The 57,671-nt window shown below is 41.8% G+C and carries 58 protein-coding genes (2 of these 58 running past the window's edge); 49 read left to right on the top strand and 9 right to left on the bottom strand.

Translation table 11 applies throughout. The annotated features are described in order from the left end of the window. The 5 genes from pseI to A7968_RS10485 form a co-directional block, all read left to right on the top strand. Positions 1 to 855, top strand: the 3' portion of a protein-coding gene (gene pseI / locus A7968_RS10465; RefSeq protein WP_064666516.1) for a pseudaminic acid synthase. The gene continues 183 nt to the left of window position 1, outside the view; the window shows 855 of its 1,038 coding nt (coding positions 184-1,038); its start codon lies beyond the left edge, outside the window; it ends in the stop codon at positions 853 to 855. Between the two features lie 5 nt (positions 856 to 860). Beyond that, positions 861 to 1,112 (top strand): phosphopantetheine-binding protein, encoded by a 252-nt coding sequence (locus A7968_RS10470; protein WP_227008923.1) that lies wholly within the window; start codon positions 861 to 863, stop codon positions 1,110 to 1,112. Then, positions 1,099 to 2,661 carry a hypothetical protein gene (locus A7968_RS10475; RefSeq protein ID WP_064666518.1) on the top strand — a complete coding sequence of 521 codons (1,563 nt, stop codon included), beginning with the start codon at positions 1,099 to 1,101 and terminating at the stop codon, positions 2,659 to 2,661. The genes A7968_RS10470 and A7968_RS10475 overlap by 14 nt, the downstream gene beginning before the upstream one ends. A gap of 4 nt (positions 2,662 to 2,665) precedes the next feature. Further along, a complete protein-coding gene (locus A7968_RS10480; protein WP_064666519.1) occupies positions 2,666 to 4,174 on the top strand; it encodes a class I adenylate-forming enzyme family protein in 1,509 nt (502 codons plus the stop codon). A 103-nt stretch (positions 4,175 to 4,277) separates the two neighbouring features. Then, the gene (locus A7968_RS10485; protein ID WP_064666520.1) at positions 4,278 to 5,342 is read left to right on the top strand and encodes an FkbM family methyltransferase; all 1,065 of its coding nucleotides are present in this window, start codon (positions 4,278 to 4,280) and stop codon (positions 5,340 to 5,342) included. A gap of 3 nt (positions 5,343 to 5,345) precedes the next feature. On the opposite strand, the gene A7968_RS10490 is transcribed toward A7968_RS10485, so the two are convergent. From A7968_RS10490 to pseB, 5 genes are read right to left on the bottom strand one after another with little or no spacing between them, the layout of a single operon-like run. Beyond that, on the bottom strand, positions 5,346 to 6,431 hold the full coding sequence (locus A7968_RS10490) for an FkbM family methyltransferase (RefSeq protein ID WP_064666521.1): 1,086 nt from the start codon (positions 6,429 to 6,431) through the stop codon (positions 5,346 to 5,348). A gap of 3 nt (positions 6,432 to 6,434) precedes the next feature. Continuing rightward, on the bottom strand, positions 6,435 to 7,583 hold the full coding sequence (locus A7968_RS10495) for a Gfo/Idh/MocA family protein (protein ID WP_064666522.1): 1,149 nt from the start codon (positions 7,581 to 7,583) through the stop codon (positions 6,435 to 6,437). Positions 7,584 to 7,643: 60 nt separating this feature from the next. Then, a complete protein-coding gene (locus A7968_RS10500; RefSeq protein ID WP_064666523.1) occupies positions 7,644 to 8,528 on the bottom strand; it encodes an aldo/keto reductase in 885 nt (294 codons plus the stop codon). Continuing rightward, entirely contained in the window at positions 8,525 to 9,688 is a 1,164-nt protein-coding gene (gene pseC, locus A7968_RS10505; protein WP_064666524.1) for a UDP-4-amino-4,6-dideoxy-N-acetyl-beta-L-altrosamine transaminase, read from the bottom strand. The genes A7968_RS10500 and pseC overlap by 4 nt, the downstream gene beginning before the upstream one ends. An 8-nt stretch (positions 9,689 to 9,696) precedes the next feature. After that, a complete protein-coding gene (gene pseB / locus A7968_RS10510; RefSeq protein ID WP_064666525.1) occupies positions 9,697 to 10,698 on the bottom strand; it encodes a UDP-N-acetylglucosamine 4,6-dehydratase (inverting) in 1,002 nt (333 codons plus the stop codon). Between the two features lie 196 nt (positions 10,699 to 10,894). On the opposite strand from pseB, the gene A7968_RS10515 reads away from it, so the two are divergent. Together A7968_RS10515 and A7968_RS10520 are read left to right on the top strand one after the other, a co-directional pair. After that, a complete protein-coding gene (locus A7968_RS10515) occupies positions 10,895 to 11,680 on the top strand; it encodes a flagellin N-terminal helical domain-containing protein (RefSeq protein WP_064666526.1) in 786 nt (261 codons plus the stop codon). A 162-nt stretch (positions 11,681 to 11,842) separates the two neighbouring features. Beyond that, the gene (locus A7968_RS10520) at positions 11,843 to 13,279 is read left to right on the top strand and encodes a sigma-54 dependent transcriptional regulator (RefSeq protein ID WP_064666527.1); all 1,437 of its coding nucleotides are present in this window, start codon (positions 11,843 to 11,845) and stop codon (positions 13,277 to 13,279) included. A 402-nt stretch (positions 13,280 to 13,681) separates the two neighbouring features. Here the strand turns inward: A7968_RS10520 and A7968_RS10525 are convergent, their stop codons facing one another. Then, positions 13,682 to 14,269: a DNA-3-methyladenine glycosylase I gene (locus A7968_RS10525; RefSeq protein WP_064666528.1), complete on the bottom strand. Its 588-nt coding sequence runs from the start codon at positions 14,267 to 14,269 to the stop codon at positions 13,682 to 13,684. Between the two features lie 140 nt (positions 14,270 to 14,409). Between A7968_RS10525 and A7968_RS10530 the strand changes: the two genes are divergently transcribed. The 31 genes from A7968_RS10530 (at position 14,410) to A7968_RS10680 (ending at position 44,824) form a co-directional block, all read left to right on the top strand. Further along, positions 14,410 to 15,519, top strand: a complete 1,110-nt coding sequence (locus tag A7968_RS10530) for a sensor histidine kinase (protein WP_064666529.1) — start codon at positions 14,410 to 14,412, stop codon at positions 15,517 to 15,519. Further along, the gene (locus A7968_RS10535) at positions 15,516 to 16,973 is read left to right on the top strand and encodes a sigma-54-dependent transcriptional regulator (RefSeq protein WP_064666530.1); all 1,458 of its coding nucleotides are present in this window, start codon (positions 15,516 to 15,518) and stop codon (positions 16,971 to 16,973) included. The genes A7968_RS10530 and A7968_RS10535 overlap by 4 nt, the downstream gene beginning before the upstream one ends. A gap of 164 nt (positions 16,974 to 17,137) precedes the next feature. Next, entirely contained in the window at positions 17,138 to 17,470 is a 333-nt protein-coding gene (gene fliE / locus A7968_RS10540) for a flagellar hook-basal body complex protein FliE (RefSeq protein WP_064666531.1), read from the top strand. 20 nt (positions 17,471 to 17,490) lie between these two features. After that, complete coding sequence (gene fliF, locus A7968_RS10545) at positions 17,491 to 19,206, top strand: flagellar basal-body MS-ring/collar protein FliF (RefSeq protein ID WP_064666532.1); 1,716 nt, start codon at positions 17,491 to 17,493, stop codon at positions 19,204 to 19,206. Beyond that, positions 19,199 to 20,239, top strand: a complete 1,041-nt coding sequence (fliG, locus tag A7968_RS10550) for a flagellar motor switch protein FliG (protein WP_064666533.1) — start codon at positions 19,199 to 19,201, stop codon at positions 20,237 to 20,239. The genes fliF and fliG overlap by 8 nt, the downstream gene beginning before the upstream one ends. A gap of 3 nt (positions 20,240 to 20,242) precedes the next feature. After that, a complete protein-coding gene (gene fliH, locus A7968_RS10555) occupies positions 20,243 to 21,061 on the top strand; it encodes a flagellar assembly protein FliH (protein WP_064666534.1) in 819 nt (272 codons plus the stop codon). An 18-nt stretch (positions 21,062 to 21,079) separates the two neighbouring features. Then, positions 21,080 to 22,414 carry a flagellar protein export ATPase FliI gene (gene fliI / locus A7968_RS10560; protein ID WP_064666535.1) on the top strand — a complete coding sequence of 445 codons (1,335 nt, stop codon included), beginning with the start codon at positions 21,080 to 21,082 and terminating at the stop codon, positions 22,412 to 22,414. Further along, on the top strand, positions 22,414 to 22,860 hold the full coding sequence (fliJ, locus tag A7968_RS10565) for a flagellar export protein FliJ (protein WP_064666536.1): 447 nt from the start codon (positions 22,414 to 22,416) through the stop codon (positions 22,858 to 22,860). The genes fliI and fliJ overlap by 1 nt, the downstream gene beginning before the upstream one ends. Before the next feature lie 129 nt (positions 22,861 to 22,989). Then, positions 22,990 to 25,197, top strand: coding sequence for a flagellar hook-length control protein FliK (locus tag A7968_RS10570; protein WP_064666537.1), 2,208 nt, complete (start codon positions 22,990 to 22,992; stop codon positions 25,195 to 25,197). A gap of 93 nt (positions 25,198 to 25,290) precedes the next feature. Further along, positions 25,291 to 25,818, top strand: coding sequence for a flagellar basal body-associated protein FliL (gene fliL / locus A7968_RS10575; protein WP_064666538.1), 528 nt, complete (start codon positions 25,291 to 25,293; stop codon positions 25,816 to 25,818). A gap of 9 nt (positions 25,819 to 25,827) precedes the next feature. Further along, positions 25,828 to 26,916, top strand: coding sequence for a flagellar motor switch protein FliM (fliM, locus tag A7968_RS10580; RefSeq protein WP_064666539.1), 1,089 nt, complete (start codon positions 25,828 to 25,830; stop codon positions 26,914 to 26,916). 22 nt (positions 26,917 to 26,938) lie between these two features. After that, on the top strand, positions 26,939 to 27,337 hold the full coding sequence (gene fliN / locus A7968_RS10585) for a flagellar motor switch protein FliN (protein ID WP_064666540.1): 399 nt from the start codon (positions 26,939 to 26,941) through the stop codon (positions 27,335 to 27,337). Beyond that, a complete protein-coding gene (gene fliO / locus A7968_RS10590) occupies positions 27,334 to 27,717 on the top strand; it encodes a flagellar biosynthetic protein FliO (protein WP_064666541.1) in 384 nt (127 codons plus the stop codon). Before fliN ends, fliO begins: the two co-directional genes overlap by 4 nt. Positions 27,718 to 27,721: 4 nt before the next feature. Next, positions 27,722 to 28,462, top strand: coding sequence for a flagellar type III secretion system pore protein FliP (gene fliP / locus A7968_RS10595; RefSeq protein WP_064666542.1), 741 nt, complete (start codon positions 27,722 to 27,724; stop codon positions 28,460 to 28,462). Positions 28,463 to 28,505: 43 nt separating this feature from the next. After that, positions 28,506 to 28,775 (top strand): flagellar biosynthesis protein FliQ, encoded by a 270-nt coding sequence (gene fliQ, locus A7968_RS10600; RefSeq protein ID WP_064666543.1) that lies wholly within the window; start codon positions 28,506 to 28,508, stop codon positions 28,773 to 28,775. 1 nt (position 28,776) lies between these two features. Further along, positions 28,777 to 29,556, top strand: a complete 780-nt coding sequence (gene fliR / locus A7968_RS10605; protein ID WP_064666544.1) for a flagellar biosynthetic protein FliR — start codon at positions 28,777 to 28,779, stop codon at positions 29,554 to 29,556. A gap of 9 nt (positions 29,557 to 29,565) precedes the next feature. Continuing rightward, positions 29,566 to 30,696 carry a flagellar biosynthesis protein FlhB gene (gene flhB / locus A7968_RS10610; RefSeq protein WP_064666545.1) on the top strand — a complete coding sequence of 377 codons (1,131 nt, stop codon included), beginning with the start codon at positions 29,566 to 29,568 and terminating at the stop codon, positions 30,694 to 30,696. 73 nt (positions 30,697 to 30,769) lie between these two features. Further along, the gene (gene flhA / locus A7968_RS10615; RefSeq protein WP_064666546.1) at positions 30,770 to 32,878 is read left to right on the top strand and encodes a flagellar biosynthesis protein FlhA; all 2,109 of its coding nucleotides are present in this window, start codon (positions 30,770 to 30,772) and stop codon (positions 32,876 to 32,878) included. Positions 32,879 to 32,901: 23 nt separating this feature from the next. Further along, positions 32,902 to 34,383 carry a flagellar biosynthesis GTPase FlhF gene (gene flhF / locus A7968_RS10620; protein WP_064666547.1) on the top strand — a complete coding sequence of 494 codons (1,482 nt, stop codon included), beginning with the start codon at positions 32,902 to 32,904 and terminating at the stop codon, positions 34,381 to 34,383. Continuing rightward, positions 34,376 to 35,236 (top strand): MinD/ParA family ATP-binding protein, encoded by an 861-nt coding sequence (locus A7968_RS10625; RefSeq protein WP_064666548.1) that lies wholly within the window; start codon positions 34,376 to 34,378, stop codon positions 35,234 to 35,236. The genes flhF and A7968_RS10625 overlap by 8 nt, the downstream gene beginning before the upstream one ends. Before the next feature lie 26 nt (positions 35,237 to 35,262). Next, positions 35,263 to 35,973 carry an RNA polymerase sigma factor FliA gene (locus A7968_RS10630; protein ID WP_064666638.1) on the top strand — a complete coding sequence of 237 codons (711 nt, stop codon included), beginning with the start codon at positions 35,263 to 35,265 and terminating at the stop codon, positions 35,971 to 35,973. A gap of 40 nt (positions 35,974 to 36,013) precedes the next feature. Then, the gene (gene cheY / locus A7968_RS10635; RefSeq protein WP_016708035.1) at positions 36,014 to 36,397 is read left to right on the top strand and encodes a chemotaxis response regulator CheY; all 384 of its coding nucleotides are present in this window, start codon (positions 36,014 to 36,016) and stop codon (positions 36,395 to 36,397) included. A gap of 17 nt (positions 36,398 to 36,414) precedes the next feature. Continuing rightward, entirely contained in the window at positions 36,415 to 37,179 is a 765-nt protein-coding gene (locus A7968_RS10640) for a protein phosphatase CheZ (protein ID WP_064666549.1), read from the top strand. A gap of 14 nt (positions 37,180 to 37,193) precedes the next feature. Next, positions 37,194 to 39,389, top strand: a complete 2,196-nt coding sequence (locus tag A7968_RS10645; RefSeq protein ID WP_064666550.1) for a chemotaxis protein CheA — start codon at positions 37,194 to 37,196, stop codon at positions 39,387 to 39,389. Positions 39,390 to 39,456: 67 nt separating this feature from the next. Further along, on the top strand, positions 39,457 to 40,587 hold the full coding sequence (locus tag A7968_RS10650; protein ID WP_064666551.1) for a protein-glutamate methylesterase/protein-glutamine glutaminase: 1,131 nt from the start codon (positions 39,457 to 39,459) through the stop codon (positions 40,585 to 40,587). Next, positions 40,580 to 41,344: a flagellar motor protein gene (locus A7968_RS10655; RefSeq protein ID WP_064666552.1), complete on the top strand. Its 765-nt coding sequence runs from the start codon at positions 40,580 to 40,582 to the stop codon at positions 41,342 to 41,344. Before A7968_RS10650 ends, A7968_RS10655 begins: the two co-directional genes overlap by 8 nt. Then, positions 41,344 to 42,306, top strand: coding sequence for a flagellar motor protein MotB (locus tag A7968_RS10660; RefSeq protein WP_064666553.1), 963 nt, complete (start codon positions 41,344 to 41,346; stop codon positions 42,304 to 42,306). Before A7968_RS10655 ends, A7968_RS10660 begins: the two co-directional genes overlap by 1 nt. Before the next feature lie 8 nt (positions 42,307 to 42,314). Beyond that, positions 42,315 to 43,085 carry a ParA family protein gene (locus A7968_RS10665; protein WP_064666554.1) on the top strand — a complete coding sequence of 257 codons (771 nt, stop codon included), beginning with the start codon at positions 42,315 to 42,317 and terminating at the stop codon, positions 43,083 to 43,085. Positions 43,086 to 43,088: 3 nt separating this feature from the next. Next, on the top strand, positions 43,089 to 43,886 hold the full coding sequence (locus A7968_RS10670; RefSeq protein ID WP_064666555.1) for a chemotaxis protein CheW: 798 nt from the start codon (positions 43,089 to 43,091) through the stop codon (positions 43,884 to 43,886). Positions 43,887 to 43,905: 19 nt separating this feature from the next. Continuing rightward, positions 43,906 to 44,403 carry a chemotaxis protein CheW gene (locus A7968_RS10675; RefSeq protein ID WP_064666556.1) on the top strand — a complete coding sequence of 166 codons (498 nt, stop codon included), beginning with the start codon at positions 43,906 to 43,908 and terminating at the stop codon, positions 44,401 to 44,403. Between the two features lie 16 nt (positions 44,404 to 44,419). Next, entirely contained in the window at positions 44,420 to 44,824 is a 405-nt protein-coding gene (locus A7968_RS10680) for a DUF2802 domain-containing protein (protein ID WP_064666557.1), read from the top strand. Positions 44,825 to 44,839: 15 nt separating this feature from the next. On the opposite strand, the gene A7968_RS10685 is transcribed toward A7968_RS10680, so the two are convergent. Further along, a complete protein-coding gene (locus A7968_RS10685) occupies positions 44,840 to 45,148 on the bottom strand; it encodes an EscU/YscU/HrcU family type III secretion system export apparatus switch protein (RefSeq protein ID WP_064666558.1) in 309 nt (102 codons plus the stop codon). Between the two features lie 3 nt (positions 45,149 to 45,151). Beyond that, positions 45,152 to 47,737, bottom strand: a complete 2,586-nt coding sequence (fliK, locus tag A7968_RS10690; RefSeq protein WP_064666559.1) for a flagellar hook-length control protein FliK — start codon at positions 47,735 to 47,737, stop codon at positions 45,152 to 45,154. Between the two features lie 103 nt (positions 47,738 to 47,840). Between fliK and ccmA the strand changes: the two genes are divergently transcribed. From ccmA to A7968_RS10740, 10 genes are read left to right on the top strand one after another with little or no spacing between them, the layout of a single operon-like run. After that, complete coding sequence (gene ccmA, locus A7968_RS10695; protein WP_157586718.1) at positions 47,841 to 48,461, top strand: cytochrome c biogenesis heme-transporting ATPase CcmA; 621 nt, start codon at positions 47,841 to 47,843, stop codon at positions 48,459 to 48,461. Next, positions 48,461 to 49,147, top strand: coding sequence for a heme exporter protein CcmB (ccmB, locus tag A7968_RS10700; RefSeq protein WP_064666561.1), 687 nt, complete (start codon positions 48,461 to 48,463; stop codon positions 49,145 to 49,147). Before ccmA ends, ccmB begins: the two co-directional genes overlap by 1 nt. Before the next feature lies 1 nt (position 49,148). Then, the gene (locus A7968_RS10705; RefSeq protein WP_064666562.1) at positions 49,149 to 49,886 is read left to right on the top strand and encodes a heme ABC transporter permease; all 738 of its coding nucleotides are present in this window, start codon (positions 49,149 to 49,151) and stop codon (positions 49,884 to 49,886) included. Positions 49,887 to 49,888: 2 nt separating this feature from the next. Continuing rightward, complete coding sequence (ccmD, locus tag A7968_RS10710) at positions 49,889 to 50,092, top strand: heme exporter protein CcmD (RefSeq protein ID WP_064666563.1); 204 nt, start codon at positions 49,889 to 49,891, stop codon at positions 50,090 to 50,092. Continuing rightward, entirely contained in the window at positions 50,089 to 50,568 is a 480-nt protein-coding gene (ccmE, locus tag A7968_RS10715; RefSeq protein ID WP_064666564.1) for a cytochrome c maturation protein CcmE, read from the top strand. The genes ccmD and ccmE overlap by 4 nt, the downstream gene beginning before the upstream one ends. 1 nt (position 50,569) lies before the next feature. Continuing rightward, positions 50,570 to 52,537, top strand: coding sequence for a heme lyase CcmF/NrfE family subunit (locus tag A7968_RS10720; protein ID WP_064666565.1), 1,968 nt, complete (start codon positions 50,570 to 50,572; stop codon positions 52,535 to 52,537). Further along, positions 52,534 to 53,106, top strand: a complete 573-nt coding sequence (locus tag A7968_RS10725) for a redoxin family protein (RefSeq protein WP_064666566.1) — start codon at positions 52,534 to 52,536, stop codon at positions 53,104 to 53,106. The genes A7968_RS10720 and A7968_RS10725 overlap by 4 nt, the downstream gene beginning before the upstream one ends. Beyond that, positions 53,103 to 53,564: a cytochrome c-type biogenesis protein gene (locus A7968_RS10730; protein ID WP_064666567.1), complete on the top strand. Its 462-nt coding sequence runs from the start codon at positions 53,103 to 53,105 to the stop codon at positions 53,562 to 53,564. The genes A7968_RS10725 and A7968_RS10730 overlap by 4 nt, the downstream gene beginning before the upstream one ends. Further along, complete coding sequence (gene ccmI / locus A7968_RS10735) at positions 53,565 to 54,875, top strand: c-type cytochrome biogenesis protein CcmI (RefSeq protein WP_064666568.1); 1,311 nt, start codon at positions 53,565 to 53,567, stop codon at positions 54,873 to 54,875. It abuts the gene before it with no gap. Positions 54,876 to 54,886: 11 nt separating this feature from the next. Further along, complete coding sequence (locus A7968_RS10740; RefSeq protein ID WP_064666569.1) at positions 54,887 to 55,618, top strand: MlaA family lipoprotein; 732 nt, start codon at positions 54,887 to 54,889, stop codon at positions 55,616 to 55,618. A 67-nt stretch (positions 55,619 to 55,685) separates the two neighbouring features. On the opposite strand, the gene A7968_RS10745 is transcribed toward A7968_RS10740, so the two are convergent. After that, a complete protein-coding gene (locus A7968_RS10745; RefSeq protein ID WP_064666570.1) occupies positions 55,686 to 56,906 on the bottom strand; it encodes an EAL and HDOD domain-containing protein in 1,221 nt (406 codons plus the stop codon). Positions 56,907 to 57,294: 388 nt separating this feature from the next. Between A7968_RS10745 and putP the strand changes: the two genes are divergently transcribed. Further along, positions 57,295 to 57,671, top strand: partial view of a sodium/proline symporter PutP gene (gene putP, locus A7968_RS10750; RefSeq protein WP_064666571.1) — the 5' end (the start) only. It continues 1,138 nt past the right edge of the window; the window shows 377 of its 1,515 coding nt (coding positions 1-377); the start codon lies at positions 57,295 to 57,297; its stop codon lies off the right edge, out of view.

Below are 57,671 nucleotides of genomic sequence, written 5' to 3' on the forward strand. Positions count from 1 at the left end.
ACCATGGATTGTAAACTTCCTCACTTTGAAGCGACGGGTCCATGGCAAGGTCAGTACTTACATGATTTATACAAGACAGCCTATATGCCTTGGGATTTTCATGCGGAACTGTTTGAACTATCAACAAAACTTGGACTTACTTGTTTTTCATCACCATTTGATAAATCGGCGGTAGATTTATTAGCACAGTTTGATACACCAGCCTATAAAATTGCTTCACCTGAACTAATTGACCACCAATTAATTCGTGATGTAGCCGCTACTGGTAAACCCGTTATTATGTCTACAGGTGGTGCGACGTTAGTTGAAATTGCTGAGGCGGTAAAAGTCGCGGAAGATGCAGGTGTTACTGAGCTTGCATTGATGAAGTGTACAAGCACTTATCCTGCTCCTGCAGAGACTATTAATTTACGAACTATCCCTCATATGCAACAGGCCTTTGAGTGTCCGGTTGGTTTATCTGATCATACACTGGGAAATGATGTGCCATTGGCTTCAGTTGCCGTAGGTGCATGTATGATAGAAAAGCACTTTGTATTGGACAAAACAGATAATACTGCGGATAGCTTTTTTTCAATGACGCCATCGGAGCTTAAGGCCCTTGTACATGGCGTAAGACAAATTGAAAAAGCACTGGGCAAAGTTGATTATCCATCCGTTGCCTCAAAAGCACGTCGCTGTGTATACATTATCAAAGATATTAAAGCTGGAGAGCAGCTTAGTCCTGAGCATTTAAGACAAATGCGTCCAGGGGGCGGCGAAATTATGCCAAAAGAGCTGCCAAACCTTATTGGACGAACAGTTAATAAAGAATTGCGTTGTGGCACTCAATTGTCTTGGAGTGACCTAAAGTGAGCGATATGAAACAAGCCTTAATCCAATCGGTTCAGCAATTTTTATTAGAACGCGGCGTATTTGTTGAAGATGCTGACATTGCTGAGTATGACTTTGTAGCTGCAGGGGCGTTAGACTCATTTGAGATACTGAGCCTTATTATGAGCCTAGAAACGGAATATGGCCTTGCTGTTCCTCCAGAGTTAATGGTCGACAGTGAAAATGCAAAAGTAGGAAATTTAGCCACTGCGTTAGTGAAGTTAAATGATAGCAATTAGAGTCGATACACTATGTGGCTTGGGTCACTTTATGCGTTGTAAATGGCTCGCGTTAGAGTTGCAATGCTTAGGTGAAGAGGTTGTTTTTTTAGTCGATACACAATTGTCGGATCATTTAACTAAAGAACTCGGAAATATACATTTATTACCCTATGCAAAAACACAGATAGAAGATGCGGCAAACTGTGTTCAGCTTTTCAACGAGCAACAACTCATAATTGATAAGTTACTTATTGATAGCTATCGTTTTGATATTGAATGGGAATCAGAGATGGCAAAACATGTGCCATCGATTATTGCGGTTGATGATCTTGAAAGGGAGCATTTAGCAGAGCTGGTTATCGATAGTAAATGGAATGCTGAAGAGACTTCATCACGCTATCAAAGTACTGCACTTGAATCACAAAACTTTTTACTTGGTCCTGATTTTTCGATGTTGTCTATGGCTTATCGAAACTGCGCGCAAACAGAACGCTCAAATAAAGAGCTTATGTTTTCTCTTGGTGGTGGTGGCGACTGGGAAAAGCTTATTGGAATTATCCAGTTAATTCTTGAAACAGCGCCTGAATATAAAGTTAATCTAATTATAGGCCCTAATGCTACATCGGTTACTCAGCTACATGAGTTAGCTTTAGGTAACTCACAATTAAATTTAATTGAAGCGCCTAGTTGTTTAGCCAAATACTATAAAAGTTGCACTTTGTTTATTGGCGCTTTAGGCACATCCTTGTATGAGCTGGCCGCGACTAAAACCCCTGCGTTAACGTTCTCGATTGCAAAGAGTCAAGAAAATCAACTAGCTGCGTTAGATGATTTGGGGCATTATTTCCATATCGCAAACTTAATAGACTATCCGCCAGAACAGGTTTTAAAGCTAATTTTGGCAATGCTACAAAATATAGATCGCATCCACCTAATGCGTGAAAATGTTGCTGTAAAAATTGATGGTGAAGGTGCAAGTCGTGTTGCAAAGTTAATTGCTTCTGAGCTTACTTCTAGCCAAATTACTCAAGCCAATAGCAATCTAATTGAAAGCCAGCATCAGTATTTAACCGACACTATCACGTTAAGACGAGTGGTTGATCAAGACATAAACCGCTATTTGGCAGCGAGAAACTTACCTAACAATGCTTGGCGAATGACGATTACAAAAGATATTGATCAACTTGATCATTATTGTTGGTGGTTTGCTAATCGTCGCGACTCTTATGTTATGGAAGTCAAAGGCAAGCCGTTACTTTATGTTTGGCATCAATTATATAAAATAGAACAGCAAAATTATTTGATTGGTGGCTGGTTTGCAGCAAGTGACGATGTCAATTTTGCCCATGCTCAACTAGTATTAGATTGGCAACTAAAAGAGACTGAGCAAACATACCCAGATGCAATGTGGGTAGCGGTTATTAATAAAGAAAATAAGTTTGTAAATTTGCTTAATCAGCGAGCAGGATTTAAATCCATTGAAAAGGATGCGAAGAAAATGGCAGTGACTAAACATTTATTTCCATATGCTTCGATTGATGATTTTAACTTTGTAGGAAAAGGGTGAGTAGGTGGATAAAGGTATTTACGAATTATTTGCTACGAATGTCGCTAACACTCCCACTAAGATAGCTGTTGTTTATCAACAGCAAAGCGTAACGTATGATGAATTAAATCAGCAAGTTATTAAGCTTACTAGCCATTTTTTAAAACAAGGTGTTACGCAAGGCCAACGTGTCGCAATATTTGCACCAAACGGTATTGAATTTATCGTTTCGCTACTGGCAATCGCTAAATTAGGTTTAGCCGCAGTACCGTTACCTGTTAGCTTAAAAGGCCTTGCTCTGACCGTTGCTCTTAAGAAAACCCCCGTTGCTAAGGTGATTGCTTGGCCAACCATTAGCAAGTCACTTCTTGCAGATAATCTTATTGAAGCTGAAAATTTAATTACATTAGGTCAAAGTGTTGCTAATGAAACAAATTGGCTTTGTGTTCAACAAGCTGAAGCAGAATGCTTTTTTACTGATGCGATTGATACGCAATCACCTTACATATTAACCATGACTTCCGGTTCAACAGGTCAACCAAAGCCAATAGTTTTAAGCCAAGCATGTAAAGTAAATAGAGCATTTGATGCGACCATAAATTACTACGGATTAACGTCCGATGACGTTATTCTCGTAGCGACTCCTATGTACCACTCACTAGCTCAGCGCGGTGTGTTAATGCCTTTGATGCTTGGTGCGACAACGGTTGTATTACCAAAGTTTAATTTGAAGTTATGGCTACAAGCAATTGAGCAGCATAAAGTGAGTTTTCTATTTGCAGTTTCATCTCAATTAGTTAGCTTAATTCAAAATGGTGTTGAAGGGCATGACTTGAGCTCTTTACGCTGCCTAGTATCCTCTTCGGCTGTATTAGATAAAGAGAGTAAACAAAGCTTACTTACTTTGTTAAGTTGCCGCTTACACGAGTGTTACGGTGCTTCTGAGGTAGGCGTTGTGACTGATTTCGCTGTATCAGAACACCCTGAATTGAGCGGTAGTGTTGGCAAAGCTTTACCATTTGTAACTGTAAAAATTACCGATGAGCATGGCCAAGAGTTAGCTGCAACTGAAGTTGGAGAAATTTGTTGTAAAACAACAACAGGGTTTAGCGGATATCATAAATTACCGGAAAAAACGCGAGAAGCTTATTTCCTTGGGGACTTTTTCAAAACGGGTGATTTAGGTTACCTTGATGAGCAAGGCTATTTATATTATGTCGGCCGTAAAAAAGAGTTGATCTCGAGCGGTGGAATCAATGTTTACCCTCAAGATATTGAAGCCGTAATAAAAATGCATCCAGACATCGAAGATTGCGTCGCTTTTTCAATTCCAGACCCTCAGTTTGGTGAGGTAATAAAAGTTGTTTATACGGCGCTCTCGTCGTCAGTAAATGAAACAGAATTAAAGAAACTGTGTTTACAGCAATTGACCGATTATCAACAGCCTAGAGTGTTAGAGCAGATTGATAGTTTTGAAAGAAGTAGTTTAGGCAAAATTCTTCGTCAGTTGGTTAAAGAAAAATATTTACAATAGCCTAGTGCATAGCGAATTCTTTTAAGCCGAAGCTTATATTTGAATTAAGTACTTATATCGATTCTGGCAGGATAATAATTTTAAATGAGATGGATGGAATTTTATGAACGCAAATTTTCTACAAAAGTATTTTGAGAAGAGTACAAGACGTTATATTTTCGGAGCCACCTCTGAAGCTGAAGTATTAATAGAGCTCCATAAGATTAATGACCTAGAAGTTATTGCAGTTATAGATAACTTTTATCAGCAAGAGTTTTTTGCGGGTCTGCCTTGTATCAAACTAAATCAAGTTCCCGAAGATGCTTTCATTGTCTCAGCTGTAACAAATAGTAGACCTGTGGACGTAAATTATTTACTTGTAAAGCACAAATTGAATTACTGCGACTATTTCTATTTCTATCGCAACTCTGGCTTTGAATGCCCCAAAATAGAGTTTTGGGAAGGTGCTGTTAGTCATTGGGAAAGCAATCAAGAACATTACAATGAGGTTAAAAGTTGGTTTGAAGATGATTGCTCTGTAAATACTTTTGAGTCAGTAGTTAATTTTCGCAATAAATATGACTTAAGCTTTATGAGCGAATTTAAGTTTGATATTACAAATATGTATATCGAACCTTTCATAATTCCATTTGGGGAGCAGAGCGTATTTTTTGATTTAGGTGCTTTTGATGGTAGTGATTCAGAGCGATTTTTAAGGAACTGTCCATCGGGAAAGGCATACCTTTTTGAACCTATACCGAGTCAAACTGCAATCCTTAAAACAAAGTACCAACACAACAAAGCTATTCAGGTCGTTCCGGTTGCTGTGGGAAGTATAAATAAGACTGTCAATTTTTCATTATCAGGAACATCTTCAAAAGTTGTTGAACCAGGCCAAAATGAAGATGTAATTTCAGTAAAACAAATTAGCATCGATGATTTTTGCATTGAAAATAAAATCTCGCCTAATTATGTGAAAATGGATGTTGAAGGTGTTGAATTAGATGTGCTTCATGGTATGGAAAATACTATTTTAAGATATAAGCCTAAGTTGGCAATTAGTGTTTATCATCGGGCAGAACATTTGATATCAGTTCCACAGTACTTGAAAAAGTTATGCCCTGAATACAAGTTCTATTTGAGACATTACACCCAAGGCTATAGTGAAACAGTTCTATTTGCTGTGTAGTAATTATGTTTTTGGAATTGCGTATAATATTATTTCCAAACCAAAATCCCCATGACAATGAAGTTTGTACTCATAATTAGGATTGTAGCTTTCTATTTGTTGAGCTATTTGCCAAAGGTGCTCAGGTTCATGATAGACGGAAATAGCGAGTAGGGGAGATTGGTGTGTTATGATTTCTTTCGCTCCCTTTAAGGCTTGAGGCTCTGCGCCCTCGATATCCATTTTAATAAAATTAACCGCAGAGGCTATGCTGGTATCATCCAGCGCTATAACAGGCAGAAGTTGATTGTTCTCTGTGATTTGCTGCGAGTCAGCAAACTTGCCTTGTGAAAGGTCTGCACTGAAGCTCAGTATCGTATTTTCTTCCCATACACCACAAGGAAATAAATAAGTCTTAATACCTTGAGAGACTAATTCTTTCGCTGTTTTGTTTAATAAGTGGAAGTTCTTTGGATCAGGCTCAAAACACTGCATTGTGTTTAACTGTATATCTGCTTCTTTTAATACTTGTGCTGCACTTGCAAGTGTATCGCCGATATATGAACCGCAATCAATAAAATTAATCCCATTTTTCCAAAGAGGAAGTTTCAGTAACCAAGGTGGAAAGTATTGGATTTGCCAGTCATTTTCAACATAGCTTTCGCTTGAGGGTGAGCTGCGAAATGCGATGATATCATCAAGACACTTTTTGCTCTCATTATCGCTTAGCCTTCCTTTAAGCCAAGCTAACTGTTCTTTGTCGTTCTCAGTGCTAGAGATTAGTTTTGTTCGGAAATCTTTTGAAATAAAACGTTCTAAAACGTATGGATAGCTATTAATAATTTCATTCATGTTTAGGCATTCTTGAACACCGATTCCGAGTAGTTCCTGCTTAATAGCTTCACTTGTACAAGATACCGATACAAGCATGGTTACATTTTTATTGGCAATATTGTCAGGTTTGTAAATTGGACAGCCTTGGTACTCAGTTTCTTGCGTGTATAAATCGACAAAAAATTCTATTTTAATTCCATGCTCTGAAAGTGCATGATAGATTTTTTGCCCATTACCACCGGCGCCATAGATTGCTATAGGAAGGTTATTCATCATAATCTAATTACCTCTTTTAAGCTTTATCCACTGCGCTGACTCAACTGATTCTTGCGCTGCTTTAAATAAGTTTAAGCCGTCTTTTGCTTGCTCTAAGCCAAATACATAGTCATTTTTTTTGTCTGTACCAGCTAAGTAACAGCAAAGTTCTTCGTAAATATCTGTATATAAATTAGAAAAAGCTTCAACAAATCCGGTTGGGTGACCCGGCTTCATTCTGTTATATCTAAATTGGTTAGCATATTCACACTGTCCGGCTCTATCTAAGATTTCTCTGCGACCGTCATTGTAATTTAACTCTAATTCATCAGGGTTTAGTTGGAACCAACGAGCGCTTCCTTTGTCACCGTATATTCTGATTTGAAGTCCATTACGGTGGCCAATAGCTGTTTTTGACATCCACATACTACCTTTTACGTTATTTGGGTAGTTCAGCAACATATTTACATCATCAATTAAATTTGGGTATTGAGAATGGTTAGTAAATTGTGCGATTGTTTCTGTTGGCTCCATTTCAAGTAAGTATGTTGATAGGTGGTGTAAATGCACTCCTAAATCCAAGCAGATGGTTGGCACTTCAAAATCTTTTAAACGCCATGCTTGTGGCATCGATGGTTTACCTGCAATATCTGGCGGCCTTCTGAATCCTTCTTGTGGCATTTCAAGGTGAATTTTTTGGATGGTGCCAAGAGCACCTTGCTTTACCAGGTGCTTCAACTCTCTCACCATCGCATAACCACTGTAGTTGTATGTAACGGCTAGAAAGTGTTTATTTTTATCGTAGCAGGCTTCAATTTCAGCGACTTCAGCAGGGCCAGTAACAAGGGCTTTTTCGCAAATTATAGGCAAATTCGCCTTCAGAAGCTTGGTTATTACTTCAATATGGTGAGGTGTTGGTGTCAGTATAACGAATGCATCAACATGGTCTTTCTCGTGCTCTACAAGCTCTTGCCAATTGTTGTATAAATGCTTTTCTGAAACTCCCCATCTCTGCGCTGTTGCACTATTTTCATCGGGATTTCTTGAAAAGGCACCTGCAATAACTGCAAACTTGTTATCGAGTTGACTTGCGGCGAAGTGAACATAGCCTACAGCTGAGTTATTGCCACCGCCAATAAAGGCAAGTTTTAATTGTTTATTGTTGTCATTCATATATATCTGCCTTTTTTGATCATAGCCATTTATCGGCAATCAATCATTTTTCTAAACTATTTATAGTTGCCAATTTGCTGGATTGGTGAGTCTTGGATCATTAACAGTCATTTCTTTGAGCACTTCGTGAGAGATTTGGATGCTGCCCTGATAGGCTTCTAAAATTTGCTCTAACTCTGACTCTGTATTCACCCCGACAACAACTTTATCTATCTCATCTTCTTTTAAAGCATATGCAAGGCTAAGTGTTAGTGCCGACACATCAAGATGCTGCGCTAACTGATGAAATGATAATAAATGTTGCTTCCAAGGTTTAAAGTAACTAGCTAACTCATTGATGGGCATTAATAACAAGCCCTGTAAAAAACAAGATCTAGCGTGCACTTGTGTCTTGTTTTTACTTAGTAATGAAAGAGCACCAGTGTACTTAAAGTATGTATCAAATGCATTATAAGGTATTTGCACAAGGTTAATTTCACTTAGTTGCTTGAAGCTTTCGAGCTCCGCACCGGAATACAAAGAAACACCTTTACTCGCTAATTGATTTTCTAATTGTCGTTGTTTTAAACACGCTAAAACGGGCGCTACGCCTTGTTTCTCAATGTCGCTTGCTTGGTGAAATAGGATTGCGCTTAGCTTTTGAGTTTTAAAATCTGAAAAACATTGGTCAATTAACGCAATGTAATGGTCTGCGTCCTGATTAGAAAATTGCTCTTTTTGTAGAGGAGGTAACTTAGTAACTAAGTTAAAGCTGTCATTAATCGAAGGGTAGGATGCCAATACTTGGTGACTCTCACCGTAACCGAGCGCTGTATCTAAGGTCGTAATGCCAGCGTCTTTTGCAATATCTAAAATGGCATGGGCCTTGGCAATGCTTGGTTGACCAAGCTTATTACTGACACCGTAGTTTAAGCCAAATTGCACTGTGCCTAAAGCGAGCTTCATACTAAACCAATCAATGTATTAATAACAAATTGCTGCTCGTCTGCTGTCATAGTTGGATGCAGAGGAATAGTAACCGCCTGTTTGTAGTATGCTTCCGCATTAGGAAAATCACCGTCCGAAAAGCCTAAAGCCTGATAATAAGGCTGTAAATGGATCGGTATATAATGCAAGTGAGCAATAATTCCTTGCTCGCGCATGCCTGTAATAACGGACTTGTGTTTTTCTATGTTACATTGCGTTAAACGAACAATATATAAATGATAGCTAGAGTAACAATCATCTGATTGTGTTAAATGAGCTACTGTCGAATTTGCAAACGCATGGTTATATGTTGTTGCAATGTCGTTTCGCACTGATACAAAGTTATCTAGCTGCTTTAACTGACTTAGCCCCAAAGCGGCTTGCATGTCAGTCATTCTATAATTAAAACCCAGTTCTAACTGTTGGTAATACCAAGGGCCGTGGCTCGGCTCAGTCATTTCATCGGGATTATTAGTAATGCCATGACTGCGCAAGCGTTTCATGCTTTTATCAAGTACTTCGCAATTTGTGACAGCCATTCCACCTTCAGCGGAAGTGATTATTTTAACTGGGTGGAAGCTAAACACAGTAATATCAGAATAGTCACAGCTGCCCACTGGCTTGGCTTTATACTTTGCTCCAATGGCATGAGAGGCATCTTCAATGACCTTAAAATTATACTCTTTTGCAAGCTCATTTATCGCTGCCATATCACACGATTGCCCTGCTAAATGGACAGGGATAACCACTTTAGGCAGTTTGTTACGTTTCTTTGCCAATACTAATTTTTTAGCGAGTGCAGTAGCTGCCATGTTGCCGGTTTCTAGGTCAATATCAACAAAGTCGATACTTGCTCCACAATACAATGCACAGTTACTTGATGCGACAAATGAGATTGGTGAAGTCCATACGATGTCACCTTCACCTACACCCAAAGCAAGACAAGCAATATGTAAGGCTGAAGTGGCGCTATTGGTTGCACAGGCGTAGTTTACACCGCAATACTTAGCAATGGCACTTTCAAATGCTGGAACAGCAGGCCCTTGCGTTAACCAATCAGATTTTAATACATCAACAACCGCATCAATGTCACTTTGTGAAATACTTTGCTTACCGTAAGGAATAACTTTATTTTTCATAGTCGTGTTTACAACAAAGCTTGCACATTAAAGTCTTTTATTTCTTTAAGAGTCATATAGTGTGGGTTACTTAAAGAGTTATATTCAAAACCTTGTTTTACTTTCTTGCCTTTTTCACCCAATGCATTAACAGTATAATCATTGCTACGGCTGCTAAATTTAATTCCAGGAGCAATCACAAAGTGATCGTTATATTCGTAGGTTTCAAAGCATAAATCGGCAGGACACATAACTTCATGAAGTTTTTCACCTGGGCGGATACCAATAACTTTAATGGGTAAATCAGGCGCCATCGCTTTGGCAAGATCAATAATGCGAATTGAAGGTATTTTAGGAACGAAAATTTCACCGCCTAGCATTCGTTCAAAGTTTGTCAGTACAAAATCAACACCTTGTTGCAGGCTTATCCAAAAGCGCGTCATTTCTTCATGAGTAATGGGAATGTGGTCGCGGCCTTGAACGATAAACTTTTGAAAAATAGGTACCACCGAGCCACGTGAGCAAACAACGTTACCGTATCGCACTACAGAAAAAGTGGTTTTATGACCACCTGCAATATTATTTGCTGCAACAAATAGCTTATCTGAAGCAAGCTTTGTCGCACCATATAAGTTTATTGGGTTAGCTGCTTTATCAGTCGAGAGTGCAATTACTTTTTCAACATTGTTATCAAGGGCTGCATCAATCACGTTTTCAGCACCATTAATATTAGTCTTGATACATTCCATCGGGTTATATTCAGCCGCAGGTACTTGCTTAAGAGCAGCAGCGTGAATTACATAGTTGACGCCGCGCATTGCCCGTCGTAGCCTGTCTTTATCTCGGACATCACCGATAAAATAACGCATGCAAGGTTGGTCAAAGTCTTGTTGCATTTCAAATTGTTTTAGCTCATCGCGTGAAAAAATAATAATCTTTTTAGGATTATATCGTTCAAGCAAGGTTTTTACGTATTTCTTACCGAATGATCCGGTACCACCGGTAATTAGAATCGTTTTATTATCGAACATAGTGTTACCCAAGTTGTTTATCATTGGCGCTTATAAATACGCATTGTGAGAATTTTGACACATTTCTCAGTAATTTAACTATTAACAAGGTGACTAGCAAGCTCAGTGCCAAGTTAATTTAGTTTAAACATGGTACAAAGTACAAAATTTGGCAAATTAAGCTATAATTTAAACAATCAGTGTGTCGGAGCCTGTTATGAAAATTCAATCACCTTCAAATAGCTTTTTAAACCAAACTCAACAAACTTCAAATAAGCTTGCTGAACAGTTAGCTGCGGGTAAAAAAGTAAATTCTGCGGCGGATGATGCCGCGGCTTTGCAAATCATCGATCGATTAACCTCACAACAAGATGGTTATGGGCAAGCTGCTCGCAATGCTTACGATGGTATTTCATACTCGCAAGCAACAGAGTCAAGTTTATCTGGGGTTAATGATGCAGTCTCGCGCATACGTGAGCTTTCTATTCAAGCGGGCAGCGGAGCCCTTAACGATAGTGACCGTGCTGCATTACAAGAAGAAGTGGGGCAGTTACAAAGTCAAATCACTGAGACGTTTGAAAATGCTTCTTTTGGCGGTAAACCATTGTTTGATGGTCAACCGGTTTCGTTTCAAGTAGGGGCTGATGCCAATACCACGCAAACAATTACACCTTCGGATGGTAGCTTTGCGTCAGTAATATCAACGATTGATATCTCTACGCAAGCGGGGGCACAAGCTGCTATTGATATTAGTGGCCAAGCGTCGGAGGAAATTAACGCCCAACGTGCTGAGTTAGGCGCGTTTCAAAATACATTAGCGAGCACTATTAAAGGACTGGGTACGCAGCAAGAGAATATTGCCGCGAGCCAAAGTCGTATTCAAGATACAGATTATGCTCAGGCGGTTTCTCAGCAAGTATCAAATGACATTTTAGCGCAAGCGTCTATTGCACTAAGAGGCCAAGCAAATCAATCCGCAGAATCTATTTTAGGCTTACTTTAATATTAATGATACAACAGTAATTATTAAGTATTACTTACAATTAGCTCAGCGTCTGTTTTTTGGCATCTATGTCAAAAAACTGCCGCTTTGTGCTTGCATCCCTGTCAAACTCGCTTACAATTTAAATTATTAATAGCTGTAGTAACTGTGGTTCGCTAAATAATGATCTTGATCTTAGATAATAATAATAATCGTGCGATTGGTTTACATGCTGCGCTAACATTTATTGGTGAAGCTGTTCAGTTGCTTGCCGATACAAATATTGACCAAGAATGTGAAAAGTACCAAAAACAATCATGTATGGTAATACTTGGCGCTCTGCAAAACTCAGATCATGAAAGCCTGATCAAACGTTATCCCACATTACCTTTCTTGCTAATTGGTGAAACGCTTAAACCACTATTAAGTATTGCTAATGTTGTAGGCCTTATTTGTGAGCCGTTTAATCATGATGTCACCACCCAATTAATACATGACTGCCAACAATATCAGCGTATGCTGCCAAGTGATCATAAACACCATAAACCGCATAAGACGTTTGACGGTTTAGTTGGTGAAACAGAAGCGGTTAAAGATGTACGCTTTTTGATAGAGCAAGTGGCGAAAACAGATGCCAATGTATTGATTTTAGGTGAATCGGGCACTGGTAAAGAGGTGGTTGCCCGTAATGTTCATTTACTGTCAAAGCGCAATTCAGGGCCGTTTGTGCCAGTAAATTGTGGTGCTATTCCTGCGGAGTTACTTGAAAGTGAATTATTCGGTCATGAAAAAGGCGCGTTTACAGGGGCTATTTCTGCACGTAAGGGGCGTTTTGAACTCGCTCAAGGTGGCACGCTATTTTTAGATGAAATAGGTGATATGCCGCTGCAAATGCAAGTTAAGCTGTTACGTGTATTGCAAGAGCGTAGTTATGAGCGAGTTGGTGGCACGAAAGCTATTCAGGCTGATGTACGGGTCATTGCGGCAACGCATCGTGACCTTGAACAGATGATAGAGCAGGGTAGTTTTCGCGAAGATTTATATTATCGACTCAACGTTTTCCCTATTGAAAACCCCTCGCTTGCAGAGCGCGCTGATGATATTCCATTATTATTAAAAGAGTTAATGCGCCGCATTAGTGAGCAAAGTGGTACAACCGCTAAATTCACTGAGCGTGCTATTGATAGCCTTAAAGAACATACCTGGCCGGGTAATATTCGTGAATTAGCTAATTTAGTTGAGCGGATGGTGATCATGCTACCAGATAAAGTGGTTGATATTCCTGATCTGCCAGCTAAATACCGATATATTGAAGTTGAAGCTTACGAGCCTGAATACCCTGAAGAGCTACTCGAGCGTGATGCGTTTAATGATATTTTTAGTACCGGCTTTAGTGATTATGAAGATGAGCCCGAAGATGAAGCGCTGCAAACCTCACCTGAGCTGCTTCCAGAAGAAGGTATCGAGCTTAAGGATTATTTAGCAGAGCTGGAAATTAGTTTAATCACCCAAGCACTCGAGCGATATGATTATGTGGTTGCCCGCGCCGCGGAAATACTCGGAGTACGGCGCACAACGCTCGTCGAAAAAATGAAAAAATATAACCTATCACGAGATTAACAGCTAAGAGCAGATTTTAGGCAAAAATTAACCAAGCACGATGGTGATTACACTTTTAGAGTGACCCATAGGTGTTAAGCTTGCTGACGCGCACACCGTCTTTAATTCGGGGTGTGCTGAGGTGAATAAATCACCTTTTGCATAAATATAAGACAATGAGGGTAAATGAGAAGAAAAAAGCCACGGGCTTCGAGCGATGAGCTTCGAATACCCCAAAATCTAACACCTTTATTTTTACCTCATAAGCGCAGCGCACTCTTAACCTCTTTGTGAATAATTTCTTAAAACCAATTTGCACAAAGAGCAGTGAATGAGAGCAAATAAGCAGATAAAATATGCCCCTTTAGTCATGAATTCGCTAGCTTTTAGATTTTCTAGCACCTAGCACCTAGCACCTTTCATCTAATACTTCTCAATAATCTCTGCTTTACGAAAACAATCGTTACTGTGATCGTTAACCATGCCACACGCCTGCATATGAGCGTACACTGTGGTTGGCCCTAAAAATTTAAAGCCTCGCTTTTTTAAGTCTTTAGCAAATGCTGTGGAGGCCTCGGTAATTGCGGGGTAGTCACCGAGCTGTTCTAAATCATTCACTATTGGCTTATTGCCAACAAACTGCCATTGATAGTTACTAAAGCTGCCAAACTCTTGTTGGATCTCAAGAAAACGCTTTGCGTTATTAATAGTCGCTGCAATTTTTAAGCGGTTGCGAACGATCCCTTCATCAAGCATTAAGCGATCAATATCTTGGTCGCTCATTTGTGCGACTTTTATAACATCAAAATTTAAAAATGCGCGTCGATAGCCAGCTCGTTTTTTTAAAATGGTGTACCAACTTAACCCTGCTTGTGCTGATTCAAGGGTAATAAACTCAAAAAGTGTTTGATCATCATAAACCGGTATTCCCCACTCATCGTCATGATAGGCGACATAGTCATCTTTGCTGGTATCGAGCCAAGGGCAACGACATAGCTTTGTTGAGTTCATAATTAAGTCCTTTCTCTAAATAAACCGTTCGTCATTTTTCTGTCGCGCTTAAAATACGCTAACCAAATGAAAATATTGATAATAATTGTTGGTACAATTTGTGCATTTAGCTAGTTAGATCCCGTAAACGAGAATGCATTATGGCTTTAGCTAATGTCTTAAAACCACAATTTATCACAGCTACTCAGTATAACCCATGCTTACTGCAAGAAGAGTATATTGGTGAATTAAGTGAATTACGCCAACAAGCGAGTTGGTTAAGCCACTTAGTTGATACCATGCCAGCAGGCGTTATTGTGCTTGATGGTCGCGGTATGATCGCAAAAGCTAATCAAATCGCTATTGATATGTTGGGCGAACCACTTGAAGGTGAAAAGTGGTTTAGTGTGATCCAACGCTCGTTTCGGCCACAACAAGATGATGGTCATGAAGTATCACTTAAAGATGGTCGTCTTATAAAGTTAGAAATAAATGCATTAACGCCCGAGCCCGGGCAATTGATCTTAATGACCGATTTGACTGAAACCCGCCGTTTGCAAACGCGAGTTGCGCACATGCAACGTTTAAGTGCGCTTGGGAAAATGGTGGCGTCACTTGCGCATCAAGTTCGCACACCACTGTCTGCCGCTATGTTATACGCCGCAAACTTAGGTTCTAAACGTTTACCGGAAAGCTCGCGAGGGAATTTTCATACCAAACTGATGTCGCGCTTAAGAGATCTTGAAACCCAAGTAAACGATATGTTGTTATTTGCTAAAAGTGGCGACCAACAGGTAGTTGAACGTGTCTCGATGCAGCAGTTGTTAAGTGAAGTTAAAACTGGCGCCGATGCCATGATGGCACTTAATAACAGTGAACTTGAAGTGAGCTTACCGGAACCAGACATCGAAATTATGGGCAACAAAACAGCCCTTGCCAGTGCGATACAAAACCTCATTCATAATAGTATTCAAGTCATAGGATCACAAGCACATGTGCAGCTAAGCGCGCAACGTGATGATGAGATTGAGTTGGTACGCATAACCGTCAGCGATAATGGCCCTGGTGTTGATTTAAGCCAAGCAGAGAAATTATTTGAACCGTTTTTTACTACTCGAAGCCAAGGCACAGGCTTGGGTTTAGCCGTGGTCAGTTCAGTGGCGAATGCACATCAAGGACGGGTTGAAGTAACTAATAATGCCGCAGGCGGAGCAAGTTTCAGCTTACTGTTGCCTATTTATGCAGAGTCTAAATCAGTGGAGGCACTATGAACAACACGATTTTAGTCGTCGAAGATGATGCAGGGCTACGTGAAGCCCTAATAGATACGTTAGAAATGTCAGGCATTGATTGTGTCGCAGCCGATAGCGCTGAGCAAGCGATGGTACTGCTGAAAAAAGAGTCGTTTTCATTAGTCGTCAGTGATGTGCAAATGGGCGCGATGAGTGGCCTTGATTTATTGCGCAGTATTAACCTGAATCATCCAGATCTGCCCGTATTAATGATGACTGCGTATGCGACTATCGATGATGCGGTGGAGGCGATGCGCCTCGGTGCCATTGATTATATGGCTAAACCATTTGCACCTGAAGTGCTGCTTAATATGGTCAGTCGTTATTTACCAGAGCCAGAAAAAGAAACCGATGGTCCGATAGTTGCCGATCCAAGCAGTATTCAGCTACTGGAACTTGCTAGTCGTGTTGCTAAATCAGACGCCAGTGTCATGGTGCTTGGCCCCAGTGGTTCAGGTAAGGAAGTACTCGCACGCTTTATTCATGATAAATCAGATCGCGCAGAGCAGCCATTCGTTGCTATTAACTGTGCTGCGATCCCTGAGAATATGCTTGAAGCTACCTTATTTGGCTATGAAAAAGGCGCGTTTACTGGTGCTATTCAAGCATGCCCAGGAAAATTTGAGCAAGCTCAAGGCGGCACCATTTTACTCGATGAAATCACTGAGATGGAGTTAGGGCTGCAAGCTAAGTTATTACGTGTCCTCCAAGAGCGCGAAGTGGAGCGTTTAGGCGGGCGTAAAACCATTAAACTTGATGTGCGAATTTTGGCAACCAGTAATCGAGATCTAAAAGAAGCGGTAGCGAAGCATCAATTTAGAGAAGATTTGTATTATCGTTTAAACGTATTTCCGTTAATGTGGCGACCTCTATGCCAACGTCCGGGCGATATTGTTGTACTAGCAAAGCATTTAATTGAACGTCATCTAAATAAAAGTAAAGAGCCAATAGCACAATTGAGTACGGCTGCTGAGCAAAAGTTATTAGCCCACACTTGGCCTGGCAATGTACGCGAACTTGATAATGTGATCCAACGCGCATTGATATTACGCCATGGTGATGTGATTGATGAGCAAGCTATTTTTATTGAAAACTTAACTGAAGCGCCATTAACCACGGCTTTATCTGAAAATCTAACCGTGGTTAATTCAGCTACAACCAGTTCTCCGACCAACGATGCATATTATGACGTGCAAGCACCCACTATAAAAGCGAGCACAGAGCGCACCCCATTTGAAGGGGAACTGCCAAGTTTAGATTCCGGTAGTTATAAAGATGAGCTCAAAGACAAAGAGCACCGTATTATTTTAGAAACTCTTAATCGTTGCCAAGGAAAACGTAAAGATGTTGCTGAGACACTCGGCATTAGTCCGCGCACACTACGCTACAAGTTAGCTCAAATGCGAGACTTAGGGATCGCGTTACCTGCTTAAACCGCAACTTACCTCTAAGCTTACGCTCAGCCGTGCTGAGCGTAAGCTTGTCAAAACTCTGACTATCAAATAAAACCACCAACCAATTGATATAAAAGGATTTATTTGTTGGCATGTTTTGTGCTTTATTAAGTTATTAGTAAACTGCACCGTCAGAGACAATTATGAAAATTCAAAACAGCGCATTATTTCAAGAAATGCAATCTATGGCTCTTGAAGCTGGCCGTAGCAATCAAGTCAATAACTTACCAACACAGGCTCAGCCAACGTCAAGCGCACAATTTGGTGATTTACTCAGTGATGCACTCAATACTGTCAATGACCTTCAAGCAAATGCGAAGCAAAAAGTGACAGCGGTAGAAATGGGTGACCGCAATGTATCACTAGCTGATGCGATGATCGCATCGCAAAAATCGTCGGTGGCTTTTGAGGCTACAGTGCAAGTTCGTAACAAACTTGTTGAAGCTTATAAAGAAATCATGAACATGCCTGTTTAACTAGGTAGTGGAGAATTATTGTGGCGCAATCTAATCAATCAACCGATCTTGCTTTAGCCGGTGGTGGTATCGACCAAAGTGATAACGACGATCAACAAGAACAAAAGTCAGGCTATTTAAGTGCATTAAACGGCGTTGATGTATTGCGTCAGGTGACCTTAATCGTTGCTTTAGCTATTTGTTTGGCCATTGCAATTTTCGTGATTATTTGGGCTCGTCAGCCTGATATGCGCCCACTTGGCAAAATGCCGACAGAAGAGCTTATTCAAACGCTCGACTTTTTAGATGCACAAAAAATAGAGTATCAGCTTGATGGTAACGTAGTGTCTGTTGCTGAGAGCGAATATCAAAATATTAAATTGCTAATGACCCGTGAAGGCATTGAGCAAGCGCCAAGCTCTGGCACAGATATAATTATGCAAGACATGGGGTTTGGTGTGAGCCAGCGCTTGGAGCGTGAGCGCTTAAAACATGGTCGTGAGCAACAGCTAGCCCGTACTATCGAAGAATTACAGAATGTGACTCGTGCCAAAGTATTGCTCGCAATTCCAAAAGAGAATGTATTTGCTCGTCGCGAGAAGAAGCCATCAGCAACGGTGGTGTTAACCTTAAAGCGTGGCCGTACACTTGATAGTGAAGAAGTGGACGCGATAGTTGATATCATCGGCTCTGCAGTGCAAGGTTTAGAGCCTGCGCGTGTGACGGTCACCGATCAAAATGGCCGCCTGCTAAACTCAGGTTCACAAAGCTCATTAGCCTCACGCTCACGCAAAGAATACGAAGTTGAGCGCAAGCGTGAACAAGAATACTTAGAGAAAATAGACAGTATCCTCATTCCTGTACTTGGCTTGGGTAATTACACTGCACAAGTTGATTTAAGTATGGACTTTAGTGCAATTGAAGAAACACAAAAACGTTTCAACCCTGATTTACCGGCGGTACGCAGTGAAACGACCTTTGAAGAAAACAACATCGGTGGTTTAGCTGTCGGTATTCCGGGCGCGTTGACTAACCAACCACCTCTTGACTCAAATATTCCTGAAGTGGCTGGTCAAGGTGGTGCAGGCACAAGTTCATCACCAAGTCGCAGCCATAAAGAAGCAACGCGAAATTATGAACTTGATACCACTATTTCCCACAAGCGTCAGCAAAGCGGAGTGATACGTCGTATCAGTGTTTCAGTCGCAGTTGATTACATTGCAAGTGCGGGTGAAAATGGTGAAACCACTATGGTTCCTCGCTCTGTGGAAGCGTTGTCAAATATTCGTCGTTTACTGCAAGGTGGTGTTGGTTTTGACCTACAGCGCGGTGATGCCCTAGAGGTTGTAACTGTGCCGTTTGTACGTGAACCAATGGACTTAGCAATTGAAGTGCCGCTTTGGGAACAAAATTGGTTTATGAAAGTAGTGCGTTTGGTGCTTGGTGCGTTGGTTATCATTGTATTGATAATGGCTGTGGTGAAACCTATGCTGAAACGTCTAATTTACCCAGATGACACTCTTGAAGAGTATGATGATGATGCACTTAGCTCAGGTGTTGATATTGGTGATAACACTTTAGATATGCTAAATAAAGATTTTGATTCTGCTTCGGTTGGCTTCTCAAGTGATGGTACACTACAGTTACCAGACCTACACGGCGATGAAGACTTATTAAAAGCAGTTCGCGCCTTGGTTGCGAATGAACCGGAACTCTCCTCACAAGTTGTGAAAGCGTGGTTAACTGAAGATGACTGATCAAGAACAAAAACAACTGCCAGCAGCGTTTGATGTTGATAAATTAGACGGTGTAGATAAAGCGGCAATTTTACTGCTTAGCTTATCTGAAGAAGATGCAGCGCAAATACTTAAGCACCTTGAGCCAAAACAAGTGCAAAAGGTGGGTATGGCAATGGCGGCGATAGATGATCTATCGCAAGCCAAAATAAGTGCCGTACACAACTTGTTTATAGAACAAATACAAAGCTTTAGTACGATAGGTTTCCAATCGGAAGATTTTATCAAAAAAGCCTTAACCGCAGCACTTGGTGAAGATAAAGCAGCGAGTTTAATTGACCAAATTGTAATGGGCTCCGGGGCCAAAGGCCTTGATTCACTAAAATGGATGGATTCAAAACAAGTTGCCAATATTATTCGCAACGAGCATCCACAAATCCAAACTATTGTTTTATCGTACTTAGAGCCGGAGCAATCTGCCGAAATTTTGGCGCAATTCCCTGAAAAAGTGCGCTTAGATTTAACCATGCGTATTGCTAACCTTGAAGAAGTACAACCTGCAGCCTTGCAAGAGTTGAATGAGATCATGGAAAAACAATTTGCCGGACAAGCAGGCGCGCAAGCTGCGAAAATGGGTGGCTTAAAAGCCGCTGCAGATATTATGAACTACCTTGATACCAATATTGAAGGGCAGTTAATGGATTCAATTCGTGAACATGACGAGGAAATGTCGCAACAAATTCAAGATCTAATGTTTGTATTTGAAAACTTAATGGATGTAGATGATCGTGGTATTCAAGCTATCTTGCGCGAAGTACAGCAAGATGTGTTGATGAAAGCAATCAAAGGCACTGACGATGCATTAAAAGAGAAAATCCTTGGCAATATGTCCAAACGTGCCGCCGAATTATTGGCGGACGATCTTGAAGCGATGGCACCGGTGCGAATTAGTGAAGTAGAAGCTGCGCAAAAAGAAATTTTATCGACAGCGCGTCGGTTAGCGGATTCAGGTGAAATTATGCTTGGCGGTGGTGGTGGTGAGGAGTTCTTGTAAACCATGACAAAACCTACTCAATATCAAGGCCGTCCTCTACATGCCAGTGAAGCGGTCGATGAGTTATTAGAAAATTGGCCAATTCCAGATGTGACGCAAGACGCGCGAAAATTTGCTGGTCGCTCAACCGCGTTTGGCACGCCGCTGGCGGATTTATATCGTAAAGAGCTTGAACAAAACGCAGCAGATGTGGAGTCTGAAGAGCCAGAACTGCCATCGCTTACAATGGCTGAGTTGGAGCGCATTCGTCAAGATGCGTATGAAGAAGGTTTAAAACAAGGCCATGAACAAGGTTACATTGATGGCTTTGAAAAAGGCGTAGGCGAAGGCAAAGAAGCAGGCTACAAAGAAGGTGTTGAGCTTGGTAAAACACAAGGCCATGAAGATGTAAAACCGCTTATAGAAGAGCAGCTAACAAGTTTAAAAAGCTTATTAGATAGCTTGTCAGCACCACTTGCAAAAGTGGATGACGATGCTGAAAAACAGCTGGTTCAGTTAACCGTTATGTTAACGGAAGCACTTGTTTATCAAGAGATAAAAACGTCTCCAGAGATTGTTTTACAAAGCTTAAAGCAATGTATTGATGTATTAGCTAATGAGCAACAAGGTGTGCGCATCCATTTGCACCCTGATGATATTGAGCTGGTAAAAAGCAGTTACGGTGAAGCGGCTTTGGCTGATAATCACTGGCAATTGGTACCAGAGCCTACGTTAGAGCGGGGCGGTTGCCAAGTTAAAACCCCACAATCATCCATTGATATGACCATCAAAACCCGCGTCAAAGAAACATTGGATAGCTTTTTGCATAGTAGTGGTATCTAACGCTATTTTTGGTTTGCAATGAGCTCTCAACCTCGTCCGTTAAGTGAACGTTTACAACAATATCAACAGCATATTCATCGGCCTACCCCCGCAGTTGCTGGAATTTTAACCCGTGTTGTAGGGTTAACTTTAGAAGCGAAAGGGTTACGGGCACCTGTGGGTAGTCAATGCAAAATTGAGACGATGCACGGTTTTGTTGATGCTGAAATTGTTGGCTTTAACGATCAAACATTGTATTTAATGCCCAACGATCATATTTCAGGTGTGCTGCCAGGTGCACGGGTGATCCCACAAGTAAATGACACAGGGTTACCGGTCGGCATGAGTTTACTTGGCCGTGTTGTTGATGGGCTTGGGCGTCCATTGGATGGCCTAGGCGCAATCAAGGCTGAGCATTATTTAAAATTTGCGCAAAATACCATTAACCCGTTATCACGACGACCGATCACCCAACCAATGGATGTTGGCGTACGCGCGATTAATTCCGTGATCACTGTTGGTCAAGGCCAGCGCATGGGGTTATTCGCAGGCTCCGGTGTAGGTAAATCGGTATTACTGGGTATGATGACACGCGGCTCAGAAGCGGATGTTATCGTGGTTGGCCTTGTCGGTGAACGTGGCCGCGAAGTAAAAGAATTCATTGAAGAAATACTCGGAGTAGAAGGGCGCAAACGTTCAGTGGTGGTGGCGGCTCCTGCCGATGCTTCCCCTTTGATGCGTTTAAAAGGTTGTGAAAGTGCCGTGACTATAGCTGAATATTTTCGGGATCAAGGTTTAAATGTTCTATTGTTACTGGATTCGGTAACGCGTTATGCCATGGCGCAACGTGAAATAGCACTTGCTGTAGGTGAGCCCCCAGCAACAAAAGGCTACCCACCGTCAGTATTTGCAAAACTCCCAGCGCTGGTGGAGCGGGCGGGCAATGGTGGTGAAGGGCAAGGCTCGATTACCGCATTTTTTACTGTTCTCAGTGAAGGTGATGATATGCAAGACCCTATAGCTGACGCTGCGCGAGCAATTTTAGATGGCCATATCGTGTTATCACGTGAGCTTGCTGATAGTGGCCATTACCCAGCCATAGATATTGAAAAATCAATTTCTCGGGTTATGCCGCAAGTTGTTTCTGAGCCTCATATGCAGCAAGCACGCGTGTTAAAACAAGTGTACTCAATGTTCCAGCAAAATAAAGATATGATCACCTTAGGGGCTTATCAAAAAGGCACCGATCAAATGTTGGATCAAGCAATTAATATGATGCCAAGAGTGAATGCCTTTTTACAACAAGGCATGAAAGAGGTGATCAGTTATGACGATGGCTTGCAAGGGCTTGCGCAATTATTAGGACAAGCATAATGGCGAATAATAAGCTCGATTTATTGCTAAAAATAGAAAACGATAAAGAAGAGTCGTTACGGATGAATTTTTTGCAAGCGCAGCAAAACTTGCAAGTTAATCAACAAAAGCTGCAGGGATTGAATAACTTTAGGCTGGAGTATACTCAGCAATTACATCTGAAGGGGCAATCTGGGTTAAGTAGTGCTGGATTTAGTCAATATCACGCTTTTATAGCCAAAATTGAAGAAGCTATACGCCAGCAGGGTAATACCGTAAGTACTGCGAAACAAGTTGTTTCGCAACGGCAAAGTTTATGGCTAAAACAGCAAATTAAAGCCAAAGCGGTTGCTAAGTTAATAGAAAAACAACAACTGAAAGCAAATGTGCTTGCGCAAAAGAATGAACAAAAAATGTTGGATGAATTCTCAGCAAATCAATTTTACCAAAGGTACCGCAGTCTATAATTTATTGCGCTAAATTGGATTGTTTAACTACTGCGAACAGCTTAGGCATATTATTTGCTTACCTAATATATGAAGTATTTATTCTGGCAAACTGCGGCGGCAAATTGCCACTTTTAATCTAGGTGAATTATGGCTATTAGTGATCTTTCAGTGTTTATCTCAACTGATAAAGATGTTCAGTTAAACAAAAAAGACAGTACCAAAGGCAGTGCAGCAACAGATATTGAAAGCACTCAAGGTGGTGACTTTTTTACTCAACTACAAACTGCGCATAATAGTGTTGAACCCCTTGTTAAAGAGCCTAATAGCAGTAAGCTTAGCGAGTTAGTTGTAGTTCAAGACAAAGCAGAAAGCACTGAAAAAACAGCAATCGACAACGACGCTGAAAGTGATTCTACGATTTCTGGTGATGATATGCTCGCCCAGATCACTGCGGCAAATAATATGGATACCAGCGTAAATAGTACTTCAGCTACAAACTCTACACTCACTACCCAATTTGGTAGTTATCAAGAAGAAGCAATTGATCCTGATACACTTATTGAGTTAAAAACACCGCGTCCTATTGATAAAGTTACCCCTATTATTGATACGCCACTAGAGACTGATGAACTAGAAGAGCAGCAATTAAAGCCAACGTTGCTGACAGAAAAAACCGTAGTGGCAGATGCCATTGATAAACAGTTGCAACTGAAAGGAAATACTCCCCCTGGCGATGCGGTAACACCTATTATTGATGACCTGCAATCAGGCACAGATAAATATTCAGCTAAAGAAATTGCTGCAATCATCGGCGATGAAAAAACAAAGTCAGCTGCTTTTGTATCACAACCCACAGAGCCAAGTAGTGCCGCTAAACCCAGTCCAGATGCGACGCTAACAGATTCTGCCGCCGCGATTAAAACTGCTGTGATGGCAGACGAGGGTGGCAATACTAAGCCTGTTAATATTGCACAATCAACAAACGCTACAGCGCAAAATGTTGAGCAACTAATAGCACCCGATAATGCTGCGTTGCAACAGGCCACCAAGCTACTATTAAGTGATCCCCCTGCAGGACAAAAAAATGCAGATCCAGTACTCGCGAATTTAACAGCGGATCAACGACAACAGTTGCAAACACAGGTACTTGCTATCCGTGAGCAAGGTGCAAACGAAGCTGGCGTGACTCATTTAAAACAAATGTTGACAGAATTTGTCACATTAAATAGCCAAGTTGCAACTAAGCCTGCAGCTACTGTGCTTACAACCCCAGCAGATGTCGCTGAGTTAAGTAAACAGCTGTCGTTATTAAGCACGGATCAAAAACAAGCGCTTAGTCAGAAATTACAAGATTTTATAGCCACTGAACAGCCCAAAGGCGCGTTATTAGCTAAGATCAGTACTGTGATTGATGAACTTGCGCAAACAAATACGACTGTAAAAACAACCGACGCCAAGGCGCAAAACATGAGTACAGCTGCATCTAGTAGTCTCCTAGCAAGCACAAACTCTGCAATGTTATCTAGTGCTTCAGAGAATATACTAGAGCCGAATAATACAGTAGCCACAGCGAATAAACCCGATGTTTTGCAAAGTGATACAAAACAGCAAGCAGGGCAGCTGAAAGTAGCCAGTGAGGTGCAGTTAACTAAGCAGGCAATACAAGAAAACGGACTTAAAGACGATTTAATCGCCGACAATGCGAAAGCAGATCAAAGTCAATTACGTGAAAGCGCAACTACTCGTGTCAATCAGTTGTTTGGTCAAATTACTGGGCTTACATCGGCACTGACAGCAACGGCGGTTTCTGAGGCTCGTGAGCAAAGTTATCAGCAAGCACTGACTGATATGCAAGTCATGCACGTTCAACAAACAAGCCCAACATCAACGACCAAGCAAGTAAACCTTGATCCTACGGTATTACAAGCGTTGAATATTGTGAAAAGTGATGCGGCAAAACTATTGCAAGAACGAGTAAGTGCTTTACTAAGTATCAACAATAAAGAAGCTGAAATACGTTTAGATCCACCAGAAATGGGCAGTATGCAAATTCGCATTCGTAGCGATGCCGAGCAGGCACACATTAATTTTGTTGTGCAAAATCAACAAGCCAAAGAAGCGCTTGAGCAATCATTACCTCGATTACGTGAATTACTCGCACAACAAGGCATTGAGTTAGGGGAAAGTAGCATTCAGCAAGGTAATAGCCAGGCTGAACACGGCGACGATGCTCAACAAAATGGTCAAGGACAACTGGCAAATAAGCAGCAAAATGAACAACAGGATAGCGTAACTCAGCAATCTTCAGCTGCAACTGGGCAACAATCTTCATCATCAATAGATTACTATGCCTAACACCTGCTATTATAAGACTATAAAAATAAATAACTTGATGGTGTGAAGTGACACTCGTAATATCACTGTTATCAAGGCGTAAAGGAAATTGGCATGGCTGAAGAAGCAAATTTAGAAATTGAAGACGGTAGCAAAAGTAAAAAGAAGTTGATCATTATTATTGCTGCGGTTGTTTTAGTGATCGGTGGTGCAGTCGGGTTTTTCTTAATGTCAGGCTCTGATGCTGCACCAGAATCACTCGCCGATGAATCGGTTGCATCAGCTGAACCCGCTGCCAACAGTGGTGATGGTGCAAAAGTCGGCAGTGCTTTATATGTTGCCATGCCACGGCCTTTTATTTTTAATGTCCCTGGCGCCAGCCGTGATCGTATCGTGCAAATTAAAGTACAATTGTTGGTACGCGGTGATGTTAATGAAGAAATTGCCAAAAAGCATATCCCGCTGATTGAAGGTACCTTGCTTGGCGTATTTTCAACCACCACAGCCGACGAACTGGGCACCAGTGAAGGAAAAGAGACACTACGAGTGGCAGCGCTTGATAAAGTACAAACTGCGCTAACTGACGTAGAAGGTAGTAAAGTGATCGAGCGGGTGTTGTTTACCGGCTTTGTGATGCAATAAGGGGTCAGCGTGAGCGATTTATTATCCCAAGATGAAATCGATGCTCTCTTACATGGCGTTGATGAAGTCGAAGAGGAGGATTTACAAGACGGTGATGATGGCGGTAGTACGCTGCAATACGACTTTTCGTCACAAGATCGTATTGTTCGTGGTCGCATGCCGACTTTGGAAATTGTCAACGAACGCTTTGCAAGGCACATGCGCATCAGTTTGTTCAATATGATGCGTCGTACTGCTGAAGTTTCTATCAATGGCGTCCAAATGATAAAGTTTGGTGAATACATCCATACTTTATTTGTTCCTACCAGCCTTAATATGGTGCGTTTTCGCCCGCTCAAAGGCACGGGCTTAATCACTATGGAAGCACGTTTAGTGTTTATTTTGGTTGATAACTTTTTTGGTGGTGATGGTCGCTATCATGCCAAAATAGAAGGCCGTGAATTTACGCCTACCGAACGACGTATCGTGCAAATGCTACTCAAAATAATTTTTGAAGATTACAAAGAAGCGTGGGCGCCGGTGATGGACGTGTCTTTTGAATACCTTGATTCAGAAGTAAACCCTGCGATGGCAAACATTGTTAGTCCAACCGAAGTGGTCGTGATCAGCTCATTTCATATCGAACTTGACGGCGGCGGCGGTGATTTTCATATTGCCTTGCCTTATTCAATGCTTGAGCCTATTCGTGAATTGCTCGATGCGGGTGTGCAATCAGATACCGAAGATACTGATTTACGCTGGAGTAAAGCACTGCGAGATGAAATCATGGATGTGGAAGTTGAAATATCAACACAGCTACTTGAAGTTGATTTAAGCTTAGCGCAAATCATGGAATTAAAAGCGGGGGATATTATCCCTGTCGAAATGCCAGAGCATATCACGGTATTTGTTGAAGAGTTACCCACATTCAGAGCCAAAATGGGTCGCTCTCGCGATAATGTTGCACTGCAAATCAGTGAAAAAATTAAACGTCCTGAATCGGTTAAATCAGAACTGCATGTCTTTACCAAAGGCGGCAAAAAACTTGATTCAGATGCGGAATTAGCAGAACTAGAAGATGATTTACACCTCTCGGAAGGTGTTGATTTAGACTGGTAAGAGAATAAAAAGGTTTAATAGTATGAGTGATGACCAAGATACAATGGACGAATGGGCTGCAGCATTGGCCGAAGCTGAAGGGACGGAGAATTCTGATGGCGCCAAAGTAACTGAGCTTGATGAGTTAAGTGATACAAAACATGAAATGAGTGGCGAAGAAAAGCGCAAACTCGATACTATTTTGGATATCCCGGTCACAATTTCTATGGAAGTTGGCCGTTCAAAAATTAATATTCGTAACTTACTGCAACTGAATCAAGGATCTGTAGTGGAACTTGATCGCGTAGCAGGCGAGCCATTAGATGTGTTAGTCAATGGAACATTGATAGCGCATGGTGAAGTTGTTGTAGTTAATGATAAATTTGGTATCCGTCTTACTGATGTGATCAGTCAAGTTGAACGGATCAAAAAATTACGATGAACAGTTGGCTATTTTTATCGACCGCAGCCAGTGCTGCGCTCCCCACAGGCTCACCGATGGGCGATTTATTGTCAATGGCGATGTCTTTAATCATGGTGCTAGTGCTGATTGTAGTACTGGCATTTTTGGTTAAAAAGCTAAACCCTAATTTAGCGAATACGGATGAGTTTAAAGTGGTACGTAGTTTACCGCTAAGTGCACGTGAACGTTTGATGGTGATCGAAATTGATAACTGTCAGCACTTACTTGGTGTGACGCCACACAGTATTAACTACCTCCATAAATTAGAAACCCCGTTGAGCGAAAAAGAGTTACCAGCCCTTGCCGAGCGTTTTGGTAAACTCTTAAACCCACAAACTAACCACACTAAAAAGAACTAATAATATGATTAAGTGGCTGCTACTATTTTTTGCACTGATTTTCATCCCGTCAGTTAACGCTGAAGGGATTGAAGCATTGAATATTACTACCAATCCCGATGGCTCTCAAGATTACTCGGTAACGCTGCAAGTACTCGCCATTATGACCGCGCTGAGTTTTATTCCAGCGGCGGTGATCATGATGACCTCATTTACCCGGATCATTGTAGTGTTGGCAATTTTACGCCAAGCCATTGGTTTACAACAAACGCCATCAAATCAAATACTATTAGGTATGTCATTATTTTTAAGTATTTTTATTATGGCGCCGGTGTACCAAAAAGTGAATGAGCAAGCGATTGAACCGTATTTGAATGAACAGGTCACATCGATTCAAGCCCTAGAGCTTGCCAAAGAGCCAATGAAAGCATTTATGCTCTCACAGGTGCGTATTAAAGATTTAGAAACGTTCGCCAAAATTGCTGGTTATGATCAGTTAGATTCTCCTGAAGCGACACCATTCATTGTACTTATTCCTGCTTTTGTGACCAGTGAACTGCAAACCGCGTTTATTATCGGTTTTATGTTTTTTATTCCATTTTTGATAGTCGATCTAGTAGTTGCGTCGGTACTAATGGCAATGGGTATGATGATGCTATCGCCGATGATCGTTTCACTACCCTTTAAAATCATGCTGTTTGTACTTGTCGATGGTTGGAGTTTAGTCATGGGTACTTTAGCTAAAAGCTTTGGTTTAGGTACCTGATATGGCAATGCAACACTGTGTAAAGCACGGCTAGGAGCGCAACATGGAACCGGAAATTTTTGTTGATATACTCAGCGATGCCTTATTTTTAGTGATTAAGTTAGTCTCCGCGATTGTAGTACCAGGTTTATTGGTCGGCTTAGTGGTTGCAGTGTTCCAAGCTGCCACCTCGATTAACGAACAAACACTCAGTTTTTTACCGCGCTTATTAATTACTATTAGCGCACTTATTATCGGTGGCCATTGGTTAACCCAAGAGCTGATGGATTTTTTTACTCGGCTAATTATCCTCATTCCAGAGATTGCAGGCTAGTATGGAATTCCCTTTTTCGGTCATTATCCAGTGGCTGAGTGATTTTTTACTGCCGTTAGTACGTATTAGCGCAATGATCATGGTGATGGCAGGCATTGGCGCTAAAACTGTGCCGACACGGATAAAAATGGGGCTTGCCGTCGTCACTACTTTTTTAGTGGTGCCCGTGTTACCACCTGCCACATTTAATAACTTATTCTCTTTTGAAATGATTTTAGTGGTTATTCAACAGCTGCTAATAGGTATCGCCATTGGTTTTGCATCATTGTTAATGTTAAATACTTTTGTGTTAGCGGGGCAAATTCTGGCAATGCAAACTGGCTTAGGTTTTGCCTCGATTGTGGATCCCTCGAATGGCTTGAGCGTGCCCGCTGTGGGGCAGTTCTATTTGATTTTAGCAACGCTGTTATTTTTTGTCTTTAATGGTCATTTAATGATGATTCAAATGGTGGTGCACAGCTTTGAGGTTTTGCCGATTGACGGTAATTGGTGGGCAGTGGACCATTATTGGGACATAGTGACGTGGGGTGGTTGGATGTTTACTACGGCACTGGTGTTAGCACTGGCGCCTTTGACTGCAATGTTAGTGATCAACATGTCGTTTGGTGTAATGACTCGAGCTGCGCCGCAGCTAAACATTTTTTCTATCGGTTTTCCGTTTACCTTAGTGGCGGGACTAGTGATTATTTGGGCAACTTTAGGCAACTTTGTGACTCAATTTGAGTTTCAATGGTTAAAAATGGTTGAGTTAATGTGTACTTTAGTTGGTTGTTCCCCTTAGGAGAGAGTGATGGCTGAAGATTCTGGTCAAGAAAAAACCGAAGAACCCACAGGGAAAAAAATAGAAGAGTCGAAAAAGAAAGGCCAAATAGCGCGCTCTAAAGAGCTTGGTACTATGTTTGTGCTGATTTTTTCTGCTATCTCATTGTTATTGTATGGGCCTGAAATTGGTAAAGGTTTGTATAATATAATGGGTCGCATGCTCAGCTTAAACCGTAATGAAACCTACGATACCACTAAAATGTTTTCTGTGTGGGGAGCGGTGGCCGATGCGTTGGTATTTCCGATGGCGATGTTTGTGTTTATTATTGTGCTGGCGGGTATCATAGGTAATACCTTGTTAGGTGGTTTTAACTTTAGTTGGGAGGCTGCGGCACCCAAAGCCAGTAAAATGTCGCCAGCAAAAGGCATAAAGCGGATGTTAGGTCCGCAAGCGGGAGTTGAGCTGGTTAAATCAATTCTAAAATTTGCGGTGGTGGCCGGTTTTGCGGTCTTTTTGATCAATACTTTTTTTGATGAAATTCTCCATCTGAGCATCGAAAGTGCGCCGGGAAACATTATTCATGCTCTAGAAATACTGGCGTGGATGTTTTTAGGATTAACTTGCACTTTAACGATTATTGCGGCTATCGATGCGCCGTATCAAAGTCATAAGCACCACAAAGAGTTAAAAATGACTCTGCAAGAAGTGAAAGATGAATACAAAAACTCCGAAGGTGATCCACAAATCAAAGCCCGTATCAGACAAACGCAAAGACAAATGTCGCAGCGCAGAATGATGCAAGATGTGCCAGATGCCGATGTGGTAGTAACAAACCCAACCCATTACTCAGTAGCGTTAAAATACGACACAGAGCGTGCAGGAGCACCTGTTGTGGTTGCCAAAGGCGTCGATGAAATGGCGATGCAAATTAGAAAAATAGCCCTGGGTAACGAAGTTCCCATTGTAGAGTCCCCGATGCTAACGCGGGCACTGTATCATACCGCTGAGGTGGGTGATCAAATTCCAGATCAACTATTCACGGCTGTGGCGCAAGTACTTGCTTATGTATTTCAGCTAAAACGTTTTCAAAAAGGTCGCGGCAAACGGCCAACAAAATTAAATAAAACGTTGCCCATCCCAGATGCCTATAAATACTAAATCAACTTAATTAATAACTTGGAATAGTTATTGCAAATTCCGTGTAGTGTCAATTTTTTGAAATTGTAGAATTATGGAATTTAAAGCTGTATTACAACAACTTAATAAAGATAAAAAAGAGTATTTGAAAGGCGTTGGTACGCCTTTACTAGTGCTTGCAGCGCTGGGAATGGTGATATTACCGTTACCGCCATTTTTACTCGACATTCTTTTTTCGTTTAATATAGCTTTAGCGCTAGTGGTTTTGTTGGTGACTGTATACACCATGAAACCGGTAGAGTTTGGTATGTTTCCTGCTGTGTTGCTGATTGCAACCATTATGCGTTTAGCACTTAATGTTGCCAGTACCCGAGTCGTTTTGTTGGAAGGGCATAACGGCGGGGACTCTGCCGGTAAAGTAATTGAAGCGTTCGGCTCAGTGGTGATCGGTGGTAATTATGCCGTTGGTTTGGTTGTATTTTTAATCTTGATCATCATTAACTTTGTAGTAATTACCAAAGGTGCTGGGCGTATTTCTGAAGTATCAGCGCGTTTTACCCTTGATGCGATGCCTGGTAAACAAATGGCCATCGATGCAGATTTAAATGCAGGTTTTATTAGTGCAGAGCAAGCGCGAGACCGCCGCGAAGAAGTTACTCGTGAAGCTGATTTTTACGGCTCAATGGATGGTGCGAGTAAATTTGTAAAAGGCGATGCAATTGCCGGTATTGTTATTTTGGTCATTAATATAGTCGGTGGTTTATTTGTTGGCATGATCCAACATGACTTAAGCTTTGGTAACGCCATGGAAGTGTATACCTTGCTGACCATCGGTGATGGCCTAGTTGCACAATTACCATCATTACTGTTATCAATCGGCACAGCAATCGTTGTAACCCGTCAAAATGAATCGCTCAATATGGGCGACCAATTCAAGAAACAACTTGGTAACGAAAAATCATTATTTATCGCGTCAGGTATTTTAATTGTGATGGGCTTAGTGCCGGGTATGCCGCATTTTGCATTCTTAAGCTTAGGTGCGTTACTTGGTTATCTCGCTTATTATGCGCAGCAAAGTAAACTTAAGGAAGCAGCAGCGAAAGAAGCAGAGACTGAAAATGGAGGCGCTGCAGGCACCGGTGTCGCAAATAAACAAGAGCAGAAAGAGCTTGGCTGGGATGACGTTCAGCAAGTGGATGTTATCGGTCTTGAAGTTGGCTATCGGTTAATTCCATTGGTTGATCAATCACAAGGTGGCGAGCTGTTAAACCGGATAAAAGGGGTACGCAAGAAGCTATCTCAAGAGCTCGGGTTTTTAGTACCCCCAGTGCATATTCGCGATAACTTAGAACTTGACCCTAATGCTTATAGAATCACCATGATGGGTGTATCAACTGGGGAAGGCGAGCTGAAACATGGCGATGAGTTGGCAATCAATCCTGGGCAAGTATTTGGCCCTATCAAAGGCATTGAAACAAAAGATCCTGCTTTTGGTTTAGATGCTGTTTGGATCAAACCCGATCAAAAAGATGAAGCACAATCGCTTGGTTATACCGTGGTCGATGCTGCAACGGTGGTTGCAACACACATTAGCCAATTATTAACCAACAGCGCGGCGTTATTGCTTGGTCATGAAGAAGTACAAAACCTGCTTGATATGCTTGCTAAGAGTCACCCTCGTTTAGTTGAAGGACTCGTGCCAGATACCTTGCCACTGACGGTTATAGTAAAAGTATTGCAAAACCTATTAAATGAAGGCGTTGCTATTCGTGACATGCGCTCAATTGTGCAAACCCTTGTTGAGTATGGTCCACGTAGCCAAGACCCAGACGTATTGACGGCTGCAGTGCGCATTTCGTTACGTAGATTAATTGTTCAAGATGCCGTGGGTATGTCATCAGAAATCCCTGTCATAACCTTGGCGCCTGAGTTGGAACAGATGTTGCATCAGTCACTGCAAAATGCAGGCGACGAAGGGGCCGGAATAGAACCAGGACTTGCAGAGCGACTTCAACAATCTTTAAATGAAGCGCATCAAAATCAAGAAATGGCCGGTGAACCTTCGATATTGCTAACGTCAGGAATGTTACGCACTGTGTTATCTCGTTTTGTTAAGTACACCATTCCAGGATTGCGAGTGATGTCTTACCAAGAGGTACCAGACGAAAGACAGATCAAGATTGTCAGCTCAGTAGGCCAATAATCGGATTTTAAAGGGGTTGAACCATGAAAATAAAACGTTTTTTTGCTAAAGATATGCGTACCGCACTAAAAGAAGTTAAAGATGAACTCGGTGTTGATGCGGTGATCATGTCAAATAAAAAGTTAGCCAATGGGGTCGAAATTGTCGCCGCGGTTGATTATGAAAAAGCTGCCCCTAAAGCTCCTGCACAGCCACAAGCTACAACGGCGCAAGCGCAAAGTAATGCACACTTTGTTAAACCAGCGCCGCAACGTAGCCAGTCGGAACCAACTGCACCGGTAGCAGATAGCCTACAAGCGTTATTAGAACGCCAGTCTCCTCGTCCGCGCTCACCAGAGCTTGCTTCTATGTTTAGCCAATCAGGCATCGATACAGCAACCCAGTATCAGCCGCAGCAACAATCGCAAACACAGCCTGCGCGTCATGAAGCACAAGCTCATCATGATTTTACACGTCGCGATAACGCGCCGCGTCCACAAACACAAGCACACAGCTTAGGGTTTGATGATGAACTTGAAAGTGGTTTTGATGACCTCGATGCGCCAATGCCAAACAAAAGTGCAGCCAAAACCGATGAAATGACCGCCATGCGAGATGAAATGGCTGCGATGCGTCAATTACTTGAATATCAGGTCTCTGGTTTAATGCAACAAGATATGGCTCGTCGCGACCCAACCCGTGCTTGCATGATTGATCGTTTAGTGGGTATGGGCATCGACAGCGAAGTAGCAGAGCAAATGGCGTGTTTCATTCCTGATGATGTGTCGCGTCAGCAAGCATGGCAAGCACTGTTGCAAATGGTTGAAAACCAAATGCATACCACTAATAACGAAATTTTACGCCAAGGTGGTGTTTATGCACTTGTTGGCCCGACCGGAGTGGGTAAAACAACCACGGTGGCTAAACTTGCAGCCCTTGGTGCACAGAAATATGGTGCTGATAAAGTAGCCCTTATTACAACCGACACCTACCGTATTGGTGCTTATGAGCAATTAGCCACTTATGGCCGTATTATAGGCTGTGGTGTTAAACAAGTAAAAGATGCCAATGAATTAGCAGAAGTTTTATATCATTTACGTAATAAGCGTCTAGTATTAATAGATACTGCTGGTATGAGCCAACGCGATTTACGCTTAACTGAGCAATTAAACACGCTCATGCGTAATCAACGTGTCGATATTCGTAACTATTTAGTGCTCAGCGCCACAGCACAAATTAACGTATTGCAAGAGACGGTAAGACACTTTAAAAAAGTACAATTAAGTGGCTGTATTTTCACTAAATTAGATGAATCGCTAAGTTTAGGTGAGATTATTAGTATAGCGATTCAAAATCGCCTCCCAATAGGGTATCTTACTAACGGTCAACGCGTTCCTGAGGACATTCGGGTCGCTAATGCAGAGAAATTAGTAAAAAAAGCTGAGCAATTGTATTTAAAAAGAACAAAAGCGCAACATTCACGACGTCAAGCAGTAGCGTCAAGCACAGTAGGGATGTATGATTAACACAGTATTAGATCAAGCAAGTGGCCTGCGTAAAATGAGTAAAAACAATAATAACGGCGTTAAAGTTATCGCTGTCACCGGTGGTAAAGGTGGGGTTGGTAAAACAAACGTCTCACTAAATACTGCGATTGCGTTAGGTCAACTCGGAAACCGAGTCTTAGTACTGGATGCCGATTTAGGGTTGGCAAACTGTGATGTGATGTTAGGACTTCGAGTAGAGCGCAACCTATCTCATGTCTTATCAGGTGAATGTGAACTCGACGAAATTTTAGTCGAGGGTCCGGCAGGCATAAAAATCGTACCAGCCACGTCTGGCTCACAAAGCATGGTCGAACTTTCTCCCTCTGAGCATGCGGGTTTGATCCGTGCTTTTAGCGAATTAAATACCGAATTTGATATATTAATTGTTGATACCGCTGCTGGTATTTCTGACATGGTGTTAAGTTTTTCGCGCGCAGCGCAAGATGTCATGGTGGTCGTATGCGATGAACCAACCTCAATCACTGATGCTTATGCACTTATCAAGGTTTTAAGCCGTGAACATGGCGTGTATAAATTTAAAATCGTGGCTAATATGGTGCGCAGTATGCGTGAAGGCCATGAGTTATTTGCTAAACTTTCAAAAGTAACAGACCGCTTTTTAGATGTATCGATGGAGTTAGTTGCAACCGTTCCTTATGATGAGAACATGCGTAAAGCAACCCGTCGTCAAAAAGTGATTGTTGATTTATTTCCAAATTCTCCAGCAGCAATAGCATTTAAAACATTAGCGACAAAAGCAGTTAAATGGCCTATACCTAATCAACCTTCTGGTCATTTAGAATTTTTCATAGAAAAACTAGTAAACGGCTAACTATGACGGCATCGGTGAATAAAGCGATGGGATATCAATCTACACAAAATTTAAATGTGATTGTTGAACGACATGCTTCACTTGTCAAAAAAGTGGCGTGCCATTTAATTGCTCGTTTACCTGCGAGTGTGCAACTTGACGATTTGATTCAATCGGGAATGATAGGGTTAATTGAAGCATCAAAGAATTTTGATGCAAGCAAGGGCGCAAGCTTTGAAACCTTCGCAGGCATTCGTATTCGCGGCGCGATGCTTGATGAAATGCGCCGTGGCGATTGGGCACCTCGTTCTGTGCACCGTAATAGCCGCAGAGTAGCAGAGGCTATTAGTGAACTTGAAAGTGAACTTAATCGCGAACCCAAAGACATTGAAGTTGCTGAAAAACTTGATATTACACTGGATGAGTACCATCATATTCTTAGTGATGTAAATTCCAGTAAAGTGCTTGGAATAGAAGATTTAGGGGTTGATGAAGATGTTATTACCCCAGTCGGACATGATTTAGCGCTAGACAAGCCCTTTAATAACGTTAAAAATGAACGCTTTAATCAATCATTGTTAGCAGCTATACAATCCTTACCTGAACGAGATGGGTTAGTATTGTCATTGTATTATAACGATGAAATGAATTTAAAAGAGATTGGACATATACTCGATGTAAGCGAATCGCGTGTGAGTCAGATACATGGTCAGGCGATGATTAAGCTCAAAGCAAAAATCAATGACTGGATAAATTAGTAGTAAGTAAATATAGGTTCAGACCTCACCGGAGGATGTTTTGGATAAAAACATGAAAATTCTTGTTGTTGATGATTTTTCGACGATGAGACGTATTATCAAAAATCTGTTAAGAGATTTAGGTTTTACAAATGTACAAGAAGCTGATGATGGCTCAACAGCGCTACCAATGTTACAGAATCAGGAGTTTGATTTTGTGGTAACAGATTGGAACATGCCGGGCATGCAAGGGATTGATTTGTTGCGTGCTATCAGGGCTGATGACAGCCTCAAACATATTCCAGTTTTAATGGTAACAGCAGAAGCTAAAAAAGAACAAATTGTTGCTGCTGCCCAAGCGGGTGTTAACGGTTATATCGTTAAACCATTTACAGCTGCAACACTTAAGACCAAATTGGAAAAAGTGTTTGAGCGTTTAGGTTAAATAAATAGGAGAGGCTTATGTCAGCACCAGCTGCGCCTCAGATCAGTTTAGAACAAGCCCGTCAGCTTGTGGTTTACCTTGAAAACGGTGAACAAGATAAAGCTGATCAATTAATTATTGATGCGGCGTCAAAAGAGCAATCAGAATTATTTGCCGAAGTTGGCAAACTGACGCGTCAGCTGCATGACGCGTTGAAAAATTTTGAGCTTGATACACGTTTAGCTGATTTAACTACCGATGCTATTCCTGATGCTAAGCAGCGCCTTAATTATGTTATGGAAATGACAGAAAACGCTGCTAATAAAACTATGGATGCGGTAGAAGCAAGTTTACCTATTGCTCAACAACTCGCTGATGAAATTTCACATATTAAGCCGACATGGGACCGTCTCATGAATCGTGAAATTGAACTGGGAGAGTTTAAAACACTGTGTCATAGCTTAGATAAGTTTATGAATAACTCGCAGACTAAAACGGATGAATTGCAAGGGCTAATGACGAATGTGTTAATGGCGCAAGATTTCCAAGATTTAACCGGTCAAGTTATTCGCCGGGTAATCGAATTAGTTAGAGAAGTAGAAGACAGCTTGATCCACTTGTTGACAGCATTTGGTAGCCAAGATGACAGCGAAACAAAAATAGTAGCACCAGCCATTGAAAAACCGCCTGCTGAAAATACACTTGCAGGCCCAGAAGGGCCAATTATTGATAAAGAATCTCGTGATGATGTTGTCAACGGGCAAGATGATGTAGATGATTTATTATCAAGCTTGGGCTTCTAAGAGGAGAAAACTGCATGAGCTTTGAAGTCGATGAAGATATTTTACAAGATTTTCTAGTAGAGGCTGGAGAAATTCTTGAGCTTTTGTCAGAACAGCTGGTGGAGCTTGAAAATAACCCAGATGATACCGAATTACTCAATGCAATTTTCCGTGGTTTTCATACGGTCAAAGGCGGCGCTGGCTTTTTAAGTATGACCGAGTTGGTTGATGCTTGTCATGGTGCTGAGAACGTGTTCGACTTATTACGCCAAGGTGTACGTAAAGTTAATTCTGAGCTGATGGATGTTATCCTGCAAGCGCTCGACACAATTAATGAAATGTTCGCGACTATTCAAAGTAGAGAAAAGCCAGAGCCTGCAGATCCTGAATTACTCGCTGTATTACATAAATTAGGCATGCCACCAACTGCTGATGAAATAAGTGGTGCATCTTCAGTTGAGGATACACCGACTCCGGTTGTCGATGCGGATGCTATTTTAGATGATGACGATCCATTTGCATTTGACTTATTATTCGATGGCCAAGTCGATAGCGATGCCAGTGATGTGCAGATTGATGAAATTACTGAAGATGAATTTGAAAGCTTACTTGATGAGTTACATGGTAAAGGCCAAAGCCCAATAACCACAACAGGCTCAGTGACTAGTGATTCATCGAGTAGTGATATTACCGATGATGAGTTTGATAACTTATTAGATGAATTACATGGTGTTGGTAGCTTTGGTATGGTGAGCAATAATACTGCAAGTCGCCAAGAAGCGACAGAGCCAGCCCCCTCGCCAGTTGATGCAGCAAAAAGCAGCAGCCCAGATGAAATCAGTGATGATGAATTTGAAGCCCTGCTTGATGAGCTACATGGTAAAGGGACTGCTCCCCAAGCAACAGAGTCAACACCTACGCCAGCCCCCGCAGTTAAGCCATCTGCTCCTATTGCTAAGCCTGAAGCTAAAACACCAGCTCCAAGTGAAGTAAGTAAGGTGGTTGAAAATCCAGCCCCTTCAGCAGCACCAGCCACTGCCGCGGCTAAAAAAGCGCCACCGCCTCAAGCTGATACCACAGTACGCGTTGATACTAAGCGTCTTGACCAAATAATGAATATGGTTGGTGAGTTAGTATTAGTTCGTAATCGTCTCGTGAGCCTTGCCACCAATACTGAAAGTGAAGCGATGGGTAAAGCCATCTCAAACCTTGATGTAGTGACAGCAGATTTACAAGGTGCGGTGATGAAAACGCGAATGCAACCAATCAAAAAAGTGTTTGGTCGTTTCCCTCGCGTAGTACGAGATTTAGCGCGGAGCTTGAAAAAAGACATCAATTTGTTATTGGTTGGTGAAGAAACTGATTTAGATAAAAACTTAGTTGAGGCACTGGCCGATCCACTAGTCCACTTAGTACGTAACTCAGTTGACCATGGTATTGAAATGCCGGATGTGCGTGAAGCCGCAGGTAAATCGCGTACAGGTACAGTGACACTTTCAGCATCTCAAGAGGGTGATCATATCTTGCTTACCATTCGTGATGATGGTGCGGGTATGGATCCTGAAAAGCTGAAAAAAATCGCTATTAGTAAAGGAGTGCTTGATCACGAGCAAGCTGCACGCTTGTCTGATACCGAAGCATACAACCTGATTTTTGCGCCAGGCTTTTCGACTAAAGAACAGATCTCGGATATTTCAGGCCGTGGTGTGGGTATGGATGTGGTGAAAACCAAAATTACCCAACTTAATGGTTCTGTGAGTATTCAATCTGAGCTCGGTGTGGGTACTATTTTAGAAATTAAAGTGCCGTTAACATTGGCTATTTTGCCAACATTGATGGTGATAGTTGGCGAGCAGACATTTGCATTACCGCTGGCTGGTGTGAATGAAATATTCCATCTTGATTTAACCAAAACAAATGTTGTTGATGGCCAATTAACCATCATAGTGCGTAAAAAAGCGCTGCCGTTATTTTATTTAGAGCACTGGTTAGTCAAAGGTGCCGATCGTTCACAACGCAAAGCGCAAGGTCATGTGGTGATTGTGCAAATTGGTACACAGCAAGTCGGTTTTGTAGTGGATTCATTGATTGGTCAAGAAGAAGTGGTTATTAAACCGCTTGATGCTTTATTACAAGGTACACCGGGTATGGCGGGGGCAACAATTACCTCTGATGGTGGTATAGCGCTAATTTTAGATGTGCCAAACCTGTTAAAGCACTACGCACGCTAGTCCATTCTTATCTTAACGCGGGAGCCATTTTTGGCTCTCGCAGATAAAATTTAACAAGAGTATGCCAATGGCAGTTAAAGTTTTAGTTGTTGATGATTCAAGTTTTTTTCGCCGCAGAGTGAGCGAAATACTCGAGCAAGATAAGGATATTGAAGTCATTGGTTTTGCGGTAAATGGCCGAGAAGCCGTAGACAAAGCAAATCAATTACGACCAGATGTAATCACCATGGACGTTGAAATGCCAGTGCTTGATGGTATTAGCGCTGTAAAAGAGATCATGGCAGCTAACCCAACGCCAATCCTGATGTTTTCGTCACTCACACGTGATGGCGCAACAGCGACCTTAGATGCACTTGACGCGGGCGCTTTAGATTTTTTACCGAAAAAGTTTGAAGATATTGCTCGCAATAATGAAGATGCAATTAAACTACTCCAAAATAAAGTAAAAGAAATTGGCCGTAGACGGTTATCACGTTTTAGCCGGCCTGCACCAGCAACGCCTTCATCTACGTCTACAGCAACTACCTCGCGGCCTGCAATTACTCAGCCGGATATAAGTTTTAACCGTAGTGCTACGCCGAGCGCTGGTCCAGCTGCGACTATTCGTGCCTCAGGAAAGAAATATCAAATTGTCGCTATTGGTACTTCTACTGGTGGGCCTGTTGCACTGCAAACGATTTTGACTCAGTTACCGGCTAATTTCCCACACCCTATTTTGTTAATTCAACACATGCCTGCAGCATTTACGCCAGCATTTGCAGCGCGTTTAAATGGGTTATGTAAAATACAAGTAAAAGAAGCTCAACAGGGTGATAAATTAATGCCAGGCGTGGCTTATTTGGCACCAGGTGGTCAGCAAATGTTGATTGAAGGGCGAGGTGGAAATCGCACTTTACGGGTTTTTGAAGACGATAGTGCACGGATCACCTATAAGCCGAGTGTTGATGTAACCTTTGCTAGTACAGCTAAAGCCTATCAAGGTGATGTACTCGCAGTTGTGTTAACTGGAATGGGAGCCGATGGACGCGATGGCGCAAGAATGCTGAAACAAGCAGGTGCGACAATTTGGGCACAAGATGAAAAAACCAGTGTGGTTTATGGTATGCCGCAAGCGGTTGCAAGTGCTGGTTTATCATCGGCAAGTATCGCGCTGAGCGATGTTGCAACTCGATTAGTTCGTGAGATTGGTTGTGGATAAGTTGTCATTTTTAGGCCTGATAGTTGCATTGTGTGCAATTGGCTTCGGATATTCATTGGAGGGTGGGGTCGTTAGTGCGTTATTTAATGGCCCAGCATTGATAATTGTACTCGGTGGCACGCTCGGCGCAGTGATGCTGCAAACCCCTGCCAGCACATTCAACAAAGTATTAAAGATTAGTCATTGGGTGTTTTTCCCGCCGCGTCATGATATTGATGGGGCAATTGAACAAGTTAAAAGTTGGTCACAGAAAGCGCGTCAAGAAGGTTATTTGGCACTAGAAGAGATTGCGTTGACGCACTCTGATCCTTACGTTGCCAAAGGCTTGAGTTTACTGGTTGATGGTCATAGTGAGCAAAAGCTCAGAGACACACTAGAAATTGATTTATTACTAGAGCGCGAACGCCTGCTTGAAGCCAGCCGTGTCTATGAAGCATTGGGTGGTTACAGCCCAACTATTGGTATTTTAGGCGCAGTACTTGGATTGATTCAGGCAATGTCGTTTATTACCGATCCTGAAAAATTAGGCGCGGGTGTTGCAACTGCTTTTATCGCTACAATTTATGGTGTCGGCTTAGCAAATTTATTATTTCTGCCAATGGCTAACAAGCTGCAGCAGCAAGTTGAACAAAAAATGCTTTACCACGAGCTACTCGCTGAAGGCATTATTGCGATGAGCCAAGGAGATAGCCCTGTTAATATAGAGCTCAAACTTGAAGCGTATCGCGTTGAGCGACCAACTCAGTTACAACAATAATGATGCGTCGCCGCCTTCGTCATTCGTCGAGTAAAAACCAACATACTGAACGTTGGCTAGTTTCCTATGCTGATTACATGACCATTATGTTTGCGTTTTTTGTGGTGATGTATGCTATTGCCATCAATAAAGAAGAAAGCTTTCAAATTTTATCTGACTCATTAGAACAAGTGTTTGATAAATCAGCTCGTCAGCATTCCCAAGAAGGTCAAGGCGTCACTGGGACTGGCTTATTAACTGATAGGGTTAGCCCCGAGAAAGAGCTGCTGTTTGGTGAAAGCATTCAAAAGCAAGAAGTTGGCCCAGAACTGCTTGATGGCCAAAGTGATACAAGTAATATAAAACAAAAGCATTTAGGTAAACCTCTGGATAGTTTACTGACTAAACTGCAATCAGCGTTAATTGATGAAATACGCGACGGTGAAGCCAGCTTAGAGCTACACCAAGATTGGTTGATTATTGAATTAAGCTCTGGGATGTTGTTTTCAAGTGGTAGTGCCGTGGCTCACTTACGTGCAAAGCAAGTGATCAAACAAGTAAAAGATATTATTGCCCCGGTTGATAATTACATTCGCGTACGTGGCTATACTGATAACGAAACAATTCGAAATGAAATGTTTCGCTCTAATTGGGAATTGTCGGTCGCTCGGGCAACGTCTATGTTAGTAGAGCTTGAGAGTTTAGGCATAAACCCAGCTCGTATGGCCATCGAAGGCTATGGGCAATATTCGCCTTTTGCTGAGAATGACACCGAGCAAGGCCGTGCAGAAAATCGTAAAGTAGTGGTGGCATTATCTAAATATGGTTTACCACCGAAACCTGAGGTCACAGAAGAGCAAGCTGCGCAGCAACAAGCAGCAGAGCCGCAAGCAATTGAGTTGCCAAGTGATGATAACAGCATTAAAGTGATCCAACTCCCACATGGTGGCATACGAATTACAACGCGCAATGAAAAAAAATAAGGTGTGATGTGAAAATCTGGACGGTAGCGAATCAAAAAGGCGGAGTAGGGAAAACCACCACGGCCGTAAGTTTAGCTGGCATATTAGCGCTGCAAGGAAAGCGAGTATTACTGATTGATACTGATCCCCATGCATCTTTAACCTATTACTTTGGCATTGACTCTGAAGATTTAGAAGTCAGTGTTTATGATATATTTGCTCGTGGTAACGCCATGGCCAGTGAAGAAATTTTACAAGCGCTGTGCCCATCAAATATTGATAATTTGGACATTTTGCCTGCAACTATGGCAATTGCCACCCTTGACCGCAGTATGGGCAATAAAACGGGGATGGGGCTGATATTAAAAAAAGCATTAACAAAAATCAGTGAACATTATGATTATGCAATATTAGATTGTCCGCCAGTGCTGGGTGTTTTAATGGTCAATGCGTTGGCCGCCAGTGAGCGTATTTTAGTGCCGGTGCAAACAGAGTTTTTAGCGCTAAAAGGGCTGGATCGGATGATGCGAACGATGGAGTTAATGCAAAGCTCGCAATCAAAGCAGTATCAATATACCATTATCCCGACAATGTATGATAAGCGCACCAATGCATCTTTAGAAGCATATAAAACATTACAGCAAACGTACCAAGAAAAAGTATGGCCAGGGGTAATACCGGTAGATACCAAGTTTCGTGATGCAAGTTTAGCCCAGCAAGTACCTATTCAGTATTGTCCGCGCTCACGAGGTGTGTATGCATATCGCGCATTACTCGATTATTTGATTGAACAAGGTTAATGAATGAGTAAGCAATTATTTGCTAATGAAAAAGTAATGACCCAGTACTTGGGGGCTTTACTGTGCGAAGAGGAAGAGTCAACAGACTTAGAACCGGTTGCAAAATTACTCGAACAAGTGTCACCGACAGACACTAACAATAAAATGCCAGCGAAGGCGTCGCAGCAAACGATTGTACAGCCAAATGCACTGGACGAGCCAAAACCAACTGCGCAAGCAAAAATACCCGAACAAATTACACCGCCCCTTGAGAAACCGCAGATCCAAGCTAATATCAATGATATAGCTAAAGTTGCTACACAAGAAGATGCTGTTGAGGCGAAAACGCCTGTGCAGCGTCAAGAGGATTACTTTGATGGTGAATTTCAAGCATTATTCTTTGAGGTCGCGGGGTTAACCCTTGCAGTGCCTCTTAAGGCGCTTGGTGGGATCCATCAATTAGGTGAAGTGAACCAACTATTCGGTAAACCTAAATGGTTTAAAGGGGTTATGCTCAATCGTGAGGAAAACCTGAATGTGGTTGATACCGCTCGTTGGGTGATGCCAGAAAAGTATACCCAAGAGTTAGAAGACAAATTAAACTACCAATACTTGATCACTTTAGGTGATAGCCAATGGGGATTGTTGGCAGAAAAGCTGGTAAATAACATCACACTACGAAGTGAAGATGTGAAATGGCGAGCTAAAAGTGGCAAGCGGCCTTGGCTTGCAGGGGTAATTAAAGAAAAAATGTGTGCCTTAATTGATGTGCAAAGCTTAAATCAATTATTAGAGCAAGGTTTAGATAGCCGCGAGCAGTAACGATATTCGGAGTACTAACATGAGTGAACAAAGATTATTATCAACCAGTAAAAATACCGATGGCAACGATGAAGTGCTGCAATGGGTCACCTTTAAGCTGGAATCAGAAACCTACGGCGTAAATGTGATGCAAGTACAAGAGATCTTGCGTTACACAGAGATTGCGCCAGTACCTGGTGCGCCAAGCTATGTATTAGGGATCATTAACTTACGTGGTAACGTTGTAACCGTTATTGATACTCGTGCACGATTTGGTCTAATGTCTGCTGAGGCTACCGATAATTCACGGGTTTTGATCATCGAAGCAGAAGAGCAAGTTATTGGTATTCTTGCAGATAGTGTGGCAGAAGTCGTTTATTTACGCAGCTCTGAAATCGACAGCGCACCAAATATTGGCACTGAAGAAAGTGCTAAATTTATCCAAGGTGTGAGTAACCGCGATGGTGAACTATTGATTTTAGTTGATTTAAATAAATTGCTAAATGATGAAGAGTGGGACGAGCTAAGCGGTTTATAACGCTTACGGAAAAACTATGTTGGTATACTCGTTGTTAGGCGCCTCACTATTACTGTTCTTAGTATGCTTGGGGCTAATTTTCATTAATAATAACAAACATGCTGCCGCGTTAAAAAGTCGGGCGCAGCAACTGCAAGAAGCACAACACCAGCTGAGTATTTTACGCAGCGAAGTTGCTGAAATGCGCACTGGCATGTTAAGTATTGGCAAGCGGTTAGTTGCTGTAGAGCAACGCAATCAGGAGTTAGCGCAATTACAAGATGCGCAGAAGTATGATGATCCTGATGCGAAAATTTATTCACGTGCAGTAAAAATGGTTGAGCTAGGCGCGGATCTCGAAGAGATCATTCGTGAATGCGAGTTGCCTCGCGCTGAAGCTGAGTTATTAATGTCGTTACATCATCAAAAAGGCGCGAGTTAGCGCCTTTTTACTTTTCTACGCTTTAATATTTAACTTACCTTGAAAGTCTTGCCAGCCTGGTGGGAATTTTCCCCGCAATACATACGAAAAAGCGATTAACTCAGCAATCACATAATATAATTCTTTGGGGATCTCCTCACCGAGTTCTAAATGCGATAATGTTTTTGCTAAAGCTTCATCTTTGTGGATCAAAATACCTTTTTCTTCCGCCACCTTAATAATGTCTTCTGCCAGCTTGCCAAATCCTTTACTGGCTACTGTTGGTGCGCGGCCTGCTTCGTAAAGTAAGCCAATTGCAGATTTATGTTGAGAACTTTCACTCATAGTCTAAACCTTTATATTAATAATGGCATGGGATTGGTAAAACGCTTGATGCTGTGGCGCGCCTTGACTAAGTGCCAGTTCACCTACCTGTAAGCCATGAGCTGTGAGTTTATGGCGCAGGCTTTCAAGGTGGGGATGCGCCATTGCTGTGACCTCCTGGCTTGATGCAAGCAATTGGCAATCAAGCGCTTTATCCATTAACTCCGCGGTGATCTGCAACTGACCAAGCTCGGCATAATTAAAATTAAGTCGCACAAACCAAACATTTTTTCCTTCGAGTTGATCTTTACTGGGTTTTTTATATTGCCCTAATGATATTTCAGTTTGCGCAGCTTCCGGCGGCAGCCGCATAGGTAATAAAAATTGTACCAGCGGATTTGTATCCGGCTGTTGATTAATAGGCGTACTATTTACTTGGCTGATTGCCGTTTTGATTTGGCTGAGCTCCGCAGCCAATGCCTGAGACTGCGGTTGCAGTAAGTGCTCTTGCAGTTTTTGCGAATTAGTCGCTTTAAAATTTGGTACTAATACTTGTAGTAGGGCATCGAGTGAACTCTGACTGTTAAAATTTAAGGCACTAATATTGGCCAAGCTCGGCGTGGCTAAAATACCCACAGCTAAATGCTCTAAGGATTGGCTAAAACTATTTTGCAGTGCGCTCGGGGTTAAGCTTTGTGGGCGTAAAACGCTCAGTATCTCTCGTTGTATGGTTAACGGTTGCAGCGACTGGCTATCAATCATGCGACTAAATGCCTGATTAACTAATCTATTTAAATCAACATTATCACTGACTTTAGTGTTTACAAATTTATCGATTTGCGCCGCAACTTGCTGCCTATCACTGGCTGTGCTGGTGTTAAAATTAGGCAACGGTTTTTCGTGAGGCGTTTTTAGTAGCGACGCCAGTAATTTGGCTTCCAGTGGTAAGCTTAGCTGACTGATTGGCAAATCTGTTGTAAGCGGCCCTTTTAATGGCGTGGGTAATGAAAGTGCTACAAATTGCTCTGTTTTGTTATTGCTCACTTTAGCTGTGGTTTCAAGCAGTGTTTGTCGTCCGTCATTTTTTTGGAGGCTTTGACCAGCAACAGCGTTTTTTACTGTTTTTGCGAGAGCTTCGCCGTGGTTAGTCGCTGTGTCAATAGCTTTACTGTCACTGCTTAGGTTTAAGTTAGATAGTAAAGGGCCGGCTTGTTGCTGTTTTTGTGCTGATGTAGCAGCACTATTTTGTGGATTAACTGCTGGTGTATTTTTATGTACTTGTTCAATCAGTGCCGTTTTGCTTGGCGGTAGTTTAGCTGCTACTGCTACGGGTAATGGTGTTGGTTGTGTAATGCTGGCTAAGCCCGCTTTTAATTGTTGTAGCAGCTGCACTAATGGCGGGGATTGATGAAAGTGCTTAGGTAATGATGTCGCTTTACTAATATCTGCTTGCAATGGCAGGGTGTGATTGACTGCCAGTGCCGCCAGATTTATTCGGGTTAACGATGTTGGTAATACGCTTTGTGCCGTTGGCAGGGCTTGCGTTAGCTGCTTAGCTGATGTTGCGTTACTCGGCTTAGTGCTAGTTAGGTTATGCTGACTAAATGGTTTACTTTCAAAGTAGCGTACTGCATCGTTGATACGGGTTTTTAAATCGGCGAAACTGTGTTGTAGCCAAGAGCTAATCGGACTGCTACTGACCAGCAATGGACTAGCTGGTGTAGCAGGCAAATTTACAGGAGTTGACTGTTGGCTTTTCTGGACCAGTGACTGAAAAGTATTGGCGAGTGAATTTTTTAGTAACAAAGCCATTTTAGGCAGTTGAGTTTTAATTATAAGTTGTTCATTAACTGCTATAAGCTGCACTTTTTGTGCAACTGTACTGGCTTGGTTTTGGGGAGCAAGTTGATGATTAGCAGGGGGCTGAACAGCGAGTTTTATATTCCCGTTATAATTATTAAAATTCAGGGTGATGGTATTTTTATCTAATTGTAGTTGCCCTTGCGGCACTAGCTTGCTTAACCAAAGCGCAAGTTTTGCTTGGCTGATTGGTTGTTGATGCAAGGTATCTGCAAACTGGTTAATGATGTTCAATGTAAAGTTACCACTGTTTGGGGTGATAACGGCTTTTAGTCCCGCTTCGTTATGTAATAGTTGAGCAAGCTCTTTGTTAACCGGAATACTGGCGTTTAATTGGTCTAACAGTAATTTTGCAGCGGGCTGCAGAATAACCTGTACTGATAATGGTTTATTGTTGAGCTGATCACCGCTGTTAATAAAATTCAAAATACTTTGCAATTGAGTTGTTTGGCGTAGGCTTATATCAGTTTGTGTTGGCAAAATAGTCAGTTGCTTACCATCATGACTAAGTTGAATATCCGCACTGGCAATTTTTGCCGGAGGAGTTTGCGACTGTGTGGTGGCTAAGCGTAACGTTTGCCAATGTTTATCAACATACACTTCCATTTGCACTGAGCCTTTCGCAAAGACAATATTTTTGGCGCTAAGCGTTTGCTCGCTCAGGACTGGTATTTGCTGTCCCGCGCCATTGTGCGACGAATGACTGACAGAAAGCGAATTGGCTAATGTTATCTGTGTCGGTTTATTCATTATTTTGAATCAAGTTTTTCATTAATCGGTGTAAAGCATTATTCGTATTACCCTATCATTATGCTAGACTAACGCCTAATTTTGGGTATAGAGAATCATCATCTTGTTACACATTAAGTCCGTCACCTGCATCAAGCAAGACCGTTGTTTATTTGCGGATCTTAATTTCCGCTTGAAATCCGGTCAAATCATGCAATTAGCAGGCCCAAACGGGGCTGGTAAAACATCATTATTACGTATAATTGCGGGTTTTTCTGCGCCTGATGAAGGGCAAGTGATGTGGCAAGGTGAATCGATTGCAAAAAATTATGATGAGTTTGCCCGCGAGTTGTTGTTTATCGGTCATAAAACCGGCGTAAATAATCAACTTAGTGCAATTGAAAATCTGCGCTTTTGGTTACAAATACAAGGTTACGACACAGATCAAGAACTGTACTCATTACTGGCTAAAATCGGCTTGGTTGGTCTTGAAGATGTGCCTGTACGCACTTTATCCGCTGGGCAACAACGTCGTGTTGCATTGATTAGGCTATGGCTTAATGATGCGAAGTTATGGGTACTTGATGAACCTTTTACAGCGCTAGATAAAGCCGGTGTTGCCTTTTTGCAGCAACGTTTTTTAACTCACCTTGAGCAAGGTGGGGCGATTTTATTAACCACCCATCAAGACTTAACTACCCACTTTGCACATTTACAAACCGTGACTTTGGAGTACCGACACTGATGTTACGCCAACATTCATATTGGCAGCTATTTAGTGCCGTTTGTAAAAAAGACGTACAGTTGGCCTTTCGTCAGCGTGCTGAAATTGTTAATCCCATTTTGTTCTTTTTGATTGTAATCACTTTATTCCCGTTAGCGATAGGTCCAGAGCCCGGTCTACTTGCTCGAATGGCACCCGGTATTATTTGGGTCGCTGCGTTACTATCAACCATGTTAGGGTTAGATAAGCTATTTCGTGATGATTTTAATGATGGTAGTTTAGAGCAGCTAATTGCTTCGTCTTATCCATTACCGCTAACAGTGCTTGGTAAAGTAGTCGCCCACTGGTTGATTACTGGTTTGCCATTGGTATTAATGACACCGCTATTTGCACTGTTATTAAATCTAGACAGTCAAGCATTAGTCGCAACCGTGCTTACTTTATTGTTAGGTACACCATTATTGAGTTTTATCGGCGCAATTGGCGCTGGTCTGACTGTGGGGTTACAAAAAGGGGGCATTTTAATGAGTCTATTGGTTTTACCCTTGTATATCCCAGTTCTAATTTTTGCAACCTCCGCTATTGATACCAGCACTATGTCGCTGGATTATAGTGGTCAGCTTGCTATCCTTGGTGCGATGCTCGTCATTGCTATTATCAGCGCACCAATTGCCATATCGTCAGCATTGAAAGTGAGTGTAAGTTAATATGTGGAAGTGGTTACATCCCTACGCTAAAGCAGATCGTGCATATCAATTATGCAATACGTTACTGCCCTATTTTGCCGTGATAACGGTTGTCTGTATGCTCGTTGGTTGGGTCTGGGGGTTAGCCTATGCGCCTGCCGACTATCAGCAAAAAGACAGTTATCGCATTATTTTCATTCATGTTCCTTCAGCTATTTTGTCGATGGGGGCTTATTCATCCATGGCTATTGCGGCAGTGATCGCTTTAGTATGGCAATTACGTAATGCAGAGTTAGCTGTGATTGCAATTGCTCCAGTTGGTGCGTGTGTGACGGCTATTGCACTAATTACTGGCGCTGCATGGGGCAAACCTATGTGGGGTGCATGGTGGGTATGGGATGCTCGGCTTACCTCTGAGCTCATTCTATTATTTTTATACTTAGGAGTGTTGTCTTTATATCACGCCTTTGAAGATAAAAAAGCAGCGGGTCGTGCTGCATCTATTTTGGCGATTGTCGGGGTGATTAACCTGCCAATTATCCATTTTTCGGTTGAGTGGTGGAACACTTTGCATCAAGGTGCCACTATCACTAAATTTGACACGAAAGCCATTGATTCCAGCATGTTTTGGCCATTAATGGTAAATATAGTCGCCTTCGCTGGTTTCGTTGGCACGGTGACTTTGATGCGTCTTAAAAATGAAATTTTACAACGTGAGAAGCACCGCCCTTGGGTGCGTCAGTTGTTAAATAGGGGCTAGTTATGCAGTTTGATTCTTTTTCTGATTTTATTGCCATGGGCGGTTACGGTTTTTATGTATGGCTCTCTTTTGGCACATGTGCACTGATTTTATTAGGTATTTTAGTTAGTTCTTTAAATGATACCAAGCGCATTATGGCTTCTGTACAGCAACAAGCTGATCGAGAAGCACGTATTCAGCAGGCTAAACAGGAGCAACAACTATGAATCCAAGACGCAAAAAACGTCTGTTAGCTGTAACAGCCATTGTATTTGGTGTTGGGGCGACAATTGGGTTAGTGCTGTATGCGCTACAAGAGAACATTAATTTATTTTATACCCCGAGTGAATTAGTCGAAGGTAAAGGTCCAAATAAAGAAAAACCGCATATTGGTCAAAAACTGCGTATTGGTGGCATGGTGGTGCCGGGCTCTGTGATCAGAGATGAATCGAGCTTACAAGTGAGCTTTAAGTTAATTGATACGGGCCCTTTAGTGACAATTAAATACCAAGGTATTTTGCCTGATTTATTTCGTGAGGGACAAGGGATTGTGGCGCAAGGTGTGTTGGTTGAAGCGAATGTCATAGAAGCGTTTGAAGTGTTGGCTAAGCATGATGAAGAATACATGCCAGCTGAAGTTGCTGAAGCGGTAAAAGGGATCAAGCATGAGAAACCTAAATATAACTTAGAAAGTGGCAATTAAGATGATCCCAGAACTCGGTTATTTTTCCCTAACACTTGCCATGGTGCTAAGTGTTTTATTATGTATTTTTCCTCTATGGGGCGCACATACTGGTAATTTACGACTAATGCGCGCAGCGCCGTCATTAGCTGTTGGCCAGTTTATATTTGTGCTGTTGTCATTCGCAGCCCTGATTTACGCAAGTTTAACGGATGATTTTACTGTCGCATACGTGGCGTATCATTCAAGTAGTACTTTACCTTGGTATTATAAAATCACTTCAACTTGGGGCGGTCATGAAGGCGCTATTTTGTTGTGGTTAGTGATGCAAGCAGGTTGGACTGCAGTCGTTGCTGTGCGTTCTAATTCATTGCCTTGGATATTAAGAGCACGGGTATTAGGAGTGTTAGGCTTTTTAGGGGTTGGCTTTATGCTTTATACCCTATGGATGTCGAACCCATTTGAATCATTGCTGCCGTATTTTCCTGTTGAAGGCCGTGATCTTAATCCGTTATTGCAAGATCCAGGTATGATCATCCACCCACCTTTGCTGTATATGGGCTACGTGGGACTATCTGTGTCATTCTCATTTGCTATTGCAGCGTTATTAACAGGTAAACTAGATAATACCTGGGCTAAATGGTCACGTCCGTGGACTATGACGGCATGGGGCTTTTTAACTTTAGGTATAACTATCGGTAGTTGGTGGGCTTATTCTGAGCTTGGCTGGGGCGGTTGGTGGTTCTGGGATCCAGTTGAAAACGCATCACTCATGCCATGGCTCGTGGCAACGGCATTATTACACTCATTGTCGGTAACTGAAAAACGCGGCGTGTTTAAATCTTGGACTGTGCTACTTGCTATCGCGGCGTTTTCATTAAGCTTGCTGGGCACCTTTATTGTGCGCTCTGGCATTATTGTGTCGGTACATGCTTTTGCAACAGACCCTGATCGTGGGTTATTTATCTTGGCATTTTTAGCTATCGTCGTCGGTGGCGCATTAACTCTATACGCTTTTAGAGTGTCGCAAGTGCGCAGTGAAGGACGCTATAAGCTGGTATCACGTGAAGTGGCATTATGGCTTAATAATATATTTTTAGTGGTGGCTACATTTATAGTGTTACTAGGTACTCTATTACCTATGGTGCATAAAGAAATGGGCTTAGGCAGTATCTCTATTGGCGAACCGTTTTTTAATAAAATGTTTGCCATTCTTTTGGTACCATTTGCCATTTTAATGGGTATTGGACCCTTACTACGTTGGAAGCAAAATAAGTGGTCTTTCTTGCAAAATAAATTACTTATTGCTGCGCTAATCAGTATTGTTATCACAGCTGCTTGGCTGTATTCAAGCTATGCCGTTGTTGCACCTTTAACGTTATTGGCAACCACACTGGCGGTTTGGATTGTGATGACAACCGCTGTTGACCTATACGTAAAAGCAACCGTGCAAACTAATTTTAGCCAAGGTCTGAAACGTTTAGGGCTGAGCTATTGGGCAATGGTGTTAGGGCACGTTGGTATCGCCTTTGTTATTGCGGGCGTTACGTTAACCTCGGCATACTCTGTTGAGCGTGATGTCTCAATGAAACCGGGTGAGATCGTGCAGTTAAATCAATATCAGTATCGTTTTGAGGGTGTTAACAACATACGTGGGGCTAACTACAGCGGCCATGCGGGAGAAGTTAGCGTACTTAAAAATGAAAAACTAGTCACCGTATTACATGCTGAAAAGCGTCGTTATGATATTGGTATGCAATTTATGACTGAAGCGGCAATTGATGCCGGTTTCACTCGCGATTTATATTTGGCGCTAGGTGAGCAGTTAAGTAACGGTGGCTGGTCACTGCGAATTTACCATAAGCCCTATGTACGTTGGATGTGGATTGGTGGTGTGTTGATTTCACTCGCTGGCTTTATGATTTTGGGTGATAGACGCTATCGCACCAGCAAAAAGAAGTCTGATAAATCAAAGGGGCAGTTAGTATGAATCGCAAATTATTAGCGCTGCTCCCCCTGCTGGCATTTGCTTTAGTGTGTGTGTTTTTATTCCAAGGCTTGTTTTCTAATCCACGAGAAATTCAAACTGGTCGTTTAGGTCAGCCGATGCCGACCTTCGATTTACCTGATTTAATGCACGACTCAACGCGTTGGCAGGATAGCCAATTAAAAGGCGATGTTTACCTACTAAATGTATGGGGTACTTGGTGTCCTACTTGTTTAGCTGAATTAGATTATTTAACCCAACTGCGAGAGCAAGGCGTTAAAATTATCGGGCTTTACTATGTACAAAGTTATGACGCTGATTTTGACGGTGAATTTGATTTGCCGGCGCTGCGTGAAGAAGTTAAATCAATGCTAAGTCGTGCAGGTGATCCGTATCAGTTTAATATTCTTGATTTACACCGTACTTTATCCCTTGACTTAGGTGTGTCGGGTGCGCCGGAGACTTTTTTAGTGGACAGTAAAGGCACTATTTTATTGCATCATACCGGTGATATAAACCCGCGAGTTTGGCGTGCTAAATTTGCGCCCTTAATGCAGGAGTTACAGCCATGAAATATTGTTTAGTTGTATTGTTCATGTTTATCAGTGGCGCTGCTATGGCTGAGCAAGACCGTTATCAGTTTGATAATAATCAACAAGCACAGCGTTTTTCAGAGTTGACCAAAGAATTACGTTGCCCTAAATGTCAAAATCAAAATATTGCTGATTCTGATGCTGTGGTTGCTAAAGATCTCCGTGAAAAAGTACTGGCTTTAGTGAAAGAGGGCAAATCGAAAGACGATGTTATTGAATATATGATTGACCGTTATGGTTACTTTGTTCATTACGATCCGCCGGTTACGCCAGCAACACTAGTGCTGTGGGTATTACCTGTGTTGATTGTGATATTTGGCTTTGGTTTTATTATTTTTCGCCAGCGAAAAGCGGCGGTTAAACAAACATGGAGTGAGCAAGATGAGGCGCTATTAGCCAAACTCATTGCTCAAAATGAACGTCAGGAGCAGATTTAAATGATACTAATGTGGGTTGCTTTTGCAGTATTAACCTTATTAGCTATGGCGTTTGTAGCTCTGCCTTTTTTGAGTAAAGAGCGCGTACAAGGCCTCACTTATAATGCTAACTCAGAGCTTATTGCTATTTTCCATCAGCGCCTTGGTGAGTTGGCGAATGATTTGGCTGAACAGCGTATCGATCAAGTTAATCATGATGAATCAGTGGTTGAACTTAAACGACGTTTACTTAATGAGTTATCACCTGAAAAGTCGCTGATGAGTAAAGGTAATAACCGTATTTTTGCATTAACAGGCTGTGCCTTTTTGGTGGCCTTTACAGTGATATTTTATACAGCGACGGGCTCTCAACAACAATTGCAGAATTGGCAAAGCGCGATGGATAATTTACCTGCCTATGGTGAGCGCGCGGTGATGCAACAAGGTGAGCCTTTAACTCAAAATGAATTACAGGCGTTTGCGTTAGGGTTACGTACTAAACTTGCTCAAAGTGGTGATGATAAAGTGGCGTGGATGTTACTTGGTCGAGTCGCTATGTCGCTAAACGAATACGATATGGCACAACAATCATTTGATAAAGTGTTGCGCATGGATCCTGACAATCTCCCTGTATTGATTAGTTATAGCCAAGTGTTATTGCTTGAGGGTAGTGATGCTAATATGACCCGTGCCGCTGGTATGCTTTCGAAAGTACTCAAAGATGATCCGACTGACCTTGATGCAATTTCATTATTGGCGTTAATTGCCTACGAGCGACATGATTGGCTGCAAGCAAAAGCTGCTTTTGAAGTACTGTTAAATAGTATGGATAAGCAAGATTCACGGTATAGCATGATTGCTCAGAGAATTACTGAAATTGAGCAAAATATAAGTGCTGAGAATGAGCAACAAAATAGCCAACTTACACCCGTTGCAACAGCGCAGCAGGGCAGTAATGCTAACGCCTCAAACAACCCTGCAGCACCATCAGCAATTAACGTTACTATTAAGCTTGCACCAGACTTAGTGGATAAGTTACCAGCTCAAGGTACCTTGTTTGTATTTGCAAAAGCAGCCAATGGCCCGCCAATGCCATTGGCAGTGGTTAAATTGACAGACTATCGTTTTCCAATTGAAGTGCAACTAAGTGATAGTAATGCCATGGTTGCAGGTTTAACACTTTCAAGTGTAGAGCAAATCATTTTAACCGCGCGTATTTCAAAAGATGCCTCGGTAATGCCTGCAACGGGTGAGTTAGAAGGACGTTCTGACGTCTTAGAGCGTAGCCAAACTCAAGCTTATGAGTTACTTATCAATGAATTAATACCTTAAAAGGACCAAAGATGTTAAGACAGAGCTTTGTTTTATTAGGTTTACTTGTACTTGCAGGATGCGCGCAAGTTCCTGATGAAAAAATAGATGAGCGGGATCCATTACAATCCTTTAACCGCCCAATGTACGATTTTAATATGGATGTACTTGATGCATATGTATTACGTCCAGTTGCTGTTGGTTATGTAGCGGTCACGCCGACACCGGTTCGTCGCAGTGTGGTCAATTTTACTGATAACATTAGTGCGCCAACCGATGTCATTAATGCTACTTTACAAGGTAAAGCTGGTAATGCAGGAATTAGTGTTGCGCGATTTTTAGTTAATTCAACGGTCGGTATTTTTGGCTTGTTTGATGTGGCTACATCACTTGGTTTAAATATTGTTGATGAAGACTTTGGCCAAACTCTGGGGGTATGGGGAATTGGCGATGGGGCTTATTTAATGCTACCAGGCATGGGCCCTTCAACAGCACGTAATCTAACCGGTGATGTGGTTGATAATTTTGTGCTACCTGAGATAGCCCTAACAACACCACAAACGGTACTCGTTTTTGCATTGAAGGCTGTTGAGGCGCGCGCTTCATTAATTCCACAAGAAAGCTTATTAAATGAATCGCTTGATCCGTATATTTTTATGAAAGACATTTATTTTCAACGTCAACTCTATGAACTACATGACGGTAATCCACCGATTGAGGAAGAGCCTGAAGATTTCGATGAAGACTTTTTAGAAAGCCTTTAATTTTCCGTACAGAATAAACAAAATGCCAGCATCTAAGCTGGCATTTTTGTTATTTTAAAGCGGACTATTAACCCAGTACTTTCATTTGCTCATTCGCCCAATGAACGGCGTCATGGTAGGCTCCGGGCACTTTTTCAGCAGCTAAGCCTAACTCATCTTGAATTGCATTCGCGCCTTGCCAGTTAGCTTGCTCATACTGTTTTACTAAGCGTAGATATTGCGCCAGCAAACCTTCATCATCAACTAAGGCTAACTTGATATCATTTGATAATGGCAGTTTTTTCATGACACCAGCCATATCTTCATCAAGTATGGCATCCATTAATGACATCATCCCGGTCAGAAAAGCCATCCCAGTATCTTTGAGTTTATTATGGTTAATAGCCAGCAATTCAGTAAAACGTGCTCTGGTTAACGAAAGGCGAATTAACTCAGCCGGTTTATCACCAGCAACTTGAGCGGCAAATAATAACGATAAAAACTTTTTAATTTCCTCTGCACCTAACACAATAAGCGCTTGCTTGATGGTGCTGATCTCCGCTCTGCGTTTAAATGCTGCTGAATTACTGTATCGTAATAATTTATAAGAAAGATTTACATCTCGTTCAAATACTTCGGTAATTTTCTTTAAATTAACTTCAACAGCTGATGTCTCATACAGTAGCTCAGCTAAGGCAATTTCGGATGGTGGCAGGGTTTTGCTTTGCACCATTTCTGGTTTTGAAAAGAAAAACCCTTGAAAGTAAGCAAAACCTAGATCTAAAGCTAATTGGTATTTTTCATAGGTTTCTACTTTTTCAGCTAATAACTTTATATGCGGATAAGGCTTAACTTCCTCAATAATGGTATGGATAGTGTCCAGTTCGCAACTGAGAAAATCTATTTTTATAATATCAATAAAGGGATAAAAGTGACGCCACACAGGCTGATGAATATAATCATCCAATGCTAATGTGTAGCCTTTTTCTTTTAATTCTTTGACGATTGCTAATAAGCGTTTACCAGGTTGAATTGTTTCGAGTATTTCAACGACAATTTGGTCTTTACCCAGCAGTGTTGGGTAGCCTTTTTGCAATGTTTCCAGAGTAAAGTTGATATACGCTGGCTTGTTATCGGTGAGATCTTCTAAGCCAAAATTAAATTGACTGCCTTCAATCAATCGCGTGGTTGCTTCATCACCATCAATATCTGGGAATACATTATCAACGCCGTCACGAAAGAGTAACTCATAACCTACGAGTTGTTTGTTTCGGTCTAAAATTGGTTGGCGTGCAGCATAAAAATACATAAACAATGGATCCACATCAGTTAAACGAGTTCTTGGGCAATATAAGGTAAAACAACATAAATAGCATTAACTATATTTGTAATATAAATACTAAAGTATTGATTATTTGAGAAATCATTGATCTAATCCTAGGGTAATTAAGCATTAATTACCATATTCAAGTATGAAATTGTTTTCAACGCGTAAAAACAACTTTACCTCAAATAGTTGCGTGGTTACCTCAGTAATTGGAGTTATTCACCCTTGGCATGCTATAGTCAACTTCTAGGATGGTTTTTACACCAATAATGACTTTGTATCGTATTGATTTAATACTGGTTTGTGAGTCATTATTAGGATTAAAAGCCAGATTTTAACTTCAGAATTGGAGGCGAGTTTGGAAACTGGAATGATTATTTCTTTAGCTGCGTATTTTATCGTAATGCTAGGTATTGGTTTATATGCATATAAGCAATCTACCGCCGACGTATCTGGTTATATGCTGGGTGGAAGAAGTTTATCTCCAGCAGTTGCGGCGTTATCTGCCGGCGCATCGGACATGAGTGGTTGGCTACTGATGGGTTTACCAGGTGCAATGTATCTATTTGGTTTAAGTAAAGTGTGGATTGCTATTGGTTTGGTACTAGGTGCTTGGGCCAACTACTTTTTAGTCGCACCACGACTGCGTGTTTACACTGAAAAAGCAAACGATTCAATTACCATCCCTGATTATTTTGCTAACCGTTTTGCTGATAATAAAAATATATTACGGGTGATCTCGGCAAT

The organism is Pseudoalteromonas prydzensis (assembly GCF_001661495.1).
In the GTDB taxonomy this organism is placed as follows: Bacteria; Pseudomonadota; Gammaproteobacteria; order Enterobacterales; family Alteromonadaceae; genus Pseudoalteromonas; species Pseudoalteromonas prydzensis.

Coding starts and splice junctions, on each gene's coding strand:
- flhF (WP_064666547.1), top strand. CDS start 32,902: ATGAAAATAAAACGTTTTTTTGCTAAAGATATGCGTACCGCACTAAAA.
- fliO (WP_064666541.1), top strand. CDS start 27,334: ATGAACAGTTGGCTATTTTTATCGACCGCAGCCAGTGCTGCGCTCCCC.
- fliR (WP_064666544.1), top strand. CDS start 28,777: ATGGAATTCCCTTTTTCGGTCATTATCCAGTGGCTGAGTGATTTTTTA.
- fliP (WP_064666542.1), top strand. CDS start 27,722: ATGATTAAGTGGCTGCTACTATTTTTTGCACTGATTTTCATCCCGTCA.
- flhA (WP_064666546.1), top strand. CDS start 30,770: ATGGAATTTAAAGCTGTATTACAACAACTTAATAAAGATAAAAAAGAG.
- A7968_RS10725 (WP_064666566.1), top strand. CDS start 52,534: ATGAATCGCAAATTATTAGCGCTGCTCCCCCTGCTGGCATTTGCTTTA.
- A7968_RS10705 (WP_064666562.1), top strand. CDS start 49,149: ATGTGGAAGTGGTTACATCCCTACGCTAAAGCAGATCGTGCATATCAA.
- A7968_RS10630 (WP_064666638.1), top strand. CDS start 35,263: ATGGGATATCAATCTACACAAAATTTAAATGTGATTGTTGAACGACAT.
- A7968_RS10670 (WP_064666555.1), top strand. CDS start 43,089: ATGAGTAAGCAATTATTTGCTAATGAAAAAGTAATGACCCAGTACTTG.
- fliI (WP_064666535.1), top strand. CDS start 21,080: ATGAGCTCTCAACCTCGTCCGTTAAGTGAACGTTTACAACAATATCAA.
- A7968_RS10515 (WP_064666526.1), top strand. CDS start 10,895: ATGAAAATTCAATCACCTTCAAATAGCTTTTTAAACCAAACTCAACAA.
- A7968_RS10680 (WP_064666557.1), top strand. CDS start 44,420: ATGTTGGTATACTCGTTGTTAGGCGCCTCACTATTACTGTTCTTAGTA.
- A7968_RS10490 (WP_064666521.1), bottom strand. CDS start 6,431: ATGATGAATAACCTTCCTATAGCAATCTATGGCGCCGGTGGTAATGGG.
- fliE (WP_064666531.1), top strand. CDS start 17,138: ATGAAAATTCAAAACAGCGCATTATTTCAAGAAATGCAATCTATGGCT.
- fliN (WP_064666540.1), top strand. CDS start 26,939: ATGAGTGATGACCAAGATACAATGGACGAATGGGCTGCAGCATTGGCC.
- A7968_RS10645 (WP_064666550.1), top strand. CDS start 37,194: ATGAGCTTTGAAGTCGATGAAGATATTTTACAAGATTTTCTAGTAGAG.
- A7968_RS10685 (WP_064666558.1), bottom strand. CDS start 45,148: ATGAGTGAAAGTTCTCAACATAAATCTGCAATTGGCTTACTTTACGAA.
- A7968_RS10470 (WP_227008923.1), top strand. CDS start 861: ATGAAACAAGCCTTAATCCAATCGGTTCAGCAATTTTTATTAGAACGC.
- A7968_RS10520 (WP_064666527.1), top strand. CDS start 11,843: ATGATCTTGATCTTAGATAATAATAATAATCGTGCGATTGGTTTACAT.
- flhB (WP_064666545.1), top strand. CDS start 29,566: ATGGCTGAAGATTCTGGTCAAGAAAAAACCGAAGAACCCACAGGGAAA.
- fliH (WP_064666534.1), top strand. CDS start 20,243: ATGACAAAACCTACTCAATATCAAGGCCGTCCTCTACATGCCAGTGAA.
- fliQ (WP_064666543.1), top strand. CDS start 28,506: ATGGAACCGGAAATTTTTGTTGATATACTCAGCGATGCCTTATTTTTA.
- ccmE (WP_064666564.1), top strand. CDS start 50,089: ATGAATCCAAGACGCAAAAAACGTCTGTTAGCTGTAACAGCCATTGTA.
- A7968_RS10650 (WP_064666551.1), top strand. CDS start 39,457: ATGGCAGTTAAAGTTTTAGTTGTTGATGATTCAAGTTTTTTTCGCCGC.
- pseC (WP_064666524.1), bottom strand. CDS start 9,688: ATGAAAAATAAAGTTATTCCTTACGGTAAGCAAAGTATTTCACAAAGT.
- A7968_RS10475 (WP_064666518.1), top strand. CDS start 1,099: ATGATAGCAATTAGAGTCGATACACTATGTGGCTTGGGTCACTTTATG.
- fliL (WP_064666538.1), top strand. CDS start 25,291: ATGGCTGAAGAAGCAAATTTAGAAATTGAAGACGGTAGCAAAAGTAAA.
- A7968_RS10745 (WP_064666570.1), bottom strand. CDS start 56,906: ATGTATTTTTATGCTGCACGCCAACCAATTTTAGACCGAAACAAACAA.
- A7968_RS10675 (WP_064666556.1), top strand. CDS start 43,906: ATGAGTGAACAAAGATTATTATCAACCAGTAAAAATACCGATGGCAAC.
- A7968_RS10740 (WP_064666569.1), top strand. CDS start 54,887: ATGTTAAGACAGAGCTTTGTTTTATTAGGTTTACTTGTACTTGCAGGA.
- A7968_RS10720 (WP_064666565.1), top strand. CDS start 50,570: ATGATCCCAGAACTCGGTTATTTTTCCCTAACACTTGCCATGGTGCTA.
- A7968_RS10535 (WP_064666530.1), top strand. CDS start 15,516: ATGAACAACACGATTTTAGTCGTCGAAGATGATGCAGGGCTACGTGAA.
- fliJ (WP_064666536.1), top strand. CDS start 22,414: ATGGCGAATAATAAGCTCGATTTATTGCTAAAAATAGAAAACGATAAA.
- A7968_RS10500 (WP_064666523.1), bottom strand. CDS start 8,528: ATGAAGCTCGCTTTAGGCACAGTGCAATTTGGCTTAAACTACGGTGTC.
- ccmI (WP_064666568.1), top strand. CDS start 53,565: ATGATACTAATGTGGGTTGCTTTTGCAGTATTAACCTTATTAGCTATG.
- A7968_RS10495 (WP_064666522.1), bottom strand. CDS start 7,583: ATGAATGACAACAATAAACAATTAAAACTTGCCTTTATTGGCGGTGGC.
- fliK (WP_064666559.1), bottom strand. CDS start 47,737: ATGAATAAACCGACACAGATAACATTAGCCAATTCGCTTTCTGTCAGT.
- ccmB (WP_064666561.1), top strand. CDS start 48,461: ATGTTACGCCAACATTCATATTGGCAGCTATTTAGTGCCGTTTGTAAA.
- A7968_RS10485 (WP_064666520.1), top strand. CDS start 4,278: ATGAACGCAAATTTTCTACAAAAGTATTTTGAGAAGAGTACAAGACGT.
- A7968_RS10530 (WP_064666529.1), top strand. CDS start 14,410: ATGGCTTTAGCTAATGTCTTAAAACCACAATTTATCACAGCTACTCAG.
- A7968_RS10640 (WP_064666549.1), top strand. CDS start 36,415: ATGTCAGCACCAGCTGCGCCTCAGATCAGTTTAGAACAAGCCCGTCAG.
- A7968_RS10730 (WP_064666567.1), top strand. CDS start 53,103: ATGAAATATTGTTTAGTTGTATTGTTCATGTTTATCAGTGGCGCTGCT.
- A7968_RS10625 (WP_064666548.1), top strand. CDS start 34,376: ATGATTAACACAGTATTAGATCAAGCAAGTGGCCTGCGTAAAATGAGT.
- fliG (WP_064666533.1), top strand. CDS start 19,199: ATGACTGATCAAGAACAAAAACAACTGCCAGCAGCGTTTGATGTTGAT.
- pseB (WP_064666525.1), bottom strand. CDS start 10,698: ATGTTCGATAATAAAACGATTCTAATTACCGGTGGTACCGGATCATTC.
- A7968_RS10525 (WP_064666528.1), bottom strand. CDS start 14,269: ATGAACTCAACAAAGCTATGTCGTTGCCCTTGGCTCGATACCAGCAAA.
- ccmD (WP_064666563.1), top strand. CDS start 49,889: ATGCAGTTTGATTCTTTTTCTGATTTTATTGCCATGGGCGGTTACGGT.
- A7968_RS10570 (WP_064666537.1), top strand. CDS start 22,990: ATGGCTATTAGTGATCTTTCAGTGTTTATCTCAACTGATAAAGATGTT.
- A7968_RS10660 (WP_064666553.1), top strand. CDS start 41,344: ATGATGCGTCGCCGCCTTCGTCATTCGTCGAGTAAAAACCAACATACT.